Below are 49154 nucleotides of genomic sequence, written 5' to 3'. Positions count from 1 at the left end.
CCGCGCCGTACAGCGCCTGCATCAGGCGGAAAAGAGTCGTGAACAGATCCGCGCGCTGTCGCTCGATCATCCCGAGATCACCATCGAGGACGCCTACGCCATTCAGCGGCAGTGGGTGGGCTGGGCATTCACAAGTTTTACCTGGGGATGAAGTGGTGGGGGCTGTTCTACCTGCTGTTCTGCTGGACGGGGATCCCGGCGATTGTCGGCTTTATCGAAGGCATTATTTATCTGTTCCAATCGGAAGAGAAATTCAATCAGAAATATAATCCTGGTCTGATTTAATGCTTTGCTGACGGCGCTTCCTGTTAAGGGAAGCGCCGTTTTTCATTCCGTTACTGTTTCTTCATCATCTTGCCGCGCATTTCTTCACTCATCATTTTATTCGAGCTGGAGATCACGCAGTTATATTGCTTGCCTTGGTTAATGACCATAAAGGTGCTGACCGGATTTTTAAAATCCTTGTCGATGGTGAAATAAATATACGCCTGCGGCAGCGCGGCCGGTTTAAAGGCGCCGAAGGCATACACATCCGCCAGGCCTAGCGCGGAGAGATCGACCGTCAGTTCCATCGGCTGTTTATCGTTTGGCGATGGGAACATCGATTTGGCCGACATCATCATGGTGCTGCTGTTGATGGTGTAATCGGTTTTGACCTTCATGCCCATATATTTCGATTCCGGCATGGAAAGTTCTTTTTTGCAGGCGGCGTCGTGCTGCGGCGCCGGGCTGCCGTTTTCAATCACGGCATGCACGTGTTCCAGCGTCACTTCCGCGTTACCGGTGGTAGGCTGCGCATCGGCCGCGTAAGCCGCGCCGCTGAAGGCGGCCACAGAGGTAAGGATAATGCCTGTAACGATTTTCATTGTCGCTCTCCGGAATGCTAATAATGATATTAATTGCGGTGTGTAGCCTATTGGCCTGATAAAACGCAAAGTTACTCGTTCCGTGGAGATCAAATATCCTCGGAATTTTTATAGTAAAGAGTGTTTCACCCACGCGGTGCGCGAGGTTGGTTTAATTATCTTGAGAGCCTTGCTCTTTTGTTTTTCAGTATGTTTACCTGCATATAAAGAGTATGTCTAAACATAGTCAATGTTTAGAATATGCACAAATTATTGCGATTTTTTCCCGTTTTAATTCTTCGGTTTTTAATATGGATTTAAATATTGTATTGAGATACAGAGAGTTATCTTTTCTACGTTAAAATCACTCAGTGAAGCGTTATTTATGTGATCTTTATGGTCACAGAAATAACGCTGAAATTATTGCCTTTCTATTTAACGGCTAATTATTCATGGCATAGGCTTCAACCCCGCTAACCGCCTGCGCTAGAATCAGGCGGTTTTCTCGTGGAAAAGGATATCGCCATGGCCGCCTGGGCCCTTTTGATCGTCGGTTGGTTGTTGATTTGGCAGGATCACCTGGTTTTCGGCGTGCTGTGCATCGCGCTGTTCGCCGTGCTGCAATGGGCGAAATACGCCGCTAAAGGCGCGCAAGACCCCGAGGAGGCCGCAGAGTGGCGCAAGACCGACTGGCGTTCGCAGCCGATTGAAATGGCGCACGCCGGCGACAGCGACCGGCAGATTGGCGGCGTGGGGGAGCTGGGCATGGGCGGCCCCAGTTTTTGGACGCTGCTGCTGCGCGACGGAGCGATTGTGCATGGCGCCTGTGCGGCGCCGCAGGACGTGGACGGCGGCAGGTTGCGCCTGATCCCGACCCGCAGCCGCGAGGGTGAGGGGCTGACGGTGTACGAACCTGCCGCCCGGGCGATGTACGCGCTGCCTGCGCTGACCGATCGCGAGCTGGAAGCAGTGGCCGGCGGTTCCGCCGAGGCGCTGGCGCGGCTGCGGGCGAGCTGTCGGCAGGCGGCGGCCACGCCGCTGCGTCAGGTGCGCGGTCTGTGGGTGCCGCAGTGGGCAGAGGATCCGGCGGATCGTCTGGAGATCGCCTTGCCCAGTGGCCGCGCGCTGGCGGCGCGCTCGACGTTACCGGCGGATTTGCGCCATGCGGACGATCCTGCCGCGCTGCTGCACGCGCCGCCTTATGAGCTGTTGCTGGATAACCGGCCGACCGATCGCTTGGTGTGCGATCTCGAACGCGTGGCGGAAGCGCCGACGGGCGACGGCTTGAGCGTCGGCGGCTGCCAGTTCCGCGGCGAACATATCGTCGACGGTCTGTACCATCTCTACTTCGCCGGCGAGTGGTTCAGCCTGCTCTCCTACGCGCACAAACCGGCGGGCGGGCGCGGTTCGGACACCACCTTTTTTGTCGAGCGGGTCGAGCCGCAAGACGGCGGCGTATTCGTGATTGAATGGGATGCCTACAGCGTGGGGCCCGACGGGCGTGCGCCGCGCGTAGCGGCGCCGCCGGTATTGGTTATCGCAGTAAGCTGGCAGGACGCGCCGCTGCGGCTGCCCACGGCCAATAACCGCGTGACCGTGCGCTTGCCTAACGCCACGGCGTAAGGCTTAAGGCAGCACCCTGACTTCGCCGTTGTGCAAGGTCAGCACGGCGATCGGGCTGCCGGGGAAGCACTCCCTAAAGATCCAGTCGCTGGGCCGAAACGCCGCCGCAGGCAGCCCGGCCTGCCACTCTTCCCACTGCGGGGCCGGCTTATCCGGCGGTAAAGAGAAAGAGACCAGCCAACCCGCTTCGCAGTGCACCCTTTGGCCGCTCGGGCGGGTAAAGGTGTGCGCGCTCGCCAGCTCCATTACCGGCGGTAAAACCTCGAAGGCAATGATCGGCACGCCGGCCACGCTCTGCGGCCGAGGAAAACGCACGGCGGTCACGCCGTCCATCGTGATGGGGCTGTCTTCGGTGCCGGGCAGGCGCGGTTCCTGCCGGTTTACCCAGCTGCCTTTCGTCAGCGTGATTTCACCGAACGGTTTGGCTTCGTCGAGCGTCAGGTAGCTGCGCCGATTCCAGCGTTCTTCCGCCCGTTGGCTCTTGAGATCCTGGATGGCGATGTCGATCAGCATCAGCACGAACGCCACCGGGTAGATCGCCAGCGCCGAGGCCAGCAGATAGCCGCCCCAGGAAAGCGGCGGGCGTGGGCGGCCGCAGCGGGCAGAAGCGTAGCGCCAGCCCCACCAGGCGAGCAGGATGCCGGCGAGCAGCAGCGCCAACAACAGCGCCACCAGCCCTGCAACGCCGGCGCCATAACCTAACAGCATGGCAAGTTCCTCATGTTCACGGCGTGGTGGAACGGTAGCGAACGAAGTAGGGCAGCGCCGGGGGCTCCCCGTCATCGCCATAGTGGCTTTCCGGTTCGATCACGGTTTGGCGTGCGTCGTCGCGCCCGTTGTAGCGGTACTCCAACGGCTGGCGGTAGCGCACGTCGGATGAGCGCAGATCGAAAATCAGCGAAAGGCGCGCATCGCCGTTATCCGTTTGGGCGACCAGCTTGTCGTTGCCTGCCCACAGCTGATACAGCGATTTATCGCCGGTCTCCAGCAGCACCTTCAACTGCCCGTCGGATTGATAACGCAGGAGCTGATACAGCCCTCTTTCCAGCGTCTGTGCGATCAGGTAGATGCCGCCATCCGGGGCCTGCGCGCTTTCCGTCACGCGCACCGTGAGCCAATGCGGTTCGGCCACCTCGCCGGTTTTGCCGTTAACGGCGATGTGCAAGGCGCCGGAGCCGAGCACCGGATTCATCCAGAACAGCACGCGATCGCCGTCAACGGCGGTAAAGATCTCGGGTATGGATTTGCGCTTGCCGGAGGCGTAAGCCGTCGGTGAGTCCTCCTCGCCGCGCTCAAAACCCAGCAGCTGTCGCGCTTCCAACAGCGCCGGCAGATCCAGCGTTTGCCGCCAATGGGCGCCAAAGTCCGGGCTGTAGAATACGCCTTCGGTGCTGATGAGACACAGCGCGCGTTTACCCGGCAGCGCCACCAGTTTGCCGCCGATAAAGGAAGGCCGGTTGTCGTCGCCCTCCGGCCAAGGGATCAGCGCCCCGATGGTGCCCTGTTTCACATCGACCTGCCGGCGCCCCTTGGACAGAAAAAGCACGCACTCCTGCCCGCCGCAAACCGCATCGTGGATAGACTCGTCGAGTTCCCCCAGCATCTGCAATCCCTGCGGGCCGCTGAACAACACCTGGCTGAGATAGTTGGCCGCCCAGCCGTAAAAGCTATTGTAGGCCCCGCGCTCACTCCTTTTGCTGATGAGCAGCAGGGCGCCGTCCTGCGCCGGGTAGCTGTGGATGAGATCGTACTGGGCTATCGTCGGCAATGCTTCGTCGCTCTGGGTCCATTGCCACTGCGCATAGCGTTGTTCAGGGGCGAGGAAATAGACGCCCAACGCGCTGGCCAAAAACAGCGTCAGGATAATAAGGGGTCTTTTATAAAGCGCTAACGTCATCATTTCAGCTCCGTCACCTGATCCTGCCGCCATAACCTGCGGCGCAGATTGCGCAGGTATTTAAACGTTTTAAACGTGCGGTGCTGGTCAAAAGAGTAAAGGCGGCAGATCTGGGCGAAGCTCTCGATCAACAGCGCCAGGCCGCTGACCATCAGCATCATTAAGAGAAGAATCGGTGGCAATTCGCTGCCGAGACGCTGCAGGGTCCAGGCATCCAGGTAAAAGCCCGCCGGGGTATCGGCGTTATCCGCCACCGCCAGGCCGAGCACAAAGCACGTCACGATCGCGCCGAGAATGAAGACAACGCGCGCGCACAGGTTAAGGCCGGATTCGGTGAAGTAGCGGCGGCCGCCGATGAGGTAGGTCTGGCGATCGCGGTGGTTGATGATCCCACGCACCGTAGGCAACTCGGGGACGGTGTCGTTCTCGCAATACAGCACCTGCAGCGGATCGCCTTTGGCGATGAAAAGCGGATGTTGCCGACGAAATACCGGATGCAGTTTGGTATTGGGGACGTTGAGCGCACGGGTCGTCAACGCGAAGTGCGTCTCCTTCTGGCGCCACGCATAGGTGTCCAAATACTGCACCTGCCGCGGGATCTCATAGTGGCGGAGTTCGTAGCTCAGGGCGTTGACCGTCTCGATGCCGGAGGCCTCGACGCCGTCAGGGAGGGGAAACTCGGTTTGTTGCGTTGTGGGCACTGACGCGGCGTCTGCACTGACGGCGCGGTATCTGATGCCGGGGATTTTCAGGCTGAGCGATCCGGGCGGCGTGACGTCTTGCCCCTGCAGCACGCGATCCAGCGCCTTGAGCAGGCGCCTGCGGCCGCGATGCCCGATCAGCAGCAGCTCAGAACCGACGAACAGCACCATGCCGATGCCGACAAGGCCGGCGATGATGGCGATAAAGAACAGAACGATGGTCAACCAGGAATCTTCCCCGTCCATGATGAAAAAGGCTGCCGGAAAACCGCCGGCCAGCGCCGCGCCCAGCACCAGCAGGGCGAAGTATTTCAGCTTGTATTTCAGCGTTCTGTCGGGCTCCAGCCGGCCTTTTGTCTCGTGCAGCAGCCAGTGCAGCCAGTAGCTGCCGTCCTGCAGGCGATGGGCGCCAATCTTCACCCGATCGCCGGCGGCGAGCGTGGCCAGCAGATTTTCGCTGTCGCTGAAGTCGTCACGGTAAAAAAAGAACGTTTGGCCAGCGGCGATGATCCTCACCAGGTTGTCGGGCGCCGTCTGTTGGCAGGCACATTGTTCGACGGTCACATTAAAAAATTGGGTTTGCATGTCATTCCCTGTCAGCGGGCGTGGCCCGAAAATTCATCCCTGGCGCCAAATTATTCAGCGCTTTTTCATCAACGGCAGCATGCGCACCAGCGCATTGTCCTTGACGATGTAGTGGTGAAACAGCGCGGCGGCGGCATGCAGGCCGATCAGCCAGTAGCCGAATGACGCCAGCGTTTTGTGCCAGCCGATAATCATCCGCGCCTGCGGCCGATCGGCCACGTCGGCGAACGGCATCGGCAGGCCGAACAGATACCACTCCTTGCCGCCCAGATAGCGCGAATACACCCCCAGCACCGGCAGCGTCAACAGCAGCAGGTAAATCAGGGTGTGCGTCAGGTGCGCCAGGCCGGTTTGCCACTTAGGCGGTTTGGGCGCGATGGCGGGCGAAGGGTGGCGCCAGCGCAGGAACAGGCGGGCGATCATCAGCGCAAACACCGTTACGCCGCAGCTGAAGTGGGTGACAACCAGCACGTACCAGGGGGCGCTGCCCGGTTCGGCAAAGCCGCGCAGCTCGATGGTGACGCAGGTGATGACCAGCAGGATCGCCACCAGCCAGTGCAGGCGAATTTGCCACGGCATGTAGGTGTTCTGCACCGGGTTGCCTTTTGATGTTAAAGGGTCTGTGCGCCGATGGTAACGAAATGTTACAGGTGAGGAAAGCGCCCGTGTGCAGTTTAAGCAAAATGCCAGGGGTTAAACCGCTTGTTAAGCTATGAATTTAGTGGGCTAAGTGTTTGGCGGCAGAGGAGGCAGTTGGCATCGTAAGTTGTGAAGCTAATGGACGATAGATTCAGAGGCTGGCAGCTTATTAAGCGATGAGGCGGGTAGCGCCGCAGCCCTCGCCGCGGCGCCCGGGATCAGTTCAATTTGGCCTTGGCGAAATCGTTGCCGTTCACGTCCACCACATAGCCGCTCAGGTTGCTGCGGGTGGCGTAGAACACTTTGCCGGTGGCCAGCGGCAGCCACGGCGCCTGTTTGGCGAAGATCACCTGCGCCTGTTGATACAGCTTGGCGCGCGCCTGTGGCTGGTTCTCCAGAATCGCCTGCTGGATCAGCCGGTCATAATCCTTATCGCACCAGCGCGCCACGTTGGCGCCGCTCTGCACCCCGGCGCAGCCGAGCAGGGTGGCGAAGTTGTCCGGATCGCCGTTGTCCGACACCCAACCGTACAGCGCGCTCTGCTGTTCGCCTTTGCGCAGCCCTGCCAGATACTGGCCCCACTCCCAGGTGACGATCTTGGCCTTCACGCCCACCTTCGCCCAGTCGCTCTGGATCATCTCGGCGATGCGCTTCGAGTTCGGATTGTAGGGGCGCTGTACCGGCATCGACCAGATATCGGTCTCAAAGCCCTGCTCCAGCCCGGCCTGCTTCAGCAGCTCGCGCGCCTTCTGCGGATCGTAGGCGTATTCCGGCAGTTGATCGTTGTAGCCCAGCATGCCCGGCGGCAGCAGCGAGTTGGCCGGCGTGCCGCTGTCTTTGAACACCGCGGCGACGATCGCTTTCTTGTCCACCGCATAGCTCAGCGCCTGGCGCACCAGCAGGTTGTCGAACGGCTTTTTCTGGGTGTTGAACGCCAGATAGCCGACGTTCAGCCCGGTGATGTCGTGCAGCTGCAGGTTGCCGTCGGCCTTGATGGCGGCGAACTGTTCCGGCAGCGGCGCGGGGATAATCTGGCATTCATTGGTTTTCAGTTTGGCCAGCCGGGTTTGCGGATCAGGCGTAATCGAGAAGATCAGGTGCTTGCTGGCCACTTCGCCCTGCCAGTAGTGCGGATTGGCGATGTAGCGGATCAGCGAATCCTGTTTGTACTGCTGCAGCGCGAACGGACCGGTGCCGATCGGCCAGTTGTCGACGTATTCCGGCGTGCCCTTTTTCAGCATCGCGTCGGCGTACTCGGCGGACAGGATCGAGGCGAAATCCATCGCCCAGTCGGCGACGAAGGCGGCGTTGGGCTGGCTCAGCGTGAAGCGCACGTGATGCTCGTCCACCGCCTCCACCTTGGCGATCAGCTTGTTCAGGCCCATGTCGGTGAAGTATTCATAGTTGCCGCCGGAGACCTTGTGATACGGATTAGCGGGGTCTTTCTGCCGCATCACGGTGAACACCACGTCTTCGGCGTTGAAGTCGCGCGTTGGGGTGAAGTATTTGTTGCTGTTGAATTTCACGCCCTGGCGCAGGGTAAAGGTGTAGGTCTTGCCGTCCGGGCTGACGCTCCACTCGGTGGCCAGCGAAGGGGCGGGGGTTTTATCGCTTTCGCGCAGCGTCACCAAGCGGTTGTACAGCACCTGCGAGGTGGCGATAAAGGTCGGCCCGGAGCTGGCGAGCTGCGGGTTGAACGATTCCGGCGAGGCGACGGTGCAGTACACCAGCGCATCGGAAGCGGCCAGCGCGCCGCCCGCCGACAACAGGCCGCAGCCAGCCAGCACCAATCCGGCGATAGGGTGTTTTAAAAACGTCAAGGCAAGATCCTCAGGTGGAGTGGGCCGTTACCGGCGAATTGATTTAACTATAGATAACGGATGGCGCGACGGGGAACAAGCGTCTCACCTGCGCATTCTGTGCGCCACGCGTTGCCAGGCAAACCGCTTTAATCGGCCGCGCGCTTGCGGTCTGCATCATAGCGCTCGCGGGCGGCGTCCAACTCGGGGAAATGGTATTCCGCCCACCTGTCGAGTGCCGTCAGCGTCTCGACCAGCGAGCAGGCGACGACGCTGAGCCGGTATTCCACATGCGCCTGATTCCTTTCACTTAAATCCAAGCGTTCGAGCAGCCCGTTGCGTTCCAACTGGCGCAGCGTTTGCGTCAGCACCTTCTGTGAAATGCCGTCGATGCGGCGCAGCAGTTCGCCGTTGCGCATCGGCCGCTGCGCCAGCGCGGGCAGGATCAGCATCACCCACTTGCCGGAAATCAGCGCCAGCGCATCGCGCGCGGAGCATTTACTCGAATAGACGTCGCCGGGATAGGCCATGGGGGGTTACCTTCAGGTGCGTAATTGCCAAGGGTGCGATAAAGCCACAGCATAGCAGCACCACCTTACAGCGGGAGACACAGGATGAACGTGCTGATTGTGCTGGCTCACCCCGAGCCGCATTCTTTCAATGCCCATTTGGCCGAACAGGCGCGGCAGGCCTGGCTGGCGCAGGGGCACCAGGTGAAGACGGTTGATCTGTATCAGGAGGGGTTTGATCCGCGTGAAGGCGCAGACCATTACCCCAGCAGAAAGCAGGCGGACAGATTTGATGCGATGCAGGAGCAGCGCCATCACTGGACGACTCAGGCGCTGCCGGCGGAGATCCGGCGGCATATCGAGCTGCTGCGCTGGGCGGATACGCTGGTGCTGCAGTTCCCTTTCTGGTGGTTCGGCGCGCCGGCCATCATCAAGGGCTGGATGGATCGGGTGTTCGTTTACGGCGGGATCTACGACAGTCGCCACCGCCATGAAAACGGCGTGATGCGCGGCAAACGGGCGCTGCTGACCGTCACCGCCGGCGCCTCCGCTCAGGCCTGCGCGCCGAACGGGCGCGACGGCGATATGCGGCTGATGCTGTGGCCGATCATGCATGCGCTGCACTATATCGGCTTTAGCGTGCTGGAGCCGTTCCTGGTTTATGGCGTGCGCGGCGGGCGAGGCGCTGCAGGCGCAGAACGCCGCTTTGGCGCAGGTGACGCAGGCGTATCGGGCTGGCTTAGGCGATCTTGCCGCCTGGCCGGCGGTGCGGTTCAACCGCAATGACGATTTTGACGCCGATCTGGCGCTGAAGCCCGGTGCGCCGGTCTATAGCCCGTTCGTGCGCCACCGCGATCCGGTTTAGAAACCGGCCTTCAGCAGTTCCTCGCGCAGGTCGTCGATAATCGCCGGTTCGATGTCGGGGAACTGCTGCTGAATATCGGCGATGGCTTCGGCCACGCTCGGGCCGGCGAAGGTGCCGGAGAAGGGCAGCAGCGGCAGATTGGCGTCGCTGTCCGGCAGTTCTCCGCGGATAGTGCCGGTGATCATGCCCGCTTTTTTTTCCGCCGTGAGGTCGTACTCCCCCACGTTTTTGTCGATCGGTTTCATTGGCCGCCTCGCTGTCGGTGAGTGTTTACCCTGTCTGTTAAAGCATAGTGTTTCAGGCAATGAATACCAATCAATGTATATAATATTAATATAAAACAATGTGATGCGCGATTTGTCGTTTGACGTTCACCGGGGGCCGGCGCTATGCTCTTGGCGCTAAAGGAACCTTCCTCACTGACAGGGACAGACGACATGAAAAGACTGAAAAGCGCGGCGCTGTTGTTGCCGCTGTTGGCGCTCAGCGCCTGCACCCACCACCTCAGCAGCGCGGAGCGGCATGCCAAGCATTACGTTTATCAAACGCGCGACGACTTCGATCCGCAATTCCGCACCGATGTGAACGGCAGCATTAAAAACGCCGTGCCGATGTTTGAACAGTTCTACCAGCAGGGGAAAAAGGATCGCGCGGCGGGCGTGGCGCGCAGCGAGGCGCAGAAAAAGGCCGACTACCTGGCCAGCCCGGAATTCCAGCAGAACATGGAACACAAGACCATTTTCATCAATCGCGCCTACAGCGGCTCCGACAATCCTAAGCGTCGCCAGGTGCTGTCGCAGGAAGCGGTGGGCGCCTACTGGGACGGTTACGAAGGGCGCTGACTGAATCCCACATAAACAGAAGGTAATAAAAACTGGCCTTCTGCCGGTTATTTGATTATAAAAACCGCCGCTAAGGACGATGTTCATAATCGAAACCAGGAGTGTTTATGTTGGCAAACGTTAAGCGTTCGTTCGCCGCCGCCGTCGTATTGATGTTGGCGCTGCCCGCGGTTCAGGCCGCGGATTACCGTGCGGGCGAGCAATACACCCGGCTGGATAAGCCGGTAGCCGCCGCGCCGGCGGTGGTGGAGTTCTTCTCCTTCTACTGCGGCCCTTGCTATCAGTTCGCCGAGACCTACCGGGTAGGCAGCACCGTGGCGCAGGCGCTGCCCGCCGGTGAGAAAGTCACCAGGTATCACGTCAGCCTGATGGGCAAATTGGGCAATGAGCTGACCGAAGCCTGGGCGGTGGCGACGGTGCTGGGCGTGGAAGACAAGATTGAAGGGGCGATGTTCGACGCGGTGCAGAAACAGCGCGCCGTCAATAGCGCCGAAGATATTCAGCGGGTGTTCACGGCGGCCGGCATCGATGCCGCCACCTATGAAAACGCGCGCCACAGCCTGCTGGTCAAAGGGTTGATCGCCAAGCAGAACGAAGCGGTGAAGGCGTTCGAGGTGCGCGGCACCCCGTCGTTCTACGTAGCCGGCAAATACAAGATAGACAATGCCGGCATGGCCAGCACCAGCGTTGAAGGCTACGCCAAAGAGTACGCGGCGGTGGTGCGGCATCTGTTGGATACGCAGCCTTAAGGCGATTCCTCCTCCGGCGCCCGATGATCTGTGATCGCGGCGCCAAATCCCCGGCTCGCCATTGATTGTGTGTTAACGGATTGTTATGGTGGTTTTCTGTTCAACGGCGCAGCACCGCTGCTGTTTGAAGGGAGAGATCATGACGGCATTGGCAACGCTCCGGGACGTCGGCTTCGAAGAGTGGCTGGGGAAAATCAACACCGCCTGCGGCAGATTCTGCGCAAAAACGCTGGGGCCGGGCTTCAGCGGGGCGATGCAGGAATTCCGCGCCCATGCGCTGCGCCTGAGCGTGGTCGACGTGTCTCAAGCCCGGCTGTACCGCACGCCGCGCGAGATCGCCCGCAGCGACGGCGCGCACTTTTTCACCGTCTTCCAGCTGCGCGGCAGCGCGTTGATGGAGCAGGGCGAGAGCCAGACGGTGCTCTCTCCCGGCGACATCACGCTGATCGACGCCTCACGGCCCAGCAGCTTCACCTTCCAGCGCGATTCGCGCCAAATCTCCCTGCTGTTGCCGCGCGGCTGCCTGCCGGTGCCGCCGCCTTGTGCCCAGCGTCTCGGAGCAGAGCTCAGCGCGGTGCGCCTCAGCCGCCAGCTGGTGCTGAGCAGCATGCAGGATCCTCAACTCGCCGCGGCGGAAAGCGAGGCGGTGCTGAATGCGCTGGCGGCGCTGCTGCGCCCGGCGCTGGCGCTCGAACAGGCGCGCCCGGAGGGGCAACAGCCGGTTTTCGACAAGGCACTGGCGTTGATCGACAGGCATATTCAGTCGCCGCAGCTGCGCCCGGAATGGGTGGCGGCCGAGTTGGGGGTGTCGCTGCGCAGCCTGTATCGGCTGTTCGCCCGTCAGGGGCTGGTGGTGGCGCAGTACATCAGGAACCGCCGGCTGGATCTGTGCGCGCAGGCGCTGCGCAGCGCCGCCGGGCAGGAGAAGCTGGCCGGAGTCGGCCTCGACTGGGGGTTTGCCGATCACAGCCATTTCTCGACCGCTTTCAAGCAGCGTTTCGGCATGTCGCCGAGCGAGTACCGTCGGCAGTATCAGTAAGCCAGGGCGCGGGCCGGGCCCGCGCCGCTTCACTCAATAGCGGATGCAGACCGATTTCGACTCAGTGTAAGCGTCCAGCCAATCCGGGCCGAAATCACGGCCGCTGCCCGACTGTTTGAACCCGCCGAACGGCATGTTCGGGTCGATCAGCGTATGGGTGTTGACCCACACGGTGCCGGCATGAATGCGCGGCGTCAGCGCCATCGCCTGCTGCAGGCTGGTGGTCCACAGGCTGGCGGTCAGCCCGAAGTCGGTGTCGTTGGCCTTGCTCAGTGCCTCCTCGGCGCTCGCCACCCGAATCAGGTTGACCACCGGGCCGAACACTTCCTCGCGCGTCAGGTTCAGCCGATCGTCCGGGTTGATCACCAGCGTTGGCGGAATGTAGAAGCCGTTGGCATCCGGCCCGGCCGCGCCGCCGATAAGCTCGGCGTTTTTCGCCCGGGCGTCGTCCAGGTAGGCCGCCACCTTGTCGCGGTGCGCGAGCGACACCAGCGGGTTGATTTGCGCGCCGGTATCCATCCCCGGCCCGACCGACAGCGATTTCACCGCCTGTTCGAAACCGGCCACCAGCTGGTCATAAATCGGCGCTTCAATATAAATTCGCGAGCTGGCGGCGCACACCTGCCCCTGATTGAGGAAGCTGCCGAGCATCAGGCCTTCGATCACCTGCTGCGGATCGGCATCTTTCAGCACGATGGCCGGGTTTTTGCCGCCCAGCTCCAGCGTCACGCGGGTCAGGCGATTCGCCGCCGCGCGCGCGATACTTTTGCCCACCGGCGTGGAGCCGGTAAAGCTGACTTTGGCGATCAGCGGATGTTCGGTCAGCGCCTTGCCGCACACGGTACCGCGGCCGGTGACCACGTTGAACACGCCCGGCGGCACGCCGGCTTCGCTCGCCAGTTCGGCGATGCGCAGCAGGGTGAGCGGGGTGGTTTCCGACGGTTTGATGACGATGGAGCAGCCCGCCGCCAGCGCCGGCATCACTTTCCACATGCCGATCATCAGCGGGAAGTTCCAGGGCACGATGCCGGCGACCACGCCGATCGGCTCTTTACGGGTATAAACCTGATATTTGGCGCCCGGCGGCATCGGAATGGAGACGTCCAGCGTCTGGCCGGTGATTTTGGTCGCCAGCCCGGCGGTGTAGCGCATCCAGTTCAGGGTGCTGCCGACTTCGAAGGCGCGGGCGATGTTGATGGACTTGCCCTGTTCCAGGGTTTCCAGCTGCGCCAGCTCCTCGGCGTGCTGTTCCACCAGATCGGCGAAGCGCAGCAGGATGCGCTCGCGCTCTACCGGCAGACGCTGCGCCCAGACGCCTTCGCTGAAGGCTTTGTGTGCGGACTGCACCGCCAGCGCGACGTCGTGTTCGTTGGCGTCGGCGGTGGTGGCGATCTGCTGCCCATTGGCGGGGTTATACACCGCCAGGCGGCCTTCCGCGGCGGACGCGCGCCACTGGCCGTCGATATACAGCCCATGCTGACGATCGAGAAAACGCGACACGCTATCCAGCACGGCTACGGTATTGTCAGACATACATCCTCCGATCAGGCTCATCAGGTTATCGTTAACCCTGCAAGTCTAGATCAGCGGAAAAGCGGCGGCTTTGGTCTGCCTGACATTCGGTTTGCCCTGCGTGTCATTTTGCCGTGACGGAAGGATAAACCGCGGCCGGCGGGCGCCGGCCGGGAGGGATCACGAGCTCAGGGTTGCCAGACGGGTGGCGAAGCCGAGGAACAGCAGGCCGATGAGGCCGTTGCCGAGCTTCGCCAGGCCTTTCTTGTGGTTGAAGAAATGCGCCAGCATCGCGCCGGAGAAGATCAGCGTGCTCATGTAGATAAAGCTGACGGCTTCGAGGATCAGCGCCAAAATGGTGAACGACAGTCCGGTGTGCGCGTAGTTGAAGTCGATGAACTGCACGAAGAACGACACGTAAAACAAGATAGCTTTCGGGTTGGTCAGGCTCAGCGTCAGCGATTTGCGCAGAATGCTGTGGCCGCCTTCAATCTGCTGCTGTTGCGCCTGCGCCTTCTGCACGAAGGTGGCGTAGAGGATTTTTGCGCCGAGGAACAGCAGGTAAATCGCGCCGAGAAAACGCACCAGGGTGAACAGGAACGGCGTGGTGCGGATCAGCGAAGCCACGCCGATATAGGCGCAGAAGATCAGGATCGCATCGCCGATGAACACGCCGAGCGCCGCGGTGTAGCCGGCGCGCACGCCGCGCGATACGCCGGTTTTCAGTACGTACAGCGTATTCGGCCCCGGCAGAATGATAATGAAGATCACCCCGGCCAAATAGGTCCATAAATTCAGGACGCCAAAACTCTCTAACACAATAACCTCTCCATGCGCGCAACTAACAGGCAAAAACACTGGCCACGCCCGTGGCCGGCCGCGATCCTAACGCTGTGCAACCGGGTTGGCAACGTAATAAACTTCATGTTGTTGGTTAAAAATTGTCGAAACATTGCTGAAAACGTCGGCGCCGAATTAAAAAGCAAGAGTCGGCGTGTTTCGCCAACGGCCCGTCACTATGCTGGTTAACATCGAAACCGCAGTGAGGAACGGATGATGAAAAACGTAATCGACAGCGCCGACCCGCGCTGGCTGGCGATCGTCAGCCGCGATAAACACGCCGACGGCCGCTTTATCTATGCGGTGAAAACCACCGGCGTGTATTGCTCGCCTTCTTGCCCGTCACGCCAGCCGAACCGGCAAAACGTGGAACTGTTCGACGATGCCGAGCAGGCGGAGGCGGCGGGTTATCGGCCCTGCAAACGCTGCCGCCAGGGGCTGACGCCGTTGACAGAGCAGCATGCGCGGCAGATAGCCGAGGCCTGCCGCTATATCGAACGGGCGGAGAAAGCGCCGTCGCTGCAGGCGCTGGCGCGTCACGTCGGGTTGAGCCAATACCATTTCCACCGGCTATTCAAAGCGATCACCGGCCTGACGCCGAAAGGCTATGCCGACGCGCAGCGCAGCCAGCGCTTGCGCACCGGTCTGACGCAGCAGGAGACGGTGACCGACGCGATTTTCGACGCCGGCTATGGCGCCAGCGGCCGCTTCTACCGGCAAGCCAACGCCGCGCTGGGCATGACGCCGAAGGCCTACCGGGCGGGCGGCAAAGGCATGCGCATCCATTTCGCCGTCGGGCGCTGTTCGCTGGGTGAGATCCTGGCGGCGCAGAGCGAGGTGGGCATCTGCGCCATTCTGCTGGGGGACGATGCGCAGCGGTTGGTGCAGGATCTGCAGGACAAGTTCCCTAATGCCGAGCTGATCGGCGGCGATGCGCAGTATGAAGCGCTGATGGCGCAGGTGGTGGGGTTGATTGAAGCGCCGGAGAACGGGTTGGCGCTGCCGCTGGATATTCGCGGCACCGCGTTTCAACAGCGGGTCTGGCAAGCGCTGCAGACGATACCGGTCGGCGAAACTGTCAGCTATGCCGACATCGCCCGGCGCATCGGCGCGCCCAAAGCGGTGCGCGCGGTGGCCGGCGCCTGCGCCGCCAACGTGCTGGCGGTGGCGATCCCCTGTCACCGGGTGGTGCGCAACGACGGCGCTTTGTCCGGCTATCGCTGGGGCGTCGAGCGCAAGAAAGCCTTGCTGGAAAAAGAGGCGCAGCGATGAGCCGCTCGCTGGCGGCGCGGCTGGACGAATTGGACTGGGCGGCGATTGAACGCGAACTCGATGCGCAGGGCTGTGCGCGGTTGCCTGGCGTGCTCAGCCAAGACCTGTGCCGCGAGCTGGCGGCGCTCTACCCGCACGATGCGCACTTCCGCAGCCGTGTCGTGATGGCGCAGCACGGTTTTGGCCGCGGCGAGTACCGCTATTTCGCCTATCCGCTGCCGCTTCCGGTGGCCGAGGCGCGCAGCCTGATGTATGCGCGGCTGGCGCCGGTGGCCAACCGCTGGAATACCTTATTGGGCCTGGCGGCGCGCTATCCCGCCGAACACGAAGCCTACCTGGCCGAATGCCACCGGGCCGGCCAACGGCGGCCGACGCCGCTGCTATTGCGTTACGAAGCGGGGGATTACAACTGCCTGCATCAGGATCTGTACGGCGAGCGGGTGTTTCCGCTGCAGGTGGCGTTTTTGCTCTCCGCACCCGAACGGGACTTCACCGGCGGCGAATTCGTGTTGACCGAACAGCGGCCGCGGATGCAGAGCCGGCCGGAGGTGGTGCCGCTACAGCAGGGCGACGCGGTGGTGTTCGCCGTGCATCATCGCCCGATGGCGGGGGCTAAAGGCTATTATCGGGTCAATCTGCGCCACGGCGTCAGCCGGGTACGTTCCGGCCAACGCCACACGCTGGGGGTGATCTTTCACGACGCGCTATAGCTTGCGCGCCAGCAGGGTGGCGAAGCGCAGCGAGATACGGTTGCCGGCGGCGTCGGTCTTGTGCAGCTGGCCGACGTCCTCGTTGTATTTGAGGATCTCCCAGTCGCGATAATAATGCTTCAGCTCACCCGGGCTGAAGGTAAACGGAAACGGCAGCGGGCAGGGATAATCCTCGCTATCCATCGCCGCCACGATCAGGTTATGGCCGCCGCGAACGGTGCTGTCCTGCATGTTTTGCACGATAGGCGGAATTTGCTGGCGTTCGAGAAACATCATCACCACGGTGGACAGGATGAAGTCGTATTCGCCGCTGAAGCGGTGGGTATTGAGATCCTGCACTCCGGCGCTCAGGCGGGTCAGCTGCTCGGCGTCGATGATCTGATTGAGGCGGTCTATCGACGGCGCGTGCTTGTCCCAGGCGGTGACGTCGAAACCTTTCAGATTGAGATAGAGCGAATTGCGGCCGCCGCCGCAGCCCAGATCCAGCGCCTTGCCCGGCGCGATGCGCGCCGCCGCCTCGATCACTTCGGAGTGGGTGCGCGTCAGTTCGTATTTCTTGTGGTAGTAATCTTCCGCCGTGCAGTAAAACGCCAGCCGGCAGGTCATATCGTCCGAGAAGGAAACGATGCGATGCCACTGCTGCGGTGCGATAAACGGCGGCTGGCTTTCGGGGCTGAACTGCCAGGTCTCGGTGGTGGCGCCGTCCTCGGTCATCATGGCGAACGTCAGGCTGCCGCTCAGTACGGTGAGCTTCGCCCAGGTGCCGCTCTGGGTGTTGTGGCGCTGGCGGAAGGCCTCCGGCAGCGTGTCGCTGTTCCATTCCGGCAGGGTTTTATAGCAAAGCAGCTGCTGCTCCATAAGGGGCTCCTCTGGCTGGGCAAGCAAAGTGATTTATATGATGTATATAAAATACATTTTTATCGAGCGTTTGAACATAGCGGCCTGACGGAAAGGCGCGGCATTCTTTATACTGGATTGTGCGCGGCGGCTGGGCTAATTTCAGTGCTGTTCATGTCATCACGTTCAGGGAAAAGATGCCGATACCTCGTTTATTCCACCCGATATCCTTCCGTTTGCTGAGCCTGGCCGCGCTGCTGGCGTTGGCGGGCTGTACCAGCAAAACCACCACCACGGCGCCAACGGCGCGCCCCGCCGACGTCAAAGCCCGGCTGCTGACGCTGATCCCGGCCAACGCCGGCGATCGTCAGGGCTGGGCCACCGATATTACCGCCGCCTTCGCCGCGCAGGGCATCGAGCCGAGCGATGAGAACCTGTGTTCGGTGCTGGCGGTGACCGAACAGGAGTCGACGTTCCGGGCTAACCCGCAGGTGCCGGGGCTGCCGAAGATCGCCTGGAAGGAGATCGACCGCCGCGCCGATCAGATGCACATCCCGAACTTTTTGGTACACACCGCGTTGAAGATCTCGTCGTCGAACGGCCAGAGCTACAGCGAGCGGCTCGATAAGGTGCGCACCGAGAAGGATCTGAGCGATATCTTCGATGACATGATCGACCGCGTGCCGATGGGGCAGAAGCTGTTCGGCCATTTAAACCCGGTACATACCGGCGGCCCGATGCAGGTGAGCATCGCCTTCGCCGAGGCGCACGCCAAAGGGTACCCTTATCCGGTCGACGGCTCGATTCGCCGCGAAGTTTTCAGCCGGCGCGGCGGTATGTACTTCGGCATTATGCATTTGCTGGGATACCCGGCCGATTACAGCCGGCCGATTTATCGCTTTGCCGACTTCAACGCCGGCTGGTACGCCAGCCGAAACGCGGCGTTCCAAAACGCGGTCAGCCGGGCGAGCGCCATTCCGCTGGCGCTGGACGGCGATCTTATCGACTTCGGCAGCGACAAGCCCGGCTCGACCGAGCTGGCGGTGCGCACGCTCGGCAAGCGCCTGAACATGAGCGACAGCGCCATTCGCCGGGCGCTCGAGAAAGGCGAGACGGCCGACTTTGCCGACACCGATCTGTATAAGAAGGTCTTTGCGCTGGCGGGCGGCAAGCTGCCGCGCGAGATGCTGCCGGGCATCCAGCTGGAAAGCCCGAAAATCACCCGCAAGCTGACCACCGCCTGGTTCGCCAAACGGGTGGATGAACGCCGCCAGCGCTGTATGGCGCGCGCCGGCGGGTAACCCAAAAGAAAGCGCCGCCGGTGGCCTGAAACCATCGGCGGCGCGATCGCGCATCAGGCGCTGCGGCGCGGGTTGGTCAGGCCGAAGTTAAAGCTGTTGCAGCGGTTGCAGAACTCTTTCATCACCGGCGGCGTGTCCATCATCGGCACTTTCACCTCGATAAACGCCAGCCGATCCTGCCGTGAGGCGCGTTCCAGGGCCATTTCCAGCTGTTGTGTGGTTTCCACCGCCACGCTGAACGGCTGCGCCTGGGTATTCAATACCGCCGGCAGTTTGGCGTAGTCCCACGGGCCGATGTCGTTATAGGACGAGTTTTCGCCGAGGATATACCGCTCGATGGTGTAGCCGTCGTTGTTGATCAGGAAGATGATCGGCTTTTGCTCGCAGCGCAGCAGGGTAGACACTTCCTGCGCGGTGAGCTGGAAGGAGCCGTCGCCGATGAACAGCAGGTGACGGCGCTCAGGGGCTGCCATCAGGGTGCCGAGCAGCGCCGGCAGGGTATAGCCGATCGAGCCCCAGATCGGTTGGTTGACCACCTTGACGCCGCCGGGCATGCGCATGCCGCCGATGGCGGCGCCCGAGGTGCCGTTTTCCACCACCACCACGTCATCTGCCCGGATAAATCGCTGGATCCGTTGCCACAGATAGGCCTGGTCGATGGGGGCGTCGCTCGGCGTCGCCAGCTTTTCACGCGGATCGGGCAGCGGCGCCAGGGGCTGTACCGGCGCGTCTTCGCTCAGATCCAGCAGCGCCTGCAGCAGATCCGCCGTCGCCACCGCCGGATAGGAGGTGTTGTCCAACTTTAGCGAGAACGGCTGGATATCTACCTGAGCGGCGGCGGGAATTTGCTGCGAGAAATAGCCGGTGGTGGAGTCCACCAGACGCACGCCGAAGCTCAGCACGCAGTCCGAGTGCGCCATGCGTTCATACAGTTCGGGGCGCGACAGGTTGCCGCTGTAGCCGCCCATCCAACCGGCGGTATCTTCCGGAATGATGCATTTGGCGGTCGGCATATTGGTCAGCGGAATGGCAAAGCGGTGAGCGACCTCGATCACCAACCGCTGCAGCTGATAGCGATCCACCATTTGGTCGACCAACATGATCGGGCGCTGCGCGCGTTTTATTTTGGTTAACAGCGCCATCGCCGCTAATTGCACATTGTATTTATCGCTGGCCGGCAACTGCGGCGCCGCTGCGGCTGCGGCGATTTCAATTTCGACGTCGCAAATATCGGAAGGCAGCTGTAAATAGACCGGTTTCTTCTCTATCCAGGCGCGGGAAATAACGCGCGGAATTTCCTGCGCGGCATTTTCCGGCGTAATCAAGGCTTGAGCAACGGTGAATTGTTTAAAACAGTTCATGACGTTGTCGAAATTGCCATCGCCCAGAGTATGGTGCAATAGCTGATGATTCTTCATCGCGTGCAGCGGCGGCGTGCCGGCGATGCAGACCACCGGCGAGGATTCGGCATAGGCTCCGGCGATGCCGGACAGCGCGGCCAGATCGCCGACGCCGTAGGTGACGATCAGCGCGCCGGCGCCCTTCATTCGGGCATAGCCGTCGGCGGCGTAGGCGGCGTTCAATTCATTGCAGTTGCCGATAAACGCCAGCCGGTCATCGCTTTCCAGCAGCTCCAGCAGGCTGAGGTTATAGTCGCCGGGCACGCCGTAAATACGATCGACGTTCAGGGCGTGAAGCTGTTGTAGAATGAATGACCCGATAGTTATTTTCATTGATTGCTCCGGATTATTTATCTTTATTTTGTCAGGCGAAAATCAGCAAAAATAAATTGCTGGCGATGTTGTGTCGTTAGCATTAACAGTTATTTAAAGCGTCGGCTTGTTCAAGAGAACGTGGGCAGGCGGTAAATAGGCGGTTTGTATTCGGCGCTTTACGCGATTGGGAAATACATAAAAAGTAGGGTTATCGTGTATTGGGAGGAGGCGGTATTTTTCATTGGCGGTATATCGACAGAAAAGCGGCGGCGCATTGGCATTTATCATGATGCAGGGCGAATCATCCGGTACTTTTGACGCCGCGTTAAATCCCATTGAGCGACACAACGCTTTTTGCCTGGGAAAGAAAAACCGAAGCTGACGTGAAGGGGGATTTTGGTGATCTGCCGCACGCTTATTTCATGAAACTATTGCGCAACCATTAAAAAACAAAAAATTAACAACAATCGGTTTTTGTTCGCCCATTTTCGTCAGCTTTGCTTTACGGGGGCGGCGGTGCGCGCCACGTCGGGCCGGCGTTAAAATACGCCGTTGCGGGCGCTAAGATAACGTGGTGGCCATCACATTCCGTGGGAAGTGATACGTAAACTTTTCTCCACGTGCGCGCAGATGGCGTATACCTACCAAAGAGGGCGGTGCCCCAGTGGCACTGACTGACGGGGGAAAGAGCGATGAAAAGCTATCGACATATTCTGGTACTGATTCACGATGAGCGCGATGGGCTGCCGTTGCTGCGTCAAACGGTGGCGATGGTGCGCGGGCTGCCGATCGCCATCACCGTCGGCCACCTTAACGCCGACTATGCGGAGCTGGAGTACGGCAGCGATGCGCTGGTCAAAGATCGCCAGGCGCAGGAGGTGATCGCCGCCAAGGCGATGCTGAGCCGGTTGGTGAGTGCCGTCGATGCGCCGGTTGCGGTCAAGGAAATCGTCACCATCCGGCGCTTTAAGGACGTCAACGATTTCATTCATCAGGCCGGCATCGATCTGGTGGTGGTCGGGCACCAAAACCGCCTGTTCGGCCTCTATTCCTCATATTCTCTGGAATTTGTGAACCGTCTCGATGTCGATGTGTTGGTCAAGCATCTTGCCCGCGAGTAGCGTGCGACAAAGCGGACTTTTCCCACGGCTTTGCCGCCTTAAAGGCGATAGCATGCGGATATCGGTACAATTTGTTATGAATTATTGGGCATTTTCCGGCGCTAAACTTAACCAAAGTACAACGGGCGTTGGATAAATTAGATACAGCTTGATCTTGCCTGGGCTATCGGTAAAAATCTGCGGCCGTATTTTTACAGGAGCTTTACGATGTTTCTCAAACGGACTCTTTTGGCATGTTCTCTGGCGTTGATATTTCCTGCACTGCCTTCTTACGCTGAGGTTGGTACAGAAAGTGGCAATACCGCGCAGGCTGAAAAACCGGGTCTATGGCAGCGTTTTACCGATAACGTGGCGGAGACCTGGAACAACTCGCCTAACCACGATCTCTATATCCCGGCCATTACCTGGCACAACCGTTGGACTTACGATGATGAACATATCGATAAGTACAACGAACGCCCGTGGGGCGCCGGTTACGGCATCTCCCGCTACGACAGCGACGGCGACTGGCACGGCATCTACATCATGGCGTTCAAGGACTCCTTCAACAAGTGGGAGCCGATCGGCGGCTACGCCTACGAGAAGATCTGGCGCCCGCTGGATGACAAGGATTTCCGCCTGGGGCTTGGCTTTACCGCCAGCGTCACCGCGCGTGACAACTGGAAATACATTCCCATCCCGGCGCCGCTGCCGCTGGCCTCTATCGGCTATCAGCGGCTGACGTTCCAGGCGACCTACATTCCCGGCACCTATAACAACGGCAACGTGTTCTTCGCCTGGCTGCGCTGGCAGTTCTAAACTTCCTGAATTCCGAAAAACGGCGCGGCGGCGAGATTAAAGGAACTTGTCGCCGCCAGCGGCGTCGGAAGGGTATCCCGGCGCGCTGCGCCGATTGCATGCCGTTATTACAGGAGTTTCACCACTATGATCACCAAACATCGTTTACTGCTGGCTTTGGCGCTGTCCGCTACCCTGGCCAGCGGCGCCAGCCAGGCCGCCGGGCTGATGGATTCCCTCAGCAGCGCGGCGGGCGAACTGAGCAAGTCGGGCGGCGACAGCAGCGGCGGCATGTCGCTCTCCTCGTTGACCGGCCTGCTGAACGGTGGCGACAAGGCGTTGAGCTCCAGCAGCATGACCAATGCCGCCGGCATCCTGCAGTACTGCGTGAAAAACAACGTGCTGTCGGCTAACGGCGCCGAAGGGGTGAAAGATCAGCTGCTCAGCAAGCTGGGCATCACCAGCACCGAAAACGCCAAGAGCCAGGATTATCAGCAGGGCCTGGGCGGCTTGCTGCAGACCGGCGAAGGCAAGAGCCTGGATCTGAACAGCCTGGGCACCTCGCAGATCACCGAGAAGGTGAAGCAAAAAGCCTGCGATCTGGTGCTGAAACAGGGCAAATCCTTTATTTCATGATAAGCGAACGGCGGAGCGCTCCGCCGTTCTTTTTTGCATAAGCTGGAAAAATGAAAAAAACGTTGATGCTTTCCCTGCTGGCAGGGATGACGATGTTGCAGGGGTGTTCCGTGAAATCCAACGATGCGCCACCGCCGCCGCAGGTGAAACCGATCGGCATGGCGAACCCGGCCGACGTGTACTGCACCCAAATCGGCGGCAAGCTGAACGCCAAAGAGAATGCGGCAGGCCAGTATTCCACCTGCACCTTGCCGAGTGGGCAGGAAATTGAAAGCTGGGAGCTGTTCCGCCGCGATCATCCGGTGAAAAAGTAACCCTATGCGGCGCCGGCTTTTCCGCCCGGCGCCCGATCAGAATTGGCGATCGCCTATCGACTGCAGCTGCAGGCTGCCGTCCTTTTGTAGCGTCAGCGGCATGCGCCAATCGCGCTGTTTATCCAGGTTGAACGGCCGGGAGCGGAACATGCAGCCGGTCTTGATGTTCTTGATTTTCATCACGTGTTCCGCGTCCGCATTGATTTTCACCTCGAAGCTGCCGGCGGGCGGAATAAAGACTTCCGCCAGCTGCTGCGGCGCCGTCGGCGTTTCCAGCTTGACCAGCACCGCAAAATCGTTGCCCTGATTATCCAGCGTCAGCCGATGCAGACCGGCCGTGGGCAGCCGCGTCGGCTGATGCAGATAACCCGCTGAGGCGGGCCACGGCTGCCCGGCATTGTCATGCAGCGGCCCGCCGCACTGTTCACGCGCCTCGCGCAGCGGCATTTCGCGCTTTATTGCGCGGTTGTAATCGGCGGGGGCGGCGAGGCTGAACTCGTCGTCATATTGGTGGGCGCGCAGATAGCGCTTGGCGCCGAGCACCCCAACGGCGACCAGCATGAAGAATAAAAATATCCTCAGGCGATTTTTGAAAATCAGCCCGAACAGCTTCCCGGGGAGTTGAAACAGCCACCTTGCGATCGTCAATAACATCGTTTTCCCTTAGCGTCCAAGCCGTTACGTCTGCGGTAACTTCGCTTGCCTCAGTATAGCCAACATCCCGCAGGCGAAAATCCTGCCCGGCGATTTTTCTTTCGCTCACGGTTGTACGTTTATGTTTGTTTGTGTACATTTGTGATCACTTTAGCGTCACCGGATTGACACGATGTCCAAACTGCTACCGAATGAGCGCCACCAGGCCATTCTCGACACGCTTCGCCAACAGGGGCGGGTGCTGGCGCTGGAGATGGCGCAGCGGCTGAATACCACCGAAGCCACCATCCGCCGCGATCTGCGCCAGCTGGCGGCGCAGAATCTGTGCAAACGCATCTATGGCGGCGCGCTGGCGCCGACGCCGGCCGAGGGGCCCGTTGCGGCGCGCATGGCGCTCAGCGGCGATGAGAAGCTGGCGCTGGCGCAGACCGCGCTGGGGTTGATCGGTGAAGAACAACTGATCTTCCTCGACGCCGGCAGCACCCATCTGTATCTGGCGGATCTGTTGCCACGCGATCGGCGTTTGACGGTGGTGACCAATGCGTTGAGCATCGCCGGCAAAATGCTGGAACGGCCGGGGCTCCGCACCATTCTGATCGGCGGCGAGCTGGATGCGCAGGTCGGCGGCTGCGTGGACGCCAAAGCCGCGGAAGAGATAGACGGTTTCCATTTCGATCTGGTGTTCACCGGCATCTGCGCCTACGACCCGGACGGCGGCTTTTCCGCGCTGAGCTACCAGGACGCCACGTTCAAAAAGCGGCTGCTGACGCGTGCCGGCAGCGTAGCGGTGCTGTGTACCCGCGACAAACTCAATACCTACGCCCCTTACCCCTTCCTGCCCGCCGGGCGGGTGGATCATCTGGTGACGGTGCGCGGCGCGCACCCGCAGCTCGAGCTGCAGGTGGCGCAGGGCGGCGGCCAGGTTTGGCACAGCGATTTACCGACCGGAGAATGATGATGAAAATAGCCCATGTAGCCCTGTGGACCCGCGACATCGACGCGCAGCTGGCGTTCTGGCAGCGCTATTTCAACGCTGAGGCGGGCGAGGAGTACGTCAGCCGCAACCGGCCGGGGTTTGTTTCCCGCTTCGTCAGCCTGGCGGCCGGGCCGACGCTGGAGATCATGCGCGTGCCGACGCTGTTGCCGGCGCAGGCCCAGGAAGAGCGGGTGGGCTGGGCGCACATCGCGCTGTCGCTGGGGGATGAGCGGCAGGTCGATCGGTTGGCGCAGCGCGCGCAGCAGGAGGGCATCCTGCAGTCCGCGCCGCGCTGGACCGGCGACGGCTTCTACGAGGCCGTCATCCGCGATCCGGACGGCAACGCGATTGAAATCACCGCCTGATCACTCCTCTTCGATGCTGGTGAACTGCTCGCCCAGATAATCGAGCAGCAGCCTTACCGCCGGCAGCAGCCCGCGGCGCGACGGGTAAACCGCATGCACCACGCCGCCCTGCGGCTGCCAGCCGGGCAGCAGCTGGACCAGTTCGCCGCGCAGCATGTCGTCGCGCATCATCATCGCCGGCAGCTGAACGATGCCGGCGCCGGCGATGGCGGCGGTGCGCAGCATCAGCATGTCGTCGGTGACCAGCCGCGGCGTGTGTTCCCACTCCACCCGTTCACCCTGCGGGCCGGTCAGCCGCCATTGGTGCTGAGCGCGCGCGGGGCCGAGATCGAGCGTCGGGTATTTACGCAGGTCTTCCGGCGCGTGCGCCGGCCCGAGGGTGCGCACCAGCGCCGGGCTGGCGGCGACGCACCAGGTGCGCTGCGCCAGGATCTTCAGCACCAGATCGCTGTCTTCCAGCGGCGGCGGCCGCACGCGGATCGCCAGATCCAACCCTTCCCCCACCACGTCCACCCGGCGGTTGGTCGCTTCCAGATGCACCGTCACCTTCGGATAGTCGGCCATAAAGGCCGCCACCATGCTGCCGACGCGGGTGTGCAGGATCGCCACCGGGCAGGACATGCGCACCGTGCCGCAGGGCTCGGCGCGCGTCTGTTCGATCGCCTGCTGCGCCGCTTCCGCTTCCACCAGCATCGCCTTGCAGTGCGCGTAATAGTTTTGGCCGACCTCGGTCACCGAGAAACGCCGCGTCGAGCGCTGGATCAGGCGCACGCCCAGGCGCTCTTCCAGCAGCGCCACGCGGCGGCTGAGCTTGGATTTGGGAATGCCCAACGCCCGGCCGGCGGGGGCGAATCCCTGGTGATCAACCACGCTGGCGAAGAAAAACAGATCGTTCAGATCGGTCAGCATCCTATCCCTTATCGTTCTACCAGTAGAACGCTGAGTGTACATCTTGCCTACTACTGCAGCAAACCCCGACGGATTAAACTTCTGCCATCAACTTAAGGCCGTGAGGCCTGAAACGGGAGTTCAAGATGAAAAAAATCCTCGGTATTCACAACAGCCCGGAAGCACATTGGGTCGGTAACGGTTTCCTGGTGAATTCGCTGTTCTCTTATAACGATTTGGGGGCGGAAATGAGCCCGTTCCTGCTGCTGGATCACGCGGCGCCAACCAAATTCCGCTCTGCCTCCGGCACCCGCGGCGTGGGTCAGCATCCGCATCGCGGGTTTGAAACGGTGACCATCGTCTATCAGGGCGAAGTGGAACACCGCGACTCGACCGGCAGCGGCGGGGTGATTGGCCCCGGCGACGTCCAGTGGATGACCGCCGCCTCCGGCATTCTGCACGAAGAGTTCCATTCGCGGGACTTTTCGCGCAAGGGCGGCACCATGGAAATGGTGCAGCTGTGGGTCAATCTGCCGGCCAAGGACAAAATGGCCGAGCCGGGTTACCAGACGCTGCTGAACGCCGATATTCCGGTGGTTCCGCTGGCGGACGGCGCCGGGCAGGTGCGGGTGATCGCCGGGGACTTCGGCGGCCACGCCGGCCCGGCACGCACCTTTAGCCCGCTCAACGTGTGGGATATGAAGCTGAATGCCGGCCACACCACCACGCTGACGGTGAAAGAAGGCCATACGCTGGCGCTGGTGATGCTGCACGGCGCGATCCTGGTCAACGGCGAAGAGGTGGTGCGCGAAACCCAAATGGTGCGTTTCGACCGGGCGGGGGATGCGATCACTATCGAAGCCAACAACGACGTCGCGCTGCTGGTGCTGAGCGGCGAACCGATCGATGAGCCTATCGTCGGCTACGGCCCGTTCGTCATGAACAGCGACGCGGAAATCCAGCAGGCGTTCCGCGACTTCAACAGCGGCAAGTTCGGCAGCATGAACGCCGAAGCGAGCGCCGGCTGACCGCAGGCGCCCGAGCCGGGAAGCGTTCCCCGGCTCAGGCGCTACACTTAGACCTCTGCGCCCCGTCCCAGCGGCGGGGCGCTTCATCCGCAACATCAACCCCCACGGGAGTAAAACCATGACTGCAAACTACAAACGCCTCGACAAGGATCAGGCCGCCGTATTGCTGGTGGATCATCAGGCAGGGCTGCTTTCGCTGGTGCGCGATATCGATCCCGATCGGTTTAAAAACAACGTGCTGGCGCTGGGTGATTTAGCGAAGTACTTCAATCTGCCGACCATTCTGACCACCAGTTTCGAAAACGGCCCCAACGGCCCGCTGGTGCCGGAACTGAAGGCCCAATTCCCCGATGCCCCGTTCATTCCCCGCCCCGGCCAAATCAACGCCTGGGACAACGACGACTTCGTCAACGCAGTGAAAGCCACCGGCCGCAAGCAGCTGATCATCGCCGGCGTGGTGACCGAAGTGTGCGTGGCATTCCCGGCGCTGTCGGCGCTCAATGAAGGCTTTGAGGTCTTTGTGGTGACCGACGCCTCCGGCACCTTCAATGAGCTGACGCGTCAGTCGGCCTGGAGCCGTATGGAAGCCGCCGGCGCGCAGCTGATGACCTGGTTCGGCGTCGCCTGCGAGCTGCACCGCGACTGGCGCAACGACATCGAAGGTCTGGGCACGCTGTTCTCCAACCATATCCCGGACTACCGCAATCTGATGACCAGCTATAACACGCTGACAAACGGTAAGTAACGCGATAGATGGGCAGTATTCCCTGCCCATCATTTGTCGCTGGATTCTGTATAAGTACCAATAATGGTTCACTCGCTATAAATTCCCATCTGTTAATACTTATCTCTTTTTTATTGTGATCGGCTGTAGGTCTTCGTGTTCCTATTTTGATTAAGGCTATTTGTTCTGCTATATAACTAATAATTAATGCTAATTCTATTAAATATTGACGGAGTTCTATTTAAGAACACCGCTTTGTTGCAAGAAAAGCACTTTTAAACGTGTGATTTAAGACTACAGCGATTTAACACAGCAGAGGGATGGTTGATGAATGCATTCAGAGATAAGCTTAAGGCCCATGTTCTTCATGTGGCCTCTGTTGGCCAGCATTGCAATACTGAGGAAACGACTAAGCAGGCATTAATTTTGCCGTTATTAGAAACCTTAGGCTTTCATCCGTATGACCCCACTAAGGTGAAGGCAGAGTATGGTGCTGATTTTCCAGGTGTTAAGGTGGGTGAACGCGTTGATTACGCCCTTTTTTGCCATGCGGTTCCCGTCATGTTCATCGAGGCGAAGTCTTTCAATCAAAATCTGTCAAACCATAGTCCCCAGCTATCTCGCTATTTTAATGCGACACCAGAGGTCACGGTTTCTGCAATAACTAATGGAAAAGAATGGCGATTTTTCACCGATCTGAAAGATAAGAACATCATGGATGATTCGCCATTCCTGAAAATAGATTTTAATAATCTAAACGATTCTGATATTGATCAGCTTTATAGATTTAGACACGACCAATTTCAGCCTGAAGCGCTGCGAACGTTAGCTGAAGAAAGTATCTATCTGACTTCATTTACAAAAACTATCAGCGCCAGCCTTCGAGACGTTGATTCAGATTTTGTTCGTTATGTGGCAAGTCGCTCTAACGTTCAGCGTCAGCTAAACCAACGTTTTTTGGACACAATAACGCCATTGGTTCGTTTGGCTGTTGAAAAAGCAGTGAGTGCGATGGTCGTTTCTGGCCTGTCAGTGACGTCGGAAAATGTTGTAGCGTCTGAATCCTCAGATGAAGGTGAAACGCAAAACAGACCCGACCCGCTCGCCCCGATCGTTGACCCCGAGAATAGTAAAATAGTGACTACATTTGCAGAAAGGTGCCTGTTTGACAATGTGGCGATGATCTTGGGCACTGAGGCAGAGCTGGTTGCGAAAGATACCGAAAGCTATTACAGCATCCTCTTTCAAGGGAAGACGACGCGTTGGATTCTGCGTTATTTCGACAATAAGCAACGCCCAACCATTTTGCTTCCGCTTGAGATAGACGATGCCAGGCAGGCTGAGATAACTCGCGCCGGCCTGGAGTTGGCAGCAGGGGGGCATATCATTATCGACCGCCCGGAAAATATTTTGCGGCTAACGGGGTTGATCGTTGATTCTTACCAATATTGTATTAATGACGAAAACTTTAGGCAGAAGAGAAAAGATAAGCAGGAAAGCTAGCCTGTATCCCCATTAAGTGGTTGATTGGAAAATTAAAGCCTTCCACACAGGGTTGTATGCGCCGTGTGGAAGGATGGAAAAATCGGAGTGCTTCCAAATCTTCTGTTTTCATTAAGTTAGACGCGGGATGTAAGCAAAACGTAGCGGGGCGAAAAGGTAGCGAAAAGCGGCTTTCTCATTAGCCGGGAGCGGGGTAGCGTAATCCCGAACCCGGCAAATGAGGCTAATTCAATGAAACAAGCAATCAAGATCCTGGCGCTGCCCTGCATGGGCATGGCGCTGTTGTTCAGCGCGAGCGCGATATCTGCCCCCGAGGCGCCTGCGGCCAAAGCGGTGCCGCCCGCGGCGGATGAGCCGATGCGCATGCCGCCTTTCCCGGGCGGGCACCCGCCCAAGCCGGGGTTCTGCCACGGCGGCGAACTGTTCTGCGCCACCTCGGCCAGCGACAATCCGGTGGAAACCATCAATAAACTGACGGCGGTGATCCCGGCGGGCAGCGCCAAGCATTACGAGGTGCGCGTCGCGGTGGTCGCCGTGCCGGACGCCCCGCCTGCGCGTTAACGGGCCGTCATCCCGCTCTGGTTCGCACGCTCAAGGCGCGTTAGGCTAAGGCGTGCGTTTAACGGGAGGCGGAATGACCCCTTTATCACCATTGCCCTATCTCCAGCCCGGCGATCGCGCGCTGTTGTTCGACGGCGAATGCAATCTGTGTCACGGGCTGGTAAGGTATCTTATTCGCGCCGATCGGCAGCGGTGCATTCTGTTGGCGACGGTGCAATCCGTCGAAGGGCAGGCGATCCTGCAGGCGTTGGGGCTGCCGACCGATCGTTTCGATTCCGTGGTCTATGTTGAGCAGGGGCGCTATTGGCTGCGTTCGGCTGCGTTGTTCCAGGCGCTGCGCCAATTGGGGTGGCCGTACCGCGTGCTGGCGCTGGCGCGTTACCTGCCGCCGCGGCTGGCGGACAAGGTCTACGACGCGGTCGCCGGCAATCGCTACCGGCTGTTTGGCCGCAACGACGGCACCGGCCTGCCGGGCGCCGATCAGCCCGGGCGCTATCTGCCTCGGCGGCGGGAACCGCCGGCCTGAGCTTTACGCTTCTTTACCATCCAACTGCTTGAAATATCAACATTCCAGCCCCATATAATGGAACGTTCAGCCAACAAGGAGCGCGTATGGGAATCAGTGAAGAAGAGCACATCCGCCGTTTGACCCAGGAGAAGAACGACATGGGCAATACGGCGAAGTGGGTGGCGATCGTTTCCGCCGTATACTTTGCCTTGATGGTGTTTTACGGCCACCCGATCGGCGTGTTGGCGATGTCGGGCGCGGTGTTCATCGTCTCTGCCACCACCTGGCTGAAAAAGCGTCAGAAGGTCAAATCTTACCGCATGGCGTTGGCTAAAATCAGCGACGATCAGCCCTGATAGTCGCCGCGCTTTAGCGTATATACCAGGCTCGGCGCCGCGCCGGGCACGTCATCCAGCGTATCCACACGCTGCATGCCGATCTTTTCCAGCACCCGCCACGAAGCCTGATTCTCCGCGCGCACAATGGCGGAAATCTCACCCATCCCCAGCCCGACAAACCCGTATTGCAGTGAAGCCCACGCCATCTCGGTGGCCAGCCCCATGCCCCAGACGCGGGTGTCGAAGCGATAGCCGAGGTTCACGGTGCGCTGCGCGCCGAGCGGTTTCCAGGACAACCCGCCAAACCCGATAACCCAATCCGGCCGTTCGCGCAGGGCGAGCGCCCAGGAGCCGTAGCCGTGTTGCCGCCAGCCGGCGAGCCGCTCCTGCAGCGCCGAAGCGGCCTGCGCCTCGCTGGTGAGCGGGCCGGCGGGGTTGAAGAGCTGGGTTTGCGGATCGCCAAAGATGGCGTAGAAACGTTCGAGGTCCGCCATCACCGGCGGCCGCATCTGCAGGCGTTCGCTGAAGTACGGGGCTGAAGGATTAAAGCTCGGCATCGTTTCTCCCGGCCGGATAAATGAACAGCGTTCACTGTAGTCCAGATCGGCGAAACGGGAAATCCCCCCTCTGCGGGTGAGAGGGGGAGAGAGGCATTACAGGAAGGAATCGTCGTCGTCGTTGTAATCGTCGTCGGCGTAGTCCTGGTCGTCCTGGTAGTTGGCGTTCTGGAAGCCGTTGTCCTGATTCAGGAAGCTGCCGCCGTCGCCGTTGTTGAAGGTATCAAGGTTGTTGGAAGCGTCGAAATTGCGCATCGCGCTGTCGTCCAGCGGCGCCGGGGTTTCTTCGATAATGTTCACGATTTCCTGCGGCTGCGAATGGCGGAACATGCCGGTCAGCATGTCGGCCAATACCACGCCGCCGGCGACGCCCGCCGCCGTTTGCAAGGCGCCTCCCAGGAAGCCGCCGGCGCGTGAAGGCGCCGCCTGCTGCGGTTGGGCGTAGGCTGGCTGCTGCGGCTGCGCGTAGCCCCCCTGCTGCGCGTTGTTCCAGGCCGCCGTATTTTGCTGCTGCGCCTGATACTGTTCACGCGGGCTAGGCGTATTGCGGCTGCCGCCGCCGAACAGGCCGGCCAGGAAACCGCCGCTGCTCTGTTGGCCGTTGGCGGTTTGCTGCAGCTGCGCAACCTGGGCTTCCAGCTCTTTGACCCGCTGGTCCATCTGCTTGAGCGCCGCTTCCTGAATGATCATCGCCTGCGCCATGTAATAAGGGGCGGAAGGCTGCTCGCGAATATGCTGATTGATTTGCTGTTCTGCCTGGAGATCCCGTGGGCCCGTCTTGGTCTCGGCTTCTTTCAGGCGGCCAAACAGACCATCGATAAGGCGTTGTTCTTCGGATTGCATAGGCGTACCTCGGGAGATAAATAACGGTGCTGGATGATCGTTGTCATCGGTAACAATCACCCTAGCGCGTTTACATGAACCAATAAATAAATGACGGGTAAACCTGTCTATGAATTTGTTACCAATTACGGCAGCGGGATCAGCATCACCAGCTTCAGGCCGCCGTGCTCCGCCGGGTGGAAGGTGAGCTGGCGATAGCGCAGCGCGCCTTGCTGAGGGTGCTCGAACGCGCGCTCGCCGCCTTCGCGCGCCATCACGTCATGCTGTTTCCACCAGTGATTAAAGTCCGCGCTGTTGTGCGTCATGCTGCGCACGAAGGCGCGCATCTCTTCGGTGTTTTGATGGTGGCTGGTTTCGGCGCGGAATTCGGCCACCACGCGGCGGGCACGTTCTTCCCAATCGCTGACCAGCGTTTTCGCCAGCGGGTGGAAGAACATGAAGTGCAGCAGGTTGGGGCTGTTGGCCACATCCAGCCAGCCGCTGAACAGCGCCGCCGCCTGCGGGTTCCAGGCGACGACGTTCCAGGTCACGTCCAGCAGGTAACAGGGCACCGTCATCTGGTGCACGCTTTGCAGCACCGCGTCGTTGGCGGTTTCGCGGTGAGTTTCCTGCTCGGGGTCGGCGACGCGCGCCAGGGTAAACAGGTAGTGGCGTTCGGCGGGGCCGAGCCGCAGCGCCTTGGCGATGCGCGCCAGCGTGAAGGGGGAAATGGACACCTCGCGCCCCTGTTCGATCCAGGTATACCAGGTGGCGCTGATGCCGCTGATTTGCGCCAGCTCTTCGCGCCGCAGGCCGCTGGTGCGGCGGCGTGAGGAACTGGGCAGGCCGAGCATTTCCGGCGTGATGCGTTCGCGGTGTGCGCGCAGAAACGCGCCGAGGGCCTTTGGCCCGGATAAGGCTTCTGATGACATAGCGTGGTACCTATTTATACCAGGATAACTGCTCATATTGTACCCGTATAGTAGCCTGATTATAGTAGCCGAAAGTCTTCAGGCACAGGCGCAAGCCGGATAATAACGGGAGCAAACATGAGCATCAGCAACAGCCATAAAAACGCGGTAGACCGGCAGTTCGGCGAGCAGGCCAACGCCTACTTAACCAGCGCGGTACACGCGCAGGGCAAGGATTTGCAGCGCCTTGCACAGTTACTGGAACCGCACGCCGGCGCGCGCTTGCTCGATCTGGGCTGCGGCGCCGGGCATGCCAGCTTCACGGCGGCGGCCAGGGTAGCGCAGGTGGTGGCCTACGATCTGTCGGCGCAGATGCTGGCGGTGGTGGAGCAGGCGGCGGCGGAAAAAGGCCTGAACAACATTCAGCTGCAGCAGGGCGTGGCGGAGTCTTTGCCGTTTGAGGACGCCGGCTTCGATCTGGTCATCAGCCGCTATTCGGCGCACCACTGGCACGACGTCGGCCAGGCGCTGCGTGAGGTCAGGCGGGTACTCAAGCCGGGCGGCAGAGCGATCTTTATGGACGTGGTCTCGCCGGGGCATCCGCTGTTGGATATCTATCTGCAAACCGTGGAAGTGCTGCGCGACACCTCACACGTGCGCAACTATGCGCCGGGCGAGTGGCTGACGTTGCTGACCGAAGCCGGGCTGGTGGTGCGCGAGGTGACGTCGGATCGATTGATGCTGGAGTTTGGCAGTTGGGTGGCGCGTATGCGCACGCCGGCGCATTTCGTTACCGCGATCCGCGCGCTGCAGCAAAGCGTGTCGCAGGAGGTGGCGGCGCATTTCGCCATTCAGCCGGACGGCACCTTTACCAGTGATATCATGATGTTTGAAGTGACGAAGGGCTGAAAGCAACGGGGCAGCCGATGAAGGCTGCCCCGCGAAACGCTATCGGCTGCGATGCGCTTATTTTTTGTCTTCCAGCAGGCAGCGGTAGATCAGGCCGCCGATAATGCCGCCGACCAGTGGCACCAGCCAGAAGACCCACAGCTGCTGCAGCGCCCAGGTGCCCTGGAAGATCGCTACGCCGGTGCTGCGCGCCGGGTTGACGGAGGTGTTGGTCACCGGGATGCTGATCAGGTGGATCAGGGTCAGCGTCAGGCCGATCGCCAACGGGGCGAAGCCTGCCGGCGCGCGCTTGTCGGTCACGCCATGAATAACGATCAGGAAGAAGGCGGTCAGCACCAGCTCAATCACGATAGCTGATTGCAGAGAATAACCGCCCGGAGAATGTTCGCCGTAACCGTTGGAGGCGAAACCGCCTGCGGTGGCGTCGAAACCGGCTTTGCCGCTGGCGATCAAATACAGCACCGCCGCTGCGGCGATACCGCCGATCACCTGAGCGATCACGTAAGGGATCACGTCTTTCGCCGCGAAACGGCCGCCGGCGAATAAGCCGACGGTGATCGCCGGGTTAAAGTGCCCGCCGGAAATATGGCCGACGGCATAGGCCATCGTCACCACGGTCAGACCGAAAGCGAGCGCGACGCCGAGGAAACCAATACCCAGCTGTGGGAATGCCGCTGCTAATACTGCGCTACCACAACCACCAAACACCAACCAAAATGTGCCAAAAAATTCGGCAAAAAGTCGCTTTGACATAGATTCCATCCTGCGGAATTGACTAACGGGCGTTAGCACTAAAAACTATAGAACAGCTTTTTCAGTTCATGCAGATATTCTATAGAATTTTCTTAATGCACCTTGAATAACGGCGGTATTAAATCCTCTGCATTTTATTTTGTCTATGAGAAAAACGCCGTTTTTTCCCGTGCCGGCGCGCGTTTGCCGTTTTTTTTATCTTTGCCATAAGAATTTACCCTAAGCGAAATGGCACGCTATTTTCGGGCGATTTTTTCCAGCGGTTTTCCCCATTCAATACGCTCAGGTTAATTGCTAATTTCTATTTGCCAGCCAACCTTATTACCGATTGTGCATTTGACGAATGGCCTGTTGTCATCTAAGTGTCATGCTAAATTAATATCTTCTTCTGCCTGATAACGCTTCATTCAACCTCGGGTAAAAATCATGAAAATAAAATCGCTCTCCCTGCTGTTGGCTTCACTGTTTCCTGTATTCACCTACGCTGCCGACATTGAGGTGGCGCGTTATGTGGTCGGCTTTCCCGGCGGGGAACGCGTCGCTTATCAGGGGGCGTTCGCCAAGAATTTCCCGCAGGGGCTGCCGGTGGGGATCGGCTCAGGGCTGACGTTCAACAGCAAGCAGGGCGACGATCTGGTGCTGACGACGCTGACCGATCGCGGCCCGAATGCCGATGCCCCTGCGGTGGGCAAGCAAGAAGCCAAGATTTTCGCCAATCCGCAATTCGTGCCCCTGTTGATGGACATTCGTATTGGCGGCGGCAAGGCCGTGGCCGAGAATGCGCGGCCCTTGCATGACGAAAAAGGGCCGATCAGCGGGCTGCCGTTGCCGGGCGAGCTGATTGGTTCCACGAACGAAGTGGCGTTGAATGACGCGCTGCAACCGCTGTCCGGCGATCGCCGCGGGTTGGATACCGAAGGCATCATCGGTGACGGCAACGGCGGCTATTGGCTGTGTGACGAGTACGGCCCGTTTCTGATCCATGTCGACGGCAAAGGCAAAATTCTCGCCAAATACGGCCCAACGCCGCAGGCCGGCGAGCAGGCGGTGGCGAGCGGTTTACCGAACATCCTGAAGTGGCGCCAGCCCAACCGCGGTTTTGAGGGGCTGACCCGAATGCCGGATGGGCGCATTCTGGCGGCGGTGCAGAGCACGCTGGATGTCGAGGGCAAAAGCAAAAACAAGGCGCAGTTTATCCGGCTGGTGAGCTTCGATCCGCGCAGTGGCAAAACCGCCATGTACGGCTATCCCATCGATATCGACAGCTATAAAAAAGCCAAAGACGCCAAGATTGGCGATGTGGTGGCGTTGGACAACCAGCGCATCCTGTTGATTGAACAGGGAAGCGATAAAGATAAGACGATGATCAACAAGATCTATCTGGTGGATCTCGCGCAGGCCAGCGATCTGAGCGCGTTTGACGACCAGGGGAAAGCGCTGGAGTTCGACGATGCGAAAGAGCTCGCCAAACGCGGCGTGAAGCTGGCGCAGAAACGGGAAGTGGCGGATCTGCGCCAGTTGGGCTGGCGCCAGGAGAAAGCCGAAGGGTTGGCGCTGATCGACGATCGCACGCTGGCGGTGATCAACGACAACGATTTCGGCTTGCAGGCCAAGCTGGTGGATGCGTCGCCAAAGAGCAAGAAAATCGGCGACTACCAGCTGGAGAAAGAAGGGCGGCTGAGCCTCGACGGCGACAAGACCGACGCCCGCATCGAATTGCGCCCGCTGGAGCAGCCGGAGTCGCTGAGCGAGCTCTGGGTGCTCACCTTGCCGCACCCCTTGAAGTGACCGATATCGGGGGCGATAGCGCCCCCTTTTGCTTCAGGCTTCCGCGTGCCGCTGCGGCGTTCTGCCGCGCGAGATGCTCTCCCACATCGCCAAAATCAGCGTAGCTCAGCGCGCCTCGGCGGGTAAAAAATCTTAAATAGCGGCGGCGCGCGTTCTTTCTTTCGTCCTGTCTTTAATTGTTCATCAAATAGGGGTAAGGTGAAGCCTGTAAAGTCATTCCTGCCTGAAAATACATACTCGCTCTCACTTCCTCCTTATTCTCCTCACAATGATTGATGTTCTTTACGTTGCGTGACGTCCGTTTTCATTGGCTAGCGGATAATTAACATCACTGACAACGAGCTAATAAACAAGAACACCTGGAGTCAATCATGAAACTTATCCCAAGCATCGCAGCCGTATTGATCGCCGCCGCTTCCTTCTCCACTTTCGCCGCGCCGCTGTCGTCGGTGAAACAGGTCAACAGCGAGCAGGCCGCCAATCTGCAAAGCGTCGGCGTAGTGTCGGTTTCCGGCATTAGCGGCTCACCGCATGACGCCATCACCGCCCTGAAAGAAAAAGCCGCGGCGGACGGCGCCAGCCATTACCGTATTATCGGTCTGGATACCCCCGGGGATTCCAGCAACTGGCGCGGCAATGCGGAAATTTATCGCTAAGCGTTGGTTTTTTTTCACCCTTTGGCCGCGGCAGTGCGGTCAATAAAATAAACGGTCGTAATAATTATCTGAATAGCCGGGGCATAGCGGCTTATTTTCAGGTCATTATTACGACCGTTTTTCTTTTTCCACCGCGGCAGAGGTTGCATTTTTTTACAACTGTGTCCGCCGCTTTCGGAATCATGTTAATGATTACTTAAGAAATTCGGCTCACATTGAGGGCTTAACCCAAGGAGGCCTCAATGTTAAATGCGACCCGGCTGCAACTGATGAATCACTTCGCTTACCTGCAGCAATTTATGGCTTCGCCGCGCACCGTCGGCACGCTGGCGCCTTCTTCTCCGTGGCTGTGCCAGGCGATGTTGAATCAGATTGAATGGACCCGGGCGTTGTCGATCGCGGAGCTGGGCGCGGCGGACGGCGTACTGACCAAACGCATTCTGGGGCGGATGCGCGCCGATGCGGCGCTGGAGGCTTTCGAGATCCAACCCCATTTCGTGCATCGGCTGCGTAGAATAGACGATCGGCGGCTGCAGGTGATGGCCCATTCGGCGACCCGGATGGCCACGGATTACGACGTGGTGTTTTCCTGCCTGCCGCTGCTGTCGATCCCGGTCAGGATCAGCGTGCGCATTCTTCAGCAGGCCCGGCAGCGGCTGCTGGCGCGCAATGGCACGCTGGTGCTGTTCCAATACAGTCACCTGTCGGAAAAATTGCTGTCGCGCTATTTTCACTGGAAGCGCCTGCGGGTGGTGCGCAACTTCCCGCCGGCGCTGGTGTATGTCTGTACGCCGCGTTAGCTACAGCGTTTTCTCCATCACCACCACGTCTTCGTCATACTGCCGCCGGCGTTCCAGAGGCTGCCAACCCCAGCCGGCGTACAGCGCTTCCGATTTATCGGTGATGAGATGTAAGACCGAGTGATGGCGCTGCCGCGCCGCCTCGACGATGGCCATTTCCAGACGGTGGGCGATGCCCTTGCGGCGGTGATCGGGATGCACGAAAACGCCGGCCAGCCACGGGGTGAGATCCTGGCGCTGATGATCGTCGCTGGGCCACAGGCTGGCCATGCCCACCGGGCGATCGCCATCGATCATCATCAACGTCAGGTGATCGTCGCTCGGCCGGCTGCATTGGGCGAAGCGCAGCTGGGTGCGCTCCAGCGTTCCGCCGCGCTGTGAGCCCCACTGTCCGAAGGCCCAAGCGGCGCACACATCGGCAAACTGCGGGCACTCCGACAGCGGAATGATGCGTTGAGTCATGGTGATCTCCCGATTTTTTGCTGTTTCTCCGTTCTATTTAACCGACTTTTCCGCCATTTTTTTAACTTTTTAAAGCCGCTCTTTCAGCGGTTTCGCGGTGTTTCGGCGCGCCTCCGGCGCCGTTTCCCGGATTTCTTTTGGCAATTGCGGCGCAGGATTGCAAGTGCTAATGAGAGTGATTATCATGCGCACACTATTCCCCGTGTCGGTTCAATCATGCGCAATTCCCTCATTTTACTGCTGCTTTCCCTGTGCTTTGGCGTGTTTTCCGCTCAGGCGAAGACGGTGACCGATATCACCGGCCGCCAGGTCGTGGTGCCGGACAACCCGCAGCGCATCGTGGTGGGGGAGAGCCGCATGCTGTATACGCTGGCGCTGCTGGAGCCGGGCAACCCGGCGCAGCGCATCGTCGGCTGGCCGGCGGATCTGGCGCGGTTCGACGCGCAAAGCTGGCAGCTCTATACGCAGAAATTCCCGCAGATCGCCGCGATCCCCATTATCAGCGGCAATAATTTTCGCCAGGTCAACATCGAAAGCCTGCTGCAGCTGAAGCCGGATCTGGTGATCCTGGCGCGCTACGCGCGTGAAGACGGCGACAACGATCTGCTGGTTTCCGCGCTGAACAAGGCCGGCGTGGCGGTGATCTACGTCGATCTGCGCATCGATTTGCTGAATAACACCGTGCCGAGCGTGCGGCTGCTGGGCGAAGTGCTCAATCGCCGGCAGCGCGCCGAGCAGTTCATCGCGTTTTATCAGCAGCACATGGCGGTGATCCGGCAACGGCTGGCGGGCTATCAGGGACCGAAGCCCAAAGTGATGCTGCACCTGCATCTGGGGCGGCGCGACACCTGCTGCACTACCGCCGCGCACGGCAATCTCGGCGATCTGCTGACCTTCGCCGGCGGCGACAACATCGCCAACGCCAGCGTCAAAGGGGTGTATGGCGAACTGAACCCGGAAACCATTCTGAGCGCCAATCCCGACGTTTACCTCGCCACCGGCATGGCCGGCCCGCAGGGCAAACGGCTGTCCGATCTGCGCCTCGGGCCGCAGGTCAGCCAACAGGACGCCGCCGACAGCTTCCGCCGGCTGATCGCCAAACAGCCGATGCTGGCCAGCCTGCAGGCGGTGAAAAACCATCGCGCCTGGAGCGTCTGGCACAATTTTTACCTCAGCCCGTATCACGTGGTGCTGGTCGAGATGTTCGCCAAAGCGTTTTACCCGGATCTGTTCGCCGACATTAACCCGCAGCAGACCTTCCAACAGCTTTATCAGCAGTTTTTGCCGTTACCTTTTTCAGGGACCTATTGGAGTCAGTTAGATAATGAATAACAACAAGCGCGGCTGGTGGTGCGCGTTGCCTTTGGCGGCCTGCGCAACATCGCCGACGTGGGCGGCGGAAAAAGCCGCATCGAAAGAAGAAAGCCTGGTGGTGATTGGCCGCAAAGACGCCGACGGCGTGCAGAGCTATCAGCCGTTGACCAGCGTCACCGGCACCCGCAGCGAAACCAGCCTGCTGAACGTGCCGCAGGCGATCGACGTGGTGCCGCAGCAGGTGATTACCGATCAGGCGGTCAGCAGCCTGGACGAAGCGCTGTACAACGTCAGCGGCATTACCCAGGCCAACACGCTGGGCGGCACCCAGGACGCGGTCATGAAACGCGGCTTCGGCGACAACCGCGACGGCTCCATTCTGCGCGACGGCGTGCGCTCGGTGCAGGCGCGCAACTTCACGCCGACCACCGAGCGGGTGGAGGTGCTCAAGGGGCCGGCCTCGATGCTGTACGGCATGGGCGAGCCGGGCGGGATGATCAACATGATCACCAAAAAGCCCCAGCTGCAGCAGCATACCCACGTGGAAGGCTGGGGCAGCAGCTTCAACGGCGGCGGCGGCCAGCTTGACGTTACCGGGCCGCTCGGCACGTCGGGGTTCGCCTATCGCATGATCGTCGATCACGATGAAACCGATTACTGGCGCAACTTTGGTCGCAATCGCCAGACGGTGATCGCGCCGTCGTTGATGTGGTACGGCGAGAACACCACCGTGCGCTTGGCCTATGAACATATGGAATATCTGGTGCCGTTCGATCGCGGCACCATTATCGATTCGCGCACCGGCAAGCCGGTGAATACGCCGCGCGATCGCCGTTTCGACGAAGCCTATAACGCCACCCGCGGCGATCAGGACAGCGTTACCCTGCAGATCGATCAAACGCTCAACGAGCGCTGGAAAAGCTCACTGACCTACGCCTACAGCCGCAACAGCTACAGCGACAACCAGGCGCGCGCCACGGCGCTGAACCCGGAGAGCGGCGTGTTGAGCCGCCAGGCCGACGCGACCGCCAACGCCGTCAGCCACGCCAACGCGGTGCAGTTGACGCTCAATGGCGACGTGGACTGGGGCAGCATCAACCACCAGATGCTGTTCGGCTTCGATTTTGAAGATAACCGTACCTACCGCGGCGACATGATCCGCGGTAAAAAGAACAGCGATTTCAATATCTATCATCCGGTATACGGCCTGATGCCGCCGTCAACCGCGGTCAGCGCCAAAGACAGCGACCAGCGGGAAAACCTCACCAGCTACGGCTGGTTTATGCAGGATTCCATCCAGCTGACCGATAAATGGCTGGTTATGGGCGGGCTGCGTTACGACGCTTTCGACGTTTATGCCGGCAAGGGGCGGCCGTTCCAGACCAATACCGACAGCTCGGACAGCAAGCTGGTGCCGCGCGCCGGGGTGGTCTACAAGCTGACGCCTTATGTGTCGCTGTACAGCAGCTATACCGAGTCGTTCAAGCCGAACTCTTCCATCGCCACCCAAATTGGTTCGCTGCCGCCGGAGCAGGGCAAGTCGTGGGAAGTCGGCGGCAAGCTGGCGCTGCCGAACGGCGTTACCGGCACGCTGGCGCTGTTTGACATCACCAAGCGCAACGTGATGGTCAGTGAGCTGGTGGAGGGCGAAACCGTGACGCGCACCGCCGGGCGCGTGCGTTCGCAGGGCGTGGAGCTGGACGTGGCCGGCAATCTCACCGACTCGCTGAGCCTGATCGGTTCCTATGCGTATACCGACGCGCGGGTGGTGGACGATCCGGACAACAAGGGGAAAGAGATGACCAACGTGGCGCGCCACACCGCCTCGTTGTTCCTGACCCAGAATCTGGGCAGCCCGGGCCTGTACAGCGGCGATGAGGTGCGCATCGGCGCCGGCGCGCGTTACGTGGGCCGCCGTCCGGGTGACGCCGCCAACAGCTTCTACCTGGATAATTACACCGTTGCCGATGCGTTCGCCGCTTACACTATGCCGATCAACGGCTATCGGGTGAAATGGCAGCTGAACGTGAAGAACCTGTTCGATAAAACCTACTACCCGTCCAGCGGCGGTAATTTGCGCGTGGCGGTGGGGGAACCGCGTGAGGTGGTGCTGCGCGGCAGTGTCGATTTCTAAGCCACGGGCGGTGAAATTTGCTTAAATAACCGCCCCAACGTTAAGGAGAACCCATGAGCCTGCAGATTCGTTTGGCGCAGCAGCGGGATATTGTGCACTTGATGGCGGTTGAACGTTCGGCGGCGCAGCTGTTTCGCCAGCAGCCGGAATGGCGCTTTATCGCCGAAGGCGAGGTGATGGCCCCGCAGCAGCATGCCGCATTTATCGCCGAGCACCGTGAATGGCTGGCGGAAAGCGACAACGGCGAGTGCGCCGGTTTTATTGCCGTGCAGGCTCAGGGGGAAGATTGGCACATCGCCGAATTGTCGGTCGCCGGCACCTGGCAGCGGCAGGGCGTCGGCCGTCGCCTGATCGGCGCGGTGGCGCAAGAGGCCAAACGGCAGGGGGCGGGCCGCCTGACGCTCACCACTTTCATTGAGGTGCCGTGGAATGCGCCTTACTACCGGCGGCTGGGATTCCGGCCGCTCGACGACGCGCGGCTCACGGCCGCTCTGCGGCGGCACCTGGATGAGGATCTGGCGCACGGCTTTGCCGCAGGCAGTCGCTGTGCCATGGAATTTACACTATCGTAAATATTGAAATACAGAGCGGGCAGGGTATGATGCTGCCACCACGCCATCGCACCCGCTCGGTATTTTGGTATGCAATGCACTCAAGTCACCGCATAAGGGACAACCCGTAATGACACAAACCCTGTTCATGATAGGCGCTCGCGGAGCCGGCAAGACCACGGTAGGCAGCGCATTGGCGCTGGCGTTGGGCTATCAGTTCGTCGATACCGATCTGTTTATGCAGCAGGCGGCGCAGATGAGCGTGGCGGAAATGGTCGAGCGCGAGGGCTGGCTGGGGTTCCGCCGCCGCGAGACCATCGCGTTGCAAACCGTGACCAAGCCGTCAACTATAGTTGCCACCGGCGGCGGGGCGATCCTGGCGGAGGAGAACCGTCAGTTTATGCGCCAGCATGGCACCGTTATCTACCTGCGCGCGCCGGCCAGCGTGTTGGCGCAGCGGTTGGAAGAGTACCCGGAAGATGCGCAGCGCCCGACGCTCACCGGCAGGCCGATCGCCGAGGAGATGCTCGAGGTGCTGGCGGCGCGCGAAGCGCTGTATCAGGACGCCGCGCATTACGTGATAGATGGCGCCGCCGATCCGCAGCGGGTGGTGGAACAAATCCTCGCGGTGCTGCCGCGTGAGACGGTGAAGTAACCCTTTCTTCTCTTCGGGCGCCGGGCGCCCGTTTTCCTATTCCGTTTGCCGAGCCGGCGCAAAGTACGCCCCGGGCGTGACGCCGAAGCGGCGACGAAAGGCGGCGATATAGGCGCTGACGTTGTCATAGCCACAGGCGTCGGCCACCTCGCCGACCGCTTTGCCGCGTGATAATCCCTCCAGTGAACGCAATACCCGCGCCTGCTGGCGCCACAGCGCGAAGCTGATGCCGGTTTCCTGCAGAAAGCGGCGGCTCAGGGTGCGCGGGCTGAGCCCGGCCCAAATGGCCCAGTCGCGCTGGCTGCGCGGGCTGGCGGGATCGTTCAGCAGCGCCCGGGCGATGTTCAGCAACCTGGCGTCCTGCGGCAGCGGCAATTGTAACGGCGCGCTGCTTGCCGCGTGCATTTCGTCCAGCAGCACCTGCAGCAGCCGCCGTTGCGGCGCGCTTAGCGGGCCGGCGGGGAACTGCGCGATGCGCTCCACCAGGGCCTGCAACAGCGCAGAGGCCGTAAACAGCTGCGGCAGCGGCGGCATCTCCGGCACGCTTTCCACCGGCAGATACAGACTCCAGCCCGCCACGTCGCCGCAGGCCAGCGCCTGATGGGCGCATCCCGGCGGCAGCCAGCCCAGCGTACCGCCGGTGATCGCCCATTGCCGGCCCGGGAGCTCCATTGCCAGCATGCCGCGCGTCAAGAGATAGATCTGGCCGCCTTCGTGCCGGTGCCAGGGCGTCAGGTGCTTTTTTTCATGCTGAAGGCGTTGGCTGCGGATCTGCGTCATATTGGCCGTTTAACGTTATTAAAAGTCTTGATGTGGTTATTATGCCATCGCCTGGTCGGGATAGGATCGCCGTTCACCCTATTTCGGAGAAACCTGATGACTCAACTTACCCCACTGGATCTGGTACTCGATACGCTGCAGCAGGTCGTCGCCAGCCCGGAGCACCGGCCAACGCAGCTCGCCGCCCGTTTCAGCGCAGACTACCGCCAGCAGGTGGATGGCAAGGTGCTGAACTTCGAGCAGTTTGAGCAACACATGGCGCTGCTGAAGCGGCAAACCCGGCGCATGACGCTGAGCGTGATCGCGGCGGCGGAGCGGGGCGAGGCGGTGCTGACCCATCATCTGGTCGAGGTGGAAAAGCGCGACGGCTCCTGCAGCCGCGTGCGGGTGCTAGCGCACTTCACCGTGCGTGAAGGCCGCATTTGCGCCTGCGACGAACTGACCGAGCTGCTGGCGGGCGTGCCCGGCGATCGCGATCTTGGCTCGCGCGTGTCGGAATGAGGGCGGCTGCTATACTTGCTACTGTGTGAAACACACGGGAGAACGGCATGCGCGAAAATGATCAACCTGCTTATCCACGGAGCGCCCGCGTCGTAGAGGTGTTTCGGGGCGACCCGAACCTGCATCTGCGCCGTTTTGAAGTGCGCACCGACGACATTGAGCCGAATACGCTGCTCAGTGAACATGAAACCGAGCAGGAAGCGCTCGACGCCAAGCATCGCTATGAGGACGAGGCGTTAGAGCTCTGACCTGCAGCCCAGCGGAAACCGGCGCCAGGCCGGTTTCCCGTTTATCCCCGCCTTAGCACATATTTCCCAGAACAATATTGATAATGATAATCATTTATGTGATTTTTATCGCCCCTATTGGGTGTTTCACTTCTGGGAAAAGAGATGTCCAATTCCGAGTTGCAGGCGTTGTTTCTGCGCCATATGCGGCCGCTGCAAGCCTATTTGAACGCCAAACTGCGCGACCCTCAGCTGGCTGCGGACTTGGCGCAGGAAAGTTTTACCCGCCTGACCGAGCAGTATCCGCAGGGTAATATTCTCGATATCGAGGCCTACCTGTACAAAACCGCCAAAAACCTGATGCTCGACCATCTGCGCCAGCAGCAGCGGCGGCAGACCGAAGCGGTCGAAGACGACGTTCTGGCGCAGTATCCCTCCGGTGAACCGGCGCTTGAACAACTGGCGATCGATAGCCAATTGCTGCAGCTGTTGCAACAGGCGCTGGCGGACATGCCGCCGCGCACGCAGCAGATTTTCCGCCTTAACCGGCTCGATGGCCTGACCCAGGCGCAGGTGGCGGCGCAGCTGGGCGTGTCGCTCAGCACGGTGGAAAAACACCTGGCCAGCGCGCTCGAGCGGCTGATGGCACGGATGGAAGAACAATAATGGCAATTTTTTTACGGGTTTATCCGCGCTCAGACGTCTTAACCTATAACCAGAAAAAACAGAGGTCTATGCCATTATGAAACCGCTAACCGCACAGGCGCGACAGCAGGCGGCCGCCTGGGCCGTGAGCCTGGCCGAAGGGGCGCTGCCGGCCGATCGGCGGCGAGCGCTGGACGCCTGGCTGGCCGCCGATCCGCAGCATCCGGCGGCGCTGCGTCAGGCTCGCCTGCTGTGGACGACGCTGGGGCAGCTGCCGCCAGAGCAGCGGCAGGCGTTACAACCGCAGGTGGCGGCGCTGAAAACGCCATCTCGCCATCGATGGCCCCGCTGGGCGGTGGCGGCGGCGGTGGCGATCGCCGTTTCCTTCGGCGTTTATCGCGGGCCGGATCTGTGGATCGGCATGCAGGCGGATTATCAAACCGTTCGCGGCGAGGTGCGCGAAGTGGCATTGCCGGACGGCAGCCGGGTGGCGCTGGACAGCGGCAGCGCGATCGCACTGGCGTATTCCGCAGGCGAACGCAAGGTGCGGCTGCTGAGCGGCGCCGCCTATTTTATCGTCGCGCCGTTAGGTGGGGCGGAAAGCCGCCCATTCAGGGTGGAGGCGGAAAACGGTGTCACCCAGGCGCTGGGCACCGAGTTCAGCGTGGCGCGCACTGAACGGGGCGTGGACATCAGCGTGCATCAGCACAGCGTGCGGGTGACGCTTGAGCGCGGCGAGCGCTCGTTGGTGGTCGCGCAACGCCAGGCGGCGCATTACCGCAACGGGCAGCTGCAGCTGACGCGGCAAACGGCCGGCGATGACGCCTGGCGGCGCGGCTGGCTGGTGATCGACCGCCAACCGCTGCCGCAGGCGCTCGCGCAGCTCAACCGCTATCGCGCGACCCGCATCGTGGCGGTCAATCCCGCGCTAAGAGCGCGCACGGTGAGCGGCGTGTTTGCGCTCAATAAGCTCGACGACGGCGTCGGCGCCATTCGTCAGGAACTCTCCGCCCGCCAACTGAATCTCCCCGGCATCACGCTGCTTTACTGAGCGGCGCAGGCGGGCCGGGATGCCCGTTTCGCCGCTATTTTCACTTTCTGTAAAAAATCTTTACGGGTTTTTGCCTCCCGGAACGTCCTTATGTTTAAACGAGATTGATTTCCATTATCACTTGGTTTGGCATTCTTTCGGGTGGAACACACACGCATGTTTATTCACAAGGGAACCACGCCGGCCGGCCGATTGGCCACGGCGGTACGCGCCGCGCTGGCGGCGATGATGTTGACTCAGCCGGCTGTGGCGCTCGCTGCCCAGGCTGAGGCGAACGGCGCGCAGGCTGCACAGCAAAAGCATTTCAACGTTGCGGCGCAGCCGCTGCAAAGCGCCATGTTGCGCTTCGCCGAGCAGGCCGGCATGCAGGTATTTTTCGACGAGGTGAAGCTCGACGGCATGCAGGCGGCGGCGCTGAACGGCAGCATGAGCGTTGAACAGGGCCTGCGGCGCTTGATCGGCGGCAATCCGGTGGCTTTCCGCCTGCAGCCGCAGGGGCAGATCGTATTGAGCCGGCTGCCGACGGCGAACGGCGACGGCGGTGCGCTGGCGCTGGATAGCCTGACGGTGCTGGGCGCCGGCGGCATCAACGCCAACGATTGGGTTTACGACGAACCGCGCTCGGTCAGCGTCATCAGCCGCGAACAGATGGACAACCGCCCGGCGCGACACGCGGCCGATATTCTGGAGCAGACGACGGGGGCCTATTCCAGCGTCAGCCAGCAAGATCCGGCGCTGTCGGTCAACATCCGCGGCATACAAGACTACGGCCGGGTGAACATGAACATCGACGGCATGCGGCAGAATTTTCAAAAGAGCGGCCATGGCCAGCGTAACGGCACCATGTACATCGATTCCGAACTGCTGTCCGGCGTAACCATCGACAAGGGCACCACCGGCGGTATGGGCAGCGCCGGCACGCTCGGCGGCATCGCCACCTTCAATACCGTCAGCGCGAGCGATTTCCTGGCGCCGGGCAAAGAGCTGGGCGGCAAGCTGCACGCCAGCACCGGCGATAACGGCACCCACTTCATCGGCAGCGGCATACTGGCATTGGGCAACGAAACCGGCGATATCCTGCTGGCCGCCAGCGAACGCCACCTCGGCGACTATTGGCCCGGCAACAAGGGCGACATCGGCAACATTCGCATCAATAACGACACCGGCAATTACGATCGCTACGCCGAGAGCATCAAGAACAACAAAATCCCCGACACTAATTACCGCATGCACTCGCGGCTGGCCAAGGTGGGCTGGAATCTGCCCGCCAACCAACGCCTGCAATTGAGCTATCTGCAGACCCAGACCGCGTCGCCGATCGCCGGCACCTTGACCAACCTGGGCACCCGGCCGCCTTATGAACTGGGCTGGAAGCGCACCGGTTACAGCGACGTGATGGCGCGCAACGCGGCGTTCGACTACAGCCTGGCGCCGGAAGGCGTCGATTGGCTCGATTTTCAGGCCAAGCTGTATTACGTCGATACTCAGGACGACAGCGACACCTACAGCACCAGCTCGCTGCTGGACAACGGCTACGCGACGCGCACCCGCCTGCGCACCTATGGCGCGCAGGCGCAAAACACCTCGCGTTTCAGCCTGGCGCCGGGGCATGACTTCCGCGCCAACTACGGGCTGGAGTTCTATTACGACAAAGCGACCAGCGACTCTTCCCGTGAGGGTATGGAAGGGGTGACGCCGGCCGGCAACCGTTCGGTCGGCAGCCTGTTCGCCAACCTGACCTACGACTACGACGGCTGGCTGACGCTGGAGGGCGGGCTGCGTTACGACCGCTATCGCCTGCGCGGCCAGACCGGCCTGAGCTATCCGGATTTGGCCAAGGATGGGCAACGCTACACGATTGACAATCCTTGCAAAGCGTTGCGTCTGACCGGCTGTTCAACCACTACCCGCGAAGATTGGGACGTGGATCGCGATCAGGGCAAGCTGTCGCCGACGCTGGCGGTGGCGGTGCGCCCCGGCGTGGAGTGGCTTGAGCTGTATACCACCTACGGCAAATCCTGGCGGCCGCCGGCGATCACCGAAACGCTGACTAACGGCAGCGCACACAGTTCTTCCACGCAATACCCCAACCCGTTCCTGCAGCCCGAGCGCTCGCGCGCCTGGGAAGTCGGGTTCAACGTGCAGCAGCCGGATCTGTGGTTTGAGGGCGATCGGTTGGTGGCCAAGGTGGCCTACTTCGACACCAAAGTGGATAACTACATCAACCTGGCGATAGACCGCAATAAACCGGGGCTGGTGCAGCCGAGCATCGGCAATGCCGCTTACGTCAACAATCTGTCTAAAACCCGCTTCCGCGGGCTGGAGTACCAGCTCAACTATGACGCCGGGGTGTTCTACGCCGACCTGACCTATACCCACATGATCGGCAAAAACGAGTTCTGCTCGAACAAGGCCTGGTTGGGAGGGCGTCTGCGCTACGGCGACGGATCGCGCCGCGGCAACTTCTATGTTGAGCCGGATGCCGCTTCCAATGACTTCGTCACGTGTGACGGGGGGACGCAGTTCGGCTCCGCCGCCTACCTGCCGGGCGATCGCGGCTCGGTGACGCTGGGCGGCCGCGCCTTCGATCGCAAGCTGGACGCCGGGGTGACCGTGCGCTTTGCGCCGGGCTATCAGGACAGCTCGGTGCCATCCAACTATCCGTACCTGGCCGACTGGCCGAAGTACACCCTGTTCGATCTGTACGCCAGCTACAAGCTGACCGACAGCCTGACGCTGCGCGGCTCGGTGGAGAACCTGACCAACTGCGCCTACGTCGTCAGCTATGGGGAGACGCTGGCCAATACCCTGGGGCGCGGCCGCACCGTGCAGGGCGGGGTGGAATACCGTTTTTAAGCAGTAAAAGGGCGTTGCTCATCCTTGAGCACAAGGGCTGCCTCGCAAGGGGCGCCGTTCATCAATGGAGATAGAGAAATGGCATTTTCAGTTAACTATGACAGCAGCT

At 60.6% G+C, this 49154-nt stretch carries 56 protein-coding genes and 1 pseudogene (1 of these 57 running past the window's edge); 36 read left to right on the top strand and 21 right to left on the bottom strand.

Annotation, left to right across the window (positions count from 1 at the left end):
• Positions 1-16 precede the first annotated feature (16 nt).
• Together ACJ8MK_RS06720 and ACJ8MK_RS06715 are read left to right on the top strand one after the other, a co-directional pair.
• Positions 17-118, top strand: a pseudogene (locus tag ACJ8MK_RS06720) (2-oxo-hept-4-ene-1,7-dioate hydratase); the annotation flags it as partial.
• Positions 119-147: 29 nt separating this feature from the next.
• A complete protein-coding gene (locus ACJ8MK_RS06715; protein ID WP_164268409.1) occupies positions 148-285 on the top strand; it encodes a TM2 domain-containing protein in 138 nt (45 codons plus the stop codon).
• A gap of 50 nt (positions 286-335) precedes the next feature.
• Here ACJ8MK_RS06715 and ACJ8MK_RS06710 read toward each other — a convergent pair whose 3' ends face one another.
• Positions 336-866, bottom strand: coding sequence for a hypothetical protein (locus ACJ8MK_RS06710; RefSeq protein WP_442517600.1), 531 nt, complete (start codon positions 864-866; stop codon positions 336-338).
• A gap of 504 nt (positions 867-1370) precedes the next feature.
• Between ACJ8MK_RS06710 and ACJ8MK_RS06705 the strand changes: the two genes are divergently transcribed.
• On the top strand, positions 1371-2468 hold the full coding sequence (locus tag ACJ8MK_RS06705) for a hypothetical protein (RefSeq protein WP_442517599.1): 1098 nt from the start codon (positions 1371-1373) through the stop codon (positions 2466-2468).
• A gap of 3 nt (positions 2469-2471) precedes the next feature.
• Here the strand turns inward: ACJ8MK_RS06705 and ACJ8MK_RS06700 are convergent, their stop codons facing one another.
• The 6 genes from ACJ8MK_RS06700 to ACJ8MK_RS06675 all read right to left on the bottom strand — a co-directional run bounded on the left by ACJ8MK_RS06700 (position 2472) and on the right by ACJ8MK_RS06675 (position 8619).
• The gene (locus tag ACJ8MK_RS06700; protein ID WP_033653327.1) at positions 2472-3176 is read right to left on the bottom strand and encodes a hypothetical protein; all 705 of its coding nucleotides are present in this window, start codon (positions 3174-3176) and stop codon (positions 2472-2474) included.
• A 16-nt stretch (positions 3177-3192) separates the two neighbouring features.
• A complete protein-coding gene (locus tag ACJ8MK_RS06695; RefSeq protein ID WP_442517598.1) occupies positions 3193-4368 on the bottom strand; it encodes a hypothetical protein in 1176 nt (391 codons plus the stop codon).
• A complete protein-coding gene (locus ACJ8MK_RS06690) occupies positions 4365-5651 on the bottom strand; it encodes a hypothetical protein (RefSeq protein WP_442517597.1) in 1287 nt (428 codons plus the stop codon). The genes ACJ8MK_RS06695 and ACJ8MK_RS06690 overlap by 4 nt, the downstream gene beginning before the upstream one ends.
• 54 nt (positions 5652-5705) lie before the next feature.
• Positions 5706-6230, bottom strand: a complete 525-nt coding sequence (gene cybB / locus ACJ8MK_RS06685; RefSeq protein ID WP_079656961.1) for a cytochrome b561 — start codon at positions 6228-6230, stop codon at positions 5706-5708.
• A gap of 278 nt (positions 6231-6508) precedes the next feature.
• Entirely contained in the window at positions 6509-8110 is a 1602-nt protein-coding gene (locus ACJ8MK_RS06680) for an ABC transporter substrate-binding protein (protein ID WP_442517596.1), read from the bottom strand.
• 128 nt (positions 8111-8238) lie between these two features.
• Positions 8239-8619: a winged helix-turn-helix transcriptional regulator gene (locus ACJ8MK_RS06675; protein WP_033653322.1), complete on the bottom strand. Its 381-nt coding sequence runs from the start codon at positions 8617-8619 to the stop codon at positions 8239-8241.
• An 84-nt stretch (positions 8620-8703) separates the two neighbouring features.
• On the opposite strand from ACJ8MK_RS06675, the gene ACJ8MK_RS06670 reads away from it, so the two are divergent.
• Positions 8704-9384: an NAD(P)H-dependent oxidoreductase gene (locus ACJ8MK_RS06670; RefSeq protein WP_442517595.1), complete on the top strand. Its 681-nt coding sequence runs from the start codon at positions 8704-8706 to the stop codon at positions 9382-9384.
• Positions 9385-9459: 75 nt separating this feature from the next.
• Here the strand turns inward: ACJ8MK_RS06670 and ACJ8MK_RS06665 are convergent, their stop codons facing one another.
• A complete protein-coding gene (locus ACJ8MK_RS06665) occupies positions 9460-9708 on the bottom strand; it encodes a hypothetical protein (protein WP_019454278.1) in 249 nt (82 codons plus the stop codon).
• A 192-nt stretch (positions 9709-9900) separates the two neighbouring features.
• Between ACJ8MK_RS06665 and ACJ8MK_RS06660 the strand changes: the two genes are divergently transcribed.
• The 3 genes from ACJ8MK_RS06660 (at position 9901) to feaR (ending at position 12093) form a co-directional block, all read left to right on the top strand.
• The gene (locus ACJ8MK_RS06660; RefSeq protein ID WP_033647394.1) at positions 9901-10305 is read left to right on the top strand and encodes an Exc2 family lipoprotein; all 405 of its coding nucleotides are present in this window, start codon (positions 9901-9903) and stop codon (positions 10303-10305) included.
• A 107-nt stretch (positions 10306-10412) separates the two neighbouring features.
• Complete coding sequence (locus tag ACJ8MK_RS06655; protein ID WP_049196452.1) at positions 10413-11054, top strand: DsbA family protein; 642 nt, start codon at positions 10413-10415, stop codon at positions 11052-11054.
• Between the two features lie 139 nt (positions 11055-11193).
• On the top strand, positions 11194-12093 hold the full coding sequence (gene feaR, locus ACJ8MK_RS06650) for a transcriptional regulator FeaR (protein ID WP_041033541.1): 900 nt from the start codon (positions 11194-11196) through the stop codon (positions 12091-12093).
• Between the two features lie 33 nt (positions 12094-12126).
• On the opposite strand, the gene ACJ8MK_RS06645 is transcribed toward feaR, so the two are convergent.
• On the bottom strand, positions 12127-13626 hold the full coding sequence (locus ACJ8MK_RS06645; RefSeq protein WP_103798900.1) for an aldehyde dehydrogenase family protein: 1500 nt from the start codon (positions 13624-13626) through the stop codon (positions 12127-12129).
• A gap of 159 nt (positions 13627-13785) precedes the next feature.
• Positions 13786-14424, bottom strand: coding sequence for a leucine efflux protein LeuE (gene leuE, locus ACJ8MK_RS06640; protein ID WP_342134388.1), 639 nt, complete (start codon positions 14422-14424; stop codon positions 13786-13788).
• A gap of 237 nt (positions 14425-14661) precedes the next feature.
• Between leuE and ada the strand changes: the two genes are divergently transcribed.
• Both ada and ACJ8MK_RS06630 read left to right on the top strand, forming a co-directional pair.
• The gene (gene ada / locus ACJ8MK_RS06635; protein ID WP_442517594.1) at positions 14662-15717 is read left to right on the top strand and encodes a bifunctional DNA-binding transcriptional regulator/O6-methylguanine-DNA methyltransferase Ada; all 1056 of its coding nucleotides are present in this window, start codon (positions 14662-14664) and stop codon (positions 15715-15717) included.
• The gene (locus ACJ8MK_RS06630) at positions 15714-16427 is read left to right on the top strand and encodes a 2OG-Fe(II) oxygenase (RefSeq protein ID WP_442517593.1); all 714 of its coding nucleotides are present in this window, start codon (positions 15714-15716) and stop codon (positions 16425-16427) included. Before ada ends, ACJ8MK_RS06630 begins: the two co-directional genes overlap by 4 nt.
• Here ACJ8MK_RS06630 and tehB read toward each other — a convergent pair.
• Positions 16422-17285: an SAM-dependent methyltransferase TehB gene (gene tehB, locus ACJ8MK_RS06625; protein ID WP_197807290.1), complete on the bottom strand. Its 864-nt coding sequence runs from the start codon at positions 17283-17285 to the stop codon at positions 16422-16424. The genes ACJ8MK_RS06630 and tehB overlap by 6 nt on opposite strands.
• 176 nt (positions 17286-17461) lie before the next feature.
• Here tehB and ACJ8MK_RS06620 point away from each other — a divergent pair, with 176 nt between their 5' ends.
• On the top strand, positions 17462-18565 hold the full coding sequence (locus ACJ8MK_RS06620; protein ID WP_049235153.1) for a DUF1615 domain-containing protein: 1104 nt from the start codon (positions 17462-17464) through the stop codon (positions 18563-18565).
• A gap of 53 nt (positions 18566-18618) precedes the next feature.
• Here ACJ8MK_RS06620 and ACJ8MK_RS06615 read toward each other — a convergent pair whose 3' ends face one another.
• On the bottom strand, positions 18619-20298 hold the full coding sequence (locus tag ACJ8MK_RS06615) for an alpha-keto acid decarboxylase family protein (protein WP_041033553.1): 1680 nt from the start codon (positions 20296-20298) through the stop codon (positions 18619-18621).
• 674 nt (positions 20299-20972) lie between these two features.
• Here ACJ8MK_RS06615 and ACJ8MK_RS06610 point away from each other — a divergent pair.
• The 4 genes from ACJ8MK_RS06610 (at position 20973) to ACJ8MK_RS06595 (ending at position 23128) form a co-directional block, all read left to right on the top strand.
• Positions 20973-21401: a universal stress protein gene (locus ACJ8MK_RS06610; protein ID WP_033647383.1), complete on the top strand. Its 429-nt coding sequence runs from the start codon at positions 20973-20975 to the stop codon at positions 21399-21401.
• A gap of 207 nt (positions 21402-21608) precedes the next feature.
• A complete protein-coding gene (pagP, locus tag ACJ8MK_RS06605) occupies positions 21609-22199 on the top strand; it encodes a lipid IV(A) palmitoyltransferase PagP (RefSeq protein WP_025301698.1) in 591 nt (196 codons plus the stop codon).
• Positions 22200-22325: 126 nt separating this feature from the next.
• Positions 22326-22814, top strand: coding sequence for a DUF2501 domain-containing protein (locus ACJ8MK_RS06600; RefSeq protein WP_033637239.1), 489 nt, complete (start codon positions 22326-22328; stop codon positions 22812-22814).
• Positions 22815-22864: 50 nt separating this feature from the next.
• A complete protein-coding gene (locus ACJ8MK_RS06595; RefSeq protein WP_004940597.1) occupies positions 22865-23128 on the top strand; it encodes a putative hemolysin in 264 nt (87 codons plus the stop codon).
• Positions 23129-23164: 36 nt separating this feature from the next.
• Here ACJ8MK_RS06595 and ACJ8MK_RS06590 read toward each other — a convergent pair whose 3' ends face one another.
• Both ACJ8MK_RS06590 and ACJ8MK_RS06585 read right to left on the bottom strand, forming a co-directional pair.
• Positions 23165-23689, bottom strand: coding sequence for a hypothetical protein (locus tag ACJ8MK_RS06590; RefSeq protein WP_223307172.1), 525 nt, complete (start codon positions 23687-23689; stop codon positions 23165-23167).
• Positions 23631-23921 carry a hypothetical protein gene (locus ACJ8MK_RS06585; RefSeq protein WP_225845530.1) on the bottom strand — a complete coding sequence of 97 codons (291 nt, stop codon included), beginning with the start codon at positions 23919-23921 and terminating at the stop codon, positions 23631-23633. The genes ACJ8MK_RS06590 and ACJ8MK_RS06585 overlap by 59 nt, the downstream gene beginning before the upstream one ends.
• Before the next feature lie 33 nt (positions 23922-23954).
• Between ACJ8MK_RS06585 and ACJ8MK_RS06580 the strand changes: the two genes are divergently transcribed.
• Entirely contained in the window at positions 23955-24737 is a 783-nt protein-coding gene (locus ACJ8MK_RS06580; RefSeq protein ID WP_103772629.1) for a DeoR/GlpR family DNA-binding transcription regulator, read from the top strand.
• Positions 24738-24739: 2 nt separating this feature from the next.
• A complete protein-coding gene (locus tag ACJ8MK_RS06575; RefSeq protein WP_033647378.1) occupies positions 24740-25123 on the top strand; it encodes a VOC family protein in 384 nt (127 codons plus the stop codon).
• Here the strand turns inward: ACJ8MK_RS06575 and ACJ8MK_RS06570 are convergent, their stop codons facing one another.
• On the bottom strand, positions 25124-26032 hold the full coding sequence (locus ACJ8MK_RS06570; RefSeq protein ID WP_033637243.1) for a LysR family transcriptional regulator: 909 nt from the start codon (positions 26030-26032) through the stop codon (positions 25124-25126).
• Between the two features lie 125 nt (positions 26033-26157).
• Here ACJ8MK_RS06570 and ACJ8MK_RS06565 point away from each other — a divergent pair, with 125 nt between their 5' ends.
• The 6 genes from ACJ8MK_RS06565 to ACJ8MK_RS06540 all read left to right on the top strand — a co-directional run bounded on the left by ACJ8MK_RS06565 (position 26158) and on the right by ACJ8MK_RS06540 (position 30691).
• Complete coding sequence (locus ACJ8MK_RS06565) at positions 26158-27039, top strand: pirin family protein (RefSeq protein ID WP_047569096.1); 882 nt, start codon at positions 26158-26160, stop codon at positions 27037-27039.
• Positions 27040-27157: 118 nt separating this feature from the next.
• The gene (gene ycaC, locus ACJ8MK_RS06560; protein ID WP_033653308.1) at positions 27158-27784 is read left to right on the top strand and encodes an isochorismate family cysteine hydrolase YcaC; all 627 of its coding nucleotides are present in this window, start codon (positions 27158-27160) and stop codon (positions 27782-27784) included.
• A 306-nt stretch (positions 27785-28090) separates the two neighbouring features.
• Entirely contained in the window at positions 28091-29266 is a 1176-nt protein-coding gene (locus ACJ8MK_RS06555) for a type I restriction endonuclease (RefSeq protein WP_033653307.1), read from the top strand.
• A 231-nt stretch (positions 29267-29497) separates the two neighbouring features.
• On the top strand, positions 29498-29827 hold the full coding sequence (locus ACJ8MK_RS06550) for a hypothetical protein (RefSeq protein WP_033653306.1): 330 nt from the start codon (positions 29498-29500) through the stop codon (positions 29825-29827).
• Positions 29828-29900: 73 nt separating this feature from the next.
• A complete protein-coding gene (locus ACJ8MK_RS06545; protein ID WP_041033568.1) occupies positions 29901-30353 on the top strand; it encodes a thiol-disulfide oxidoreductase DCC family protein in 453 nt (150 codons plus the stop codon).
• An 86-nt stretch (positions 30354-30439) separates the two neighbouring features.
• On the top strand, positions 30440-30691 hold the full coding sequence (locus tag ACJ8MK_RS06540) for a hypothetical protein (RefSeq protein ID WP_049196431.1): 252 nt from the start codon (positions 30440-30442) through the stop codon (positions 30689-30691).
• On the opposite strand, the gene ACJ8MK_RS06535 is transcribed toward ACJ8MK_RS06540, so the two are convergent.
• From ACJ8MK_RS06535 to ACJ8MK_RS06525, 3 genes are all read right to left on the bottom strand, one after another.
• Entirely contained in the window at positions 30682-31230 is a 549-nt protein-coding gene (locus ACJ8MK_RS06535; RefSeq protein WP_047569093.1) for a GNAT family N-acetyltransferase, read from the bottom strand. The two genes, ACJ8MK_RS06540 and ACJ8MK_RS06535, sit on opposite strands and share 10 nt — an antisense overlap.
• A gap of 96 nt (positions 31231-31326) precedes the next feature.
• Positions 31327-32073 (bottom strand): DUF2076 domain-containing protein, encoded by a 747-nt coding sequence (locus tag ACJ8MK_RS06530; RefSeq protein ID WP_033637249.1) that lies wholly within the window; start codon positions 32071-32073, stop codon positions 31327-31329.
• A gap of 125 nt (positions 32074-32198) precedes the next feature.
• Positions 32199-32984, bottom strand: coding sequence for a helix-turn-helix transcriptional regulator (locus ACJ8MK_RS06525; RefSeq protein WP_033647368.1), 786 nt, complete (start codon positions 32982-32984; stop codon positions 32199-32201).
• A gap of 117 nt (positions 32985-33101) precedes the next feature.
• Between ACJ8MK_RS06525 and ACJ8MK_RS06520 the strand changes: the two genes are divergently transcribed.
• Positions 33102-33872, top strand: coding sequence for a class I SAM-dependent methyltransferase (locus ACJ8MK_RS06520; RefSeq protein ID WP_033647366.1), 771 nt, complete (start codon positions 33102-33104; stop codon positions 33870-33872).
• A gap of 57 nt (positions 33873-33929) precedes the next feature.
• Here ACJ8MK_RS06520 and aqpZ read toward each other — a convergent pair whose 3' ends face one another.
• Positions 33930-34625: an aquaporin Z gene (gene aqpZ / locus ACJ8MK_RS06515; protein WP_025301712.1), complete on the bottom strand. Its 696-nt coding sequence runs from the start codon at positions 34623-34625 to the stop codon at positions 33930-33932.
• A 426-nt stretch (positions 34626-35051) separates the two neighbouring features.
• Here aqpZ and ACJ8MK_RS06510 point away from each other — a divergent pair, with 426 nt between their 5' ends.
• From ACJ8MK_RS06510 to ACJ8MK_RS06500, 3 genes are all read left to right on the top strand, one after another.
• Positions 35052-36413, top strand: coding sequence for an esterase-like activity of phytase family protein (locus ACJ8MK_RS06510; protein WP_086579551.1), 1362 nt, complete (start codon positions 35052-35054; stop codon positions 36411-36413).
• Positions 36414-36784: 371 nt separating this feature from the next.
• On the top strand, positions 36785-37069 hold the full coding sequence (locus ACJ8MK_RS06505; protein ID WP_033647361.1) for a YdgH/BhsA/McbA-like domain containing protein: 285 nt from the start codon (positions 36785-36787) through the stop codon (positions 37067-37069).
• A 242-nt stretch (positions 37070-37311) separates the two neighbouring features.
• Positions 37312-37869 (top strand): class I SAM-dependent methyltransferase, encoded by a 558-nt coding sequence (locus tag ACJ8MK_RS06500; protein ID WP_103829811.1) that lies wholly within the window; start codon positions 37312-37314, stop codon positions 37867-37869.
• On the opposite strand, the gene ACJ8MK_RS06495 is transcribed toward ACJ8MK_RS06500, so the two are convergent.
• Positions 37870-38331: a GNAT family N-acetyltransferase gene (locus ACJ8MK_RS06495; RefSeq protein ID WP_033647358.1), complete on the bottom strand. Its 462-nt coding sequence runs from the start codon at positions 38329-38331 to the stop codon at positions 37870-37872.
• A gap of 216 nt (positions 38332-38547) precedes the next feature.
• Between ACJ8MK_RS06495 and ACJ8MK_RS06490 the strand changes: the two genes are divergently transcribed.
• The 4 genes from ACJ8MK_RS06490 to aroL all read left to right on the top strand — a co-directional run bounded on the left by ACJ8MK_RS06490 (position 38548) and on the right by aroL (position 42985).
• Complete coding sequence (locus ACJ8MK_RS06490; RefSeq protein WP_033637257.1) at positions 38548-39663, top strand: ABC transporter substrate-binding protein; 1116 nt, start codon at positions 38548-38550, stop codon at positions 39661-39663.
• Positions 39656-41779: a TonB-dependent siderophore receptor gene (locus tag ACJ8MK_RS06485; protein WP_033647355.1), complete on the top strand. Its 2124-nt coding sequence runs from the start codon at positions 39656-39658 to the stop codon at positions 41777-41779. Before ACJ8MK_RS06490 ends, ACJ8MK_RS06485 begins: the two co-directional genes overlap by 8 nt.
• 53 nt (positions 41780-41832) lie before the next feature.
• Complete coding sequence (locus ACJ8MK_RS06480; RefSeq protein ID WP_342181891.1) at positions 41833-42351, top strand: GNAT family N-acetyltransferase; 519 nt, start codon at positions 41833-41835, stop codon at positions 42349-42351.
• A gap of 109 nt (positions 42352-42460) precedes the next feature.
• Positions 42461-42985, top strand: coding sequence for a shikimate kinase AroL (gene aroL, locus ACJ8MK_RS06475; protein ID WP_033637260.1), 525 nt, complete (start codon positions 42461-42463; stop codon positions 42983-42985).
• A 36-nt stretch (positions 42986-43021) separates the two neighbouring features.
• On the opposite strand, the gene ACJ8MK_RS06470 is transcribed toward aroL, so the two are convergent.
• On the bottom strand, positions 43022-43765 hold the full coding sequence (locus ACJ8MK_RS06470; RefSeq protein WP_197807277.1) for a helix-turn-helix domain-containing protein: 744 nt from the start codon (positions 43763-43765) through the stop codon (positions 43022-43024).
• 96 nt (positions 43766-43861) lie between these two features.
• On the opposite strand from ACJ8MK_RS06470, the gene ACJ8MK_RS06465 reads away from it, so the two are divergent.
• The 6 genes from ACJ8MK_RS06465 to ACJ8MK_RS06440 all read left to right on the top strand — a co-directional run.
• Positions 43862-44266 carry a nuclear transport factor 2 family protein gene (locus ACJ8MK_RS06465; RefSeq protein ID WP_041033588.1) on the top strand — a complete coding sequence of 135 codons (405 nt, stop codon included), beginning with the start codon at positions 43862-43864 and terminating at the stop codon, positions 44264-44266.
• Between the two features lie 47 nt (positions 44267-44313).
• The gene (locus tag ACJ8MK_RS06460) at positions 44314-44514 is read left to right on the top strand and encodes a YaiA family protein (RefSeq protein WP_004940491.1); all 201 of its coding nucleotides are present in this window, start codon (positions 44314-44316) and stop codon (positions 44512-44514) included.
• Between the two features lie 144 nt (positions 44515-44658).
• Positions 44659-45159 (top strand): RNA polymerase sigma factor, encoded by a 501-nt coding sequence (locus ACJ8MK_RS06455; protein ID WP_033653296.1) that lies wholly within the window; start codon positions 44659-44661, stop codon positions 45157-45159.
• A gap of 76 nt (positions 45160-45235) precedes the next feature.
• Entirely contained in the window at positions 45236-46189 is a 954-nt protein-coding gene (locus ACJ8MK_RS06450) for a FecR family protein (RefSeq protein WP_060436963.1), read from the top strand.
• A gap of 156 nt (positions 46190-46345) precedes the next feature.
• Positions 46346-49045, top strand: a complete 2700-nt coding sequence (locus tag ACJ8MK_RS06445) for a TonB-dependent hemoglobin/transferrin/lactoferrin family receptor (protein ID WP_442517592.1) — start codon at positions 46346-46348, stop codon at positions 49043-49045.
• A 78-nt stretch (positions 49046-49123) separates the two neighbouring features.
• On the top strand, positions 49124-49154 hold the start of the coding sequence (locus ACJ8MK_RS06440) for a heme acquisition protein HasA (RefSeq protein WP_033647344.1). 539 nt of this gene lie beyond the right edge of the window; the window shows 31 of its 570 coding nt (coding positions 1-31); its start codon is at positions 49124-49126; the stop codon falls past the right edge of the window.

Source organism: Serratia sp. CY38905, from assembly GCF_052168875.1.
Lineage (GTDB): Bacteria > Pseudomonadota > Gammaproteobacteria > Enterobacterales > Enterobacteriaceae > Serratia > Serratia sarumanii.
Note: the sequence above shows the minus strand (reverse complement) of the source record. Positions and strands in the feature narration are given on the sequence as shown.

Bases quoted from the DNA above. Each gene is read 5' to 3' on its own strand.
- ACJ8MK_RS06645 (WP_103798900.1), bottom strand. From the start codon at position 13,626: ATGTCTGACAATACCGTAGCCGTGCTGGATAGCGTGTCGCGTTTTCTC.
- ACJ8MK_RS06525 (WP_033647368.1), bottom strand. From the start codon at position 32,984: ATGTCATCAGAAGCCTTATCCGGGCCAAAGGCCCTCGGCGCGTTTCTG.
- ACJ8MK_RS06520 (WP_033647366.1), top strand. From the start codon at position 33,102: ATGAGCATCAGCAACAGCCATAAAAACGCGGTAGACCGGCAGTTCGGC.
- ACJ8MK_RS06610 (WP_033647383.1), top strand. From the start codon at position 20,973: ATGAAAAGCTATCGACATATTCTGGTACTGATTCACGATGAGCGCGAT.
- ACJ8MK_RS06480 (WP_342181891.1), top strand. From the start codon at position 41,833: ATGAGCCTGCAGATTCGTTTGGCGCAGCAGCGGGATATTGTGCACTTG.
- ACJ8MK_RS06705 (WP_442517599.1), top strand. From the start codon at position 1,371: ATGGCCGCCTGGGCCCTTTTGATCGTCGGTTGGTTGTTGATTTGGCAG.
- ACJ8MK_RS06470 (WP_197807277.1), bottom strand. From the start codon at position 43,765: ATGACGCAGATCCGCAGCCAACGCCTTCAGCATGAAAAAAAGCACCTG.
- ACJ8MK_RS06690 (WP_442517597.1), bottom strand. From the start codon at position 5,651: ATGCAAACCCAATTTTTTAATGTGACCGTCGAACAATGTGCCTGCCAA.
- ACJ8MK_RS06460 (WP_004940491.1), top strand. From the start codon at position 44,314: ATGCGCGAAAATGATCAACCTGCTTATCCACGGAGCGCCCGCGTCGTA.
- ACJ8MK_RS06575 (WP_033647378.1), top strand. From the start codon at position 24,740: ATGAAAATAGCCCATGTAGCCCTGTGGACCCGCGACATCGACGCGCAG.
- ACJ8MK_RS06700 (WP_033653327.1), bottom strand. From the start codon at position 3,176: ATGCTGTTAGGTTATGGCGCCGGCGTTGCAGGGCTGGTGGCGCTGTTG.
- ycaC (WP_033653308.1), top strand. From the start codon at position 27,158: ATGACTGCAAACTACAAACGCCTCGACAAGGATCAGGCCGCCGTATTG.
- ACJ8MK_RS06620 (WP_049235153.1), top strand. From the start codon at position 17,462: ATGCCGATACCTCGTTTATTCCACCCGATATCCTTCCGTTTGCTGAGC.
- ACJ8MK_RS06535 (WP_047569093.1), bottom strand. From the start codon at position 31,230: ATGCCGAGCTTTAATCCTTCAGCCCCGTACTTCAGCGAACGCCTGCAG.
- ACJ8MK_RS06545 (WP_041033568.1), top strand. From the start codon at position 29,901: ATGACCCCTTTATCACCATTGCCCTATCTCCAGCCCGGCGATCGCGCG.
- ACJ8MK_RS06465 (WP_041033588.1), top strand. From the start codon at position 43,862: ATGACTCAACTTACCCCACTGGATCTGGTACTCGATACGCTGCAGCAG.
- ACJ8MK_RS06670 (WP_442517595.1), top strand. From the start codon at position 8,704: ATGAACGTGCTGATTGTGCTGGCTCACCCCGAGCCGCATTCTTTCAAT.
- ACJ8MK_RS06570 (WP_033637243.1), bottom strand. From the start codon at position 26,032: ATGCTGACCGATCTGAACGATCTGTTTTTCTTCGCCAGCGTGGTTGAT.
- ACJ8MK_RS06695 (WP_442517598.1), bottom strand. From the start codon at position 4,368: ATGATGACGTTAGCGCTTTATAAAAGACCCCTTATTATCCTGACGCTG.
- ACJ8MK_RS06710 (WP_442517600.1), bottom strand. From the start codon at position 866: ATGAAAATCGTTACAGGCATTATCCTTACCTCTGTGGCCGCCTTCAGC.
- ACJ8MK_RS06445 (WP_442517592.1), top strand. From the start codon at position 46,346: ATGTTTATTCACAAGGGAACCACGCCGGCCGGCCGATTGGCCACGGCG.
- ACJ8MK_RS06585 (WP_225845530.1), bottom strand. From the start codon at position 23,921: ATGTACACAAACAAACATAAACGTACAACCGTGAGCGAAAGAAAAATC.
- tehB (WP_197807290.1), bottom strand. From the start codon at position 17,285: ATGGAGCAGCAGCTGCTTTGCTATAAAACCCTGCCGGAATGGAACAGC.
- ada (WP_442517594.1), top strand. From the start codon at position 14,662: ATGAAAAACGTAATCGACAGCGCCGACCCGCGCTGGCTGGCGATCGTC.
- aqpZ (WP_025301712.1), bottom strand. From the start codon at position 34,625: ATGTCAAAGCGACTTTTTGCCGAATTTTTTGGCACATTTTGGTTGGTG.
- aroL (WP_033637260.1), top strand. From the start codon at position 42,461: ATGACACAAACCCTGTTCATGATAGGCGCTCGCGGAGCCGGCAAGACC.
- ACJ8MK_RS06660 (WP_033647394.1), top strand. From the start codon at position 9,901: ATGAAAAGACTGAAAAGCGCGGCGCTGTTGTTGCCGCTGTTGGCGCTC.
- ACJ8MK_RS06455 (WP_033653296.1), top strand. From the start codon at position 44,659: ATGTCCAATTCCGAGTTGCAGGCGTTGTTTCTGCGCCATATGCGGCCG.
- ACJ8MK_RS06530 (WP_033637249.1), bottom strand. From the start codon at position 32,073: ATGCAATCCGAAGAACAACGCCTTATCGATGGTCTGTTTGGCCGCCTG.
- ACJ8MK_RS06505 (WP_033647361.1), top strand. From the start codon at position 36,785: ATGAAACTTATCCCAAGCATCGCAGCCGTATTGATCGCCGCCGCTTCC.
- ACJ8MK_RS06565 (WP_047569096.1), top strand. From the start codon at position 26,158: ATGAAAAAAATCCTCGGTATTCACAACAGCCCGGAAGCACATTGGGTC.
- ACJ8MK_RS06555 (WP_033653307.1), top strand. From the start codon at position 28,091: ATGAATGCATTCAGAGATAAGCTTAAGGCCCATGTTCTTCATGTGGCC.
- ACJ8MK_RS06550 (WP_033653306.1), top strand. From the start codon at position 29,498: ATGAAACAAGCAATCAAGATCCTGGCGCTGCCCTGCATGGGCATGGCG.
- ACJ8MK_RS06500 (WP_103829811.1), top strand. From the start codon at position 37,312: ATGTTAAATGCGACCCGGCTGCAACTGATGAATCACTTCGCTTACCTG.
- ACJ8MK_RS06615 (WP_041033553.1), bottom strand. From the start codon at position 20,298: ATGAAAATAACTATCGGGTCATTCATTCTACAACAGCTTCACGCCCTG.
- ACJ8MK_RS06580 (WP_103772629.1), top strand. From the start codon at position 23,955: ATGTCCAAACTGCTACCGAATGAGCGCCACCAGGCCATTCTCGACACG.
- feaR (WP_041033541.1), top strand. From the start codon at position 11,194: ATGACGGCATTGGCAACGCTCCGGGACGTCGGCTTCGAAGAGTGGCTG.
- ACJ8MK_RS06665 (WP_019454278.1), bottom strand. From the start codon at position 9,708: ATGAAACCGATCGACAAAAACGTGGGGGAGTACGACCTCACGGCGGAA.
- ACJ8MK_RS06490 (WP_033637257.1), top strand. From the start codon at position 38,548: ATGCGCAATTCCCTCATTTTACTGCTGCTTTCCCTGTGCTTTGGCGTG.
- ACJ8MK_RS06675 (WP_033653322.1), bottom strand. From the start codon at position 8,619: ATGGCCTATCCCGGCGACGTCTATTCGAGTAAATGCTCCGCGCGCGAT.
- ACJ8MK_RS06485 (WP_033647355.1), top strand. From the start codon at position 39,656: ATGAATAACAACAAGCGCGGCTGGTGGTGCGCGTTGCCTTTGGCGGCC.
- ACJ8MK_RS06590 (WP_223307172.1), bottom strand. From the start codon at position 23,689: ATGCTGGTCGCCGTTGGGGTGCTCGGCGCCAAGCGCTATCTGCGCGCC.
- ACJ8MK_RS06495 (WP_033647358.1), bottom strand. From the start codon at position 38,331: ATGACTCAACGCATCATTCCGCTGTCGGAGTGCCCGCAGTTTGCCGAT.
- ACJ8MK_RS06630 (WP_442517593.1), top strand. From the start codon at position 15,714: ATGAGCCGCTCGCTGGCGGCGCGGCTGGACGAATTGGACTGGGCGGCG.
- ACJ8MK_RS06655 (WP_049196452.1), top strand. From the start codon at position 10,413: ATGTTGGCAAACGTTAAGCGTTCGTTCGCCGCCGCCGTCGTATTGATG.
- pagP (WP_025301698.1), top strand. From the start codon at position 21,609: ATGTTTCTCAAACGGACTCTTTTGGCATGTTCTCTGGCGTTGATATTT.
- ACJ8MK_RS06595 (WP_004940597.1), top strand. From the start codon at position 22,865: ATGAAAAAAACGTTGATGCTTTCCCTGCTGGCAGGGATGACGATGTTG.
- ACJ8MK_RS06510 (WP_086579551.1), top strand. From the start codon at position 35,052: ATGAAAATAAAATCGCTCTCCCTGCTGTTGGCTTCACTGTTTCCTGTA.
- ACJ8MK_RS06600 (WP_033637239.1), top strand. From the start codon at position 22,326: ATGATCACCAAACATCGTTTACTGCTGGCTTTGGCGCTGTCCGCTACC.
- ACJ8MK_RS06715 (WP_164268409.1), top strand. From the start codon at position 148: ATGAAGTGGTGGGGGCTGTTCTACCTGCTGTTCTGCTGGACGGGGATC.
- cybB (WP_079656961.1), bottom strand. From the start codon at position 6,230: ATGCCGTGGCAAATTCGCCTGCACTGGCTGGTGGCGATCCTGCTGGTC.
- ACJ8MK_RS06540 (WP_049196431.1), top strand. From the start codon at position 30,440: ATGGGAATCAGTGAAGAAGAGCACATCCGCCGTTTGACCCAGGAGAAG.
- ACJ8MK_RS06450 (WP_060436963.1), top strand. From the start codon at position 45,236: ATGAAACCGCTAACCGCACAGGCGCGACAGCAGGCGGCCGCCTGGGCC.